Here is a 56149-nt window from a genome sequence, read left to right on the forward strand (position 1 = left end):
GAGGCGCTGCCGCAGCACATGGCCACCCACGGCGTGCAACTGACCGGGTCCACGGGGACAACGCGGCTTGTGCTGCACAAGGATGTCACGGACGAGGGACTGCAGGAAGCGATCACCGGGTTCCGCAGCTTTTTCGGGGGTTAGGGGCGCGAACCTTACCCAAGAGTTAAAGCGCCCGCACAAACCTTAACGCCGAACATTCGTTAACGGAGTGTGACTGGCGTTGGGCCAAGCAAAACACGCAGTTTCAGAGCTAAAATGTGCAGTTTGTGCAAAACCCACGGTTTGCGGTCTGTCTTGGCCGGGTCAAAACACGCAGTTTCTCCCCGAAACTATGCAGTTTGCAAAAGTTAAGCCACCGCACGGCGCCTTAACACATCACAGCGCCTTCCGAGCCCGCAGCGCCGCCGTGATCGTCCCGTCATCCAGATAATCCAGCTCACCGCCAATCGGCACCCCTTGGGCAAGCGAGGTCAGTTTGACCTGTCCCTCAAGCTGATCCGCGATGTAATGCGCCGTGGTTTGTCCGTCGATTGTGGCATTCAGGGCCAGGATCACCTCGCTGATATTCTCGGTCTGCACCCGATCAATCAGGCGCGGAATCCGCAGCTCCTCCGGCCCAATCGCGTCCAGCGCCGACAGTGTCCCACCCAGCACATGATAGCGCCCCTTGAACACGCTCGCGCGTTCCATCGCCCAAAGGTCGGCCACATCCTCAACCACGCAAAGCTCTGAATTCCCACGCTTTTCCGAGGTGCAGATGTCGCAAATGTCGCTGGTGCCCACATTTCCGCAATTCAGGCATTCCCGCGCCGTCACGGCCACAGTCTGCATCAGATCGGCCAGCGGTGTTAGCAGCAGCGCGCGCTTGCGGATCAGGTGCAGCACAGCCCGCCGGGCCGAGCGTGGTCCAAGCCCCGGCAGCTTCGCCATCATCTCGATCAGGTTGTCTATGTCGCGCGTGCTGCTCATCGCACTGATCCTATTGCGCTTTTTGCAGAACAAAAAGGGTCTGTTTCAGTTCACTACTTCTCAACCCGGCGCCAGTACGCTGCGGTCAATTCGCAATGAGGTTCAGGTGGTCAATGCGCGTCGGAAAGAAATTTATATATTTGTTTTTGCTGTCTTTTCTGGTCCCTGCATGGGCGCATGCCTGCGCATATCCCACCAGCTTGCGCACGGTGAATACCACGCTGATGACCATCCTGAACGCAGGCGGCGATGTCTCTGTCCACCACCGCAATGCGCTCCGCCGCAGCCTGAACCGGATAGACACATCCGCCTTTCTCAACACACTGGAACAGGATCTTCCGCGCCGCGACCGGCGCGCAGCCAGTGCTGTTTTGACAAAGGCCCAGGCGCTGGCAAGCGGTCGTGGCCTGCGGGTGGAAGAGGGGATGCGAGACCAAGTAATCCACCTGGCCGGTGCGGCGGACAAGGCATGTTCGGGTGCCGAAAATGCAGCGACATCGGGCGAAGCTGCCAGTGGTGCAGAACAGGGCATCGCGCGAAACACGGGGCAGGGTGGGCGACCGCTGACGTTTCGCGAAGGTGTGGTCAGGCTCAGCCTGACTTTCACCATCTATTTGATTTTCCTGGCTTTCCTTCTGGGTGTGCGCCGTCAACTCAAGGAGCGTGCAGCCCGTAACCAGCCTAAGGAAGATGACCAACCGATCCGAAACATGGACCAGTCCGCGACCTGAAACCGTTCAGAAGGGCAGCTTCATCCCCGGCGGCAGGCCCAACCCTTCGGTCAGCTTGCCCATCTCTTCCTGTGCACGTTCCTGTGCCTTGGCCTGCGCGTCCTTGATCGCAGCCAGGATCAGGTCCTCGACCACTTCCTTGTCATCGCCGTTGAAAATCGACGGATCGATGTCGAGCGCGGTCAGCTCCCCCTTGGCGGTGGCCGTTGCCTTGACCAGCCCCGCGCCGCTTTCGCCGGTAACGGTGATGGTGTGCAGCTCGTCCTGCATCTCCGCCATCTTGGTCTGCATTTCCTGGGCTTTTTTCATCATCCCGGCCATGTCGCCGAGCCCGCCAAGTCCCTTGAGCATCTAACTCTCCGATCCATCTGTGCCGCCTGTGCGCGGCTTGGTGTACAAAACAATCCCGACACATATCGCAGCGACGGCCACGATGAACAAGGTGGGCGGGCCAATGCAGCCTTCGACCATCGCTTGCGGGCGCACGCCAGTGGGGTCAGCCATGGTGACTACGGTGATGAACACCGTCCACAGGATCACAGCGGCAAGCCCGATCCACTGATGGCGAAACCTCAGCGCAATCAAGGAGATAAGCAGGAGCGCGATGCCTGCGGGCGAGAGAAACAGGCTGACGGCTTCACCCACCATTCCAACCGCTTGACCATCCCAACCCGGCCGCGCCTTGTCACAAACCTCGGCCCAGGTGGCGGTCGGAAACAGCGCCAGCAAAAGAGACGTCGCGATCTGTTGCAGCCGGATCATGCCATGCCGTCCGGTAACCGTGCGACGATCTTCAACTCGACGCAAACCCCGTCGATTGCAAACCCCGCCACCTCAATCGCCGTCCAGGCAGGATAGGGGTCTTGCACGTAATCTGCCCGAACCGCCTTGAACGCCTCAAGGTGATCCCGCAGGCCAACATGAAAGCTCGTCATATCAACGACATCGCCCCATCCAAGGCCACCTGCAGCCAGAACTTCCGTCACCGTGTCAAAGGCCACGCGCATCTGCGCCACCGGATTGGCAGACGGCGGGCCGTCCACAGGGCAGCCGTTGAAGCCCGTCAGAAACACGTGATCGCCCGAGACAAGCGCGGGGGACATGCGCCAGTCGCGCACGAGGTCCTGCATGCCCTCCGGCACAATGGCGCGCGGATCAGTCTTCTTCAAAGGGGTCCCACTCGTCATCCACTTCAGGGAGCGCTTCGATATGCGCTTCCTGCGCGATCTCTTCGGGCGTACGGATCGCGGTGATCTTGGCCTTCGGGAATTGCGCCATCACGGCTTGCACCAATGGATGCGCTTCGGCCTTTTCCTTCAGTTCCAGATCGGCCGCATCGCGCACTTCCGCGATGGTTTTGGCTCCACCCTCGCTAACCACCGACACGCCCCAGCGACTGCCGGTCCATGCTTGCAAACGTGCGCCCAGACGCTGGGCGAGGTCACGGGGTGCCGCATCCGTCGGCTCGAACTCGATCCGGCCAGGCTGGTAGGCGGCAAGGCGCAGGGTTGTCTCAACCTCGACCAACAGCTTCACGTCGCGGTTCGAGCGGATCAGTTCGATCACGTGGTCAAAGGTCGGGTAACGGGCGAGGGCGATCTCTGGGTCATGCGCCAGCGCCGTGGTTTGGCCCGCCGCATTCGGGTTCGACACCATGCGCGCCTGTGCCTGATGCACGGCCTGCGCGCCTGTGCTGCCGCCGCCGGGTGCAGAGGGTGCAGAGGCAGGTGCCGCAGGAGGAGGCGTCGCGTTTTGCAGTTTCTTTACAAGGTCTTCGGGGCTGGGCAGGTCGGCCACATGCGTCAACCGGATCACTGTCATTTCGGCAGCCATCATGGCGTTCGGCGCACCCGCAACCTCGTCCAGCGCCTTGAGCAGCATCTGCCACAGCCGGGTCAGCACCCGCATCGGCAACGTCTCTGCCATCTGCAGACCCCGGCTACGCTCGTCGGGCGAGATGGTGGGATCATCGGCGGCTTCGGGCGTGATCTTGACCACGGATGTCCAGTGCGTGATCTCGGCCAGATCGCGCAGCACGGCCATCGGGTCCGCACCGTCGGCGTACTGGGCGCCAAGCTCGGTCAGCGCACCGGCGGCATCGCCTTTCAGGATCATATCGAACAGGTCGAGCACGCGGCCACGGTCCGCCAGACCCAGCATCGCACGCACCTGATCCGCGGTGGTCTCTCCGGCGCCGTGGGAAATCGCCTGATCCAGCAAGGATGTTGCATCACGGGCGGACCCTTCGGCCGCGCGGGTGATCAGTGCCAGCGCGTCATCTGCAATCTCGGCCCCTTCGGCGGTGGCAATCTTGCGCAGCAGAGCAATCATCACCTCAGGCTCGATCCGGCGCAAATCGAAGCGTTGGCAACGGGACAGAACCGTTACCGGCACCTTGCGGATCTCGGTCGTGGCGAAGATGAATTTGACGTGGGCCGGCGGCTCTTCCAGTGTCTTGAGCAGCGCGTTGAACGCGCTGTTCGACAGCATGTGCACTTCGTCGATGATGTAGATCTTGTAACGGGCCGAGGCGGCGCGATAATGCACGCTGTCGATGATCTCGCGGATGTCATTGACCGAGGTGTTCGAGGCGGCGTCCATCTCCAGCACATCGACATGCCGCCCTTCCATGATGGCCCGGCAATGCTCGCACACGCCGCAGGGTTCTGTCGTCGGGCCACCGTTCCCGTCCGGCCCGATACAGTTCATCCCCTTGGCGATAATGCGCGCCGTGGTCGTCTTGCCCGTGCCGCGAATACCCGTCATCACAAAGGCTTGCGCGATCCGATCCGCTTCGAAGGCGTTCTTGAGCGTGCGCACCATGGCGTCCTGGCCGACAAGATCGGCAAAGGTTTCGGGCCGGTATTTGCGGGCCAATACCTGATAGTTCTGGGTCTCGTCTGACATGGGCCTCGGCTGGATTCGGAGTGACTTGGCGACACTACGGGGCAGGGCGCGCGGCGTCCACCGCTGCCTTTACAAGCGGTCCGTCATCTGTCGGATCACGTCCGAATTCCGTCGCGCGCGGGCGAGGATCCAGCCCCCCTGTATCAGCATGAACAGGTGTTCGGATTTCGCCTGCGCATCCTCTGCCGACAGCCCAAGCCGCGCGGCATGATCGTGCACTTCGGCGATCCATCCTTCGTAGATGTGGTTGGCGTGGGCGCGGAAATCCTCGTTGTCCGGCCCTTCGAACAGGGTGGCGGCGATGGGGCACGTGTCCCAGCCTGTGATGTCAAAGAGTTTGGCAAGCTTGTAGCAGAGCGTTGTGGCGCCGTCCTTGAATGTGCCAGCCCCGTCGAAGCTGGTCGCGATCAGGCGCAGCATCTCGTCCGAAGCCCATGTGGCCGCCGCCATGGCCAGATCCGATTTCCCGTTGGGAAAGTGATGGTAAAGCGACCCCTTGGGGGCCTTTGCCTCGGCCAGAAGGTCGGCCAAGCCCACACCATGATAGCCCCGCGTTCGGAACAATGTGGCGGCAGACAGGATCAGTCGGTCTTTGGTGGGCAGGGCGCGTTCGGTCATTCTTTGACCTTGACAGGAATAGACCGATTGGTCCAGCGTGCGGATTAGACCAAATGGTCTAGTGGTGATGGAGGATGTTCGGATGTTTGATGCAAGCCCGGTGCAACGCAGCGTGACGGAACGCTCGCTCGCCTTCAAAACCGAGGATGGCGCAGAGTTGGTGGGGCGTCTCTACCGCCCCGCGCAGCGTCCATTTGCTGCCGTCGTGCTGAACAGCGCGACGGGCGTGCCGCAGACGTTCTACACCCACTTTGCCCGCTGGATGGCTGCCGAGCGGGGCATGGCCGTTTTGACCTATGACTATCGCGGCATGGGCCGGTCAACGGCGGGTCCGCTGCGCAAGGTGCGGGCCGACATGAGTGATTGGGGCATCCGGGATCAGGTGGCGGCGCGGCGGGCGATCCGGCGGGAAATACAGGGGACGCCGCTGTGGATTGTCGGCCATTCGCTTGGGGCGATGCTGTTGCCCAACCAACCTGAGCTTGATGGTGTGGTGCGTGTTATCGGGGTGTCATCCGGCATTGTGCATCACCACGATCATCCTTGGCCCTACCGTGCGGTTGCTTTGAATTTCTGGTTCACGCTGGGGCCGCTTGCGACGTTGGTGTGTGGCTATCTGCCGGGCAAGGCGCTGCGGATGGGAGAAGACCTGCCCGCCGATGTGTTCTGGCAATGGCGTAAGTGGTGTACCTCCCGGACATTCTATGACGCCGACCTCGGCCCGCGTTTGCCTGCGCCTGACTGGAACAGCGACGCCACAGTGCGGCTTCACGCCTTTACCGATGATGAATTGATCCCGCCCGCGCAAACGGCACGATTGGCGCGGGTGTATGGGGTGGAGCCTGTAGTGATTGATCCAAAGGCCTACGGTCTGGGCAAGATTGGGCACGTCGGCGCGTTTTCACGGCGTAACAGGGCGTTGTGGCCGGTGTTGTTGGAAGGGTGACGCTTACCCGCTCGCGCATCTTTGATGCGCTGCCGGGTCCCGCCAAAACTGTGTTTTGGCTCGAGGTGAGAGATTGACAACGACCCAAGCGGGGCTCGTTACGGCTGCTTCCTTCCGGACCTGACCGGGTTGGCGAGGCGCCTGCCCGCGCCAACCTCTCGACATTCGATATAAATAGCCCGGCCCACGGGTGCAAGAGGGGCAGCGCTACACGGTTACCTCGACCTGCAGGAAGCCATTGCGGTCCAGTCCCAGCACGTTCGGCGCGAATGAAGCGATGTCTGCCAGATGGTCCTCGGCTGCGGGTGCGGTGTGGATGACCCGCCGCGTCTCGCTTTTGCTCGAGAAGCGCCAGCATGGGGCATTGCTGTGCGTCGGCGATGTTTCATTTGATGTGATTGTCGTCCGCAGAGCCTGCCGCAACTCGACATCGGTTCGAACGGTGCGGGTGTGGGGGCCGATGCCAGGAAAGTTGCCGCCCCCTGCGCCCCGGTAACTGGTCATGGCAAGGACAAACCGCTCACGTGGATCGACATCCCGGCCTTGGTGCGACAGGCGGCGGACACGGGTGCTGTCGCGATGCACGCGGTGTCCGTTGACGTCGAATGCGGGCGGCGCGAACGGGTCGACCTCGGCTTCGAGCCCATAGATCATGTCGAAGTTGAACGCCGGCGCGTCCGGGTTCGTCAAGGCCATGTCGTCGGCGTCACCTTCTGCAAAATACACAAGGCTACGGTCGATCCAGTCCCAGATCTCCGCCCCCGTCAGGACAGCCGCCCAAACCGTGTTTGGGTAGGGGCACAGCATGGCGACGTGTCTTTCGCGGAAGGGACCGGGTTCGATGTTCACAAAATTGCTCGGCCCCGCACGTCCGCCGAGTGCAGCAGGCGCGACACTGGCCAGAAGAGGCAGCCCGGCCAGATCGGTACCCGCAACCGTTTCCTCTATGGTGGTCGACAAAGCGCGCGCGACCACCTTTTCAGCGCCGGACGGATTCAGCATGGAAAACCAGCTGTGCACGTGCTCTGACGTGTGGCCAATCGGTGTATCAAGACGCGCTTCGGTGGCAGCAAGATAGGGCTGTGTGATCTGCGTCACGATTGCATCGGCGGCTGTGTCCGCGTTGATCTCGCGACGGCGCACGTGATGCGAGGCGACGCGCCACACGCCATCATGCACAAGCCCAAGATCGATCACGCCAAGTTCAGCCGCCGCATATGCGGGCATGACGGCAGGCACACCACTTAGTGTTCCCGCGTCTGTGTCCGCCGTGGCAAAGCCTGCGTGATCGGGGCCAGGAAAGCGCAGATGCGTATGGCCAAGGATCATGGCGTCCACGCCGGAGATGTCCGACGCGATGGCGGCGGCAAAATTCTCGCCCGTTGCATCTATGCCGTCCGTCAACCCGCTGTGGCACAGGACGATCACCACATCTGCGCCTGCGTCCCTTAGTTCTTGTACCGCAAGGCGCGCCGCCTGAACGCCGCCTTCGAACCTTACAGCCCCGTCGAGACAGCGCCGGTTCCACACCCCTGTCTGAGGCGGCAGTACGGAGGTGACACCGATCCGCAGCATCCTGACCTGCCCATCGGAACAGGTCAGTTCTCGCTCCAAGATCGTATAAGCCGTCATGCAGGTCGCTGCAGCCGAGGACGCATTCGCGCACAGTACCGGGCAATTCACCTGCGCCATCACCGCATCCATAAACGGCAGGCCAAAGTCAAAATCGTGGTTCCCAAGACCTACGGCATCATAGTTGAGTGCATTGAGCACCGCTGGCCAAGGGTGCGTGTCAACGTGTTCGACACAGACATCACCCATCGGTGTGCCCTGCAAGGCATCTCCATTGTCCAGCAACAGCCAGCCGCTTGCCGCGTTTTCTTTTTCTTCGCGTATAACAGTGGCCAGGCGGTCCATCCCCTTGTCGTCCACCGGTGCGCCGCGCAACGCATCCCACCCCGTCAGGTGCATGTGAACATCAGATGTGGCTGCAATACGCAGCTGGGCACTGGGAACCGTCATGCGCCTATTGCATCTTAAGGTTGCGTTAAAGGCAAGAAAAAATATCTATGCGGGAAATCATGCGCAGCGACCATACGCCCACCCATTGCGTCACTGCCCGCCGCGTGCCAAGCACGGCGCTACAAAAACGATCAAAGGGGCGGGTATGAAACACGCGGAAACGGTGACTTTCGGGGGATCAGGTCTCGACCGGGCTGCCGAGTTGCGTGGCAATGCGGACGCCATTGCGTGTGCAAAGGCTGACCCGTCTGCCCGTGCCATTCTGATGTGGCGCGGCAAGCCATTGATCCACCGCACCCGGCCTGCCGCCTTGATGCGATTGCCCATGGATCACCCGGCCTGCGCGGAGGCCAATCAGGGAACAGCGATCTTTCTTGGTCGCGAAGACGGCGCGCCGCGCTTTGCGCTGGATCTGTCCGCGTGGGAGCCTGAGGATCTGGATCCATCCGTGCTGGGCGGCTTTCTCGATCCAACAGAACAGCGACATCCCGCCTGTGCCGAGGATGAGGTTTTTGCCGAATTGCGCCGGGTCATGACCTGGCTGTCGCCGCGAGACGCCGAACTGGCCGCTACGGCCCGAGCCGTGTTCAGTTGGCATGATACGCACGGGTTCTGCGCGAAATGCGCTGCGGCATCCGACATGACGCAGGCTGGCTGGCAGCGGACATGCCCGACCTGTGGCGCACATCATTTCCCGCGCACGGACCCAGTGGTGATCATGTTGATCACGCATGGCAATTCGGTACTGATGGGCCGCTCGCCCGGGTGGCCCGAGGGCATGTATTCCCTGCTCGCCGGATTTGTCGAGCCGGGCGAAACTCTTGAGGCCGCGGTGCGCCGCGAGGTGTTTGAGGAAGCGGGCGTCAGGGTGGGCGCGGTCGAGTATCTGTCGAGCCAGCCGTGGCCATTTCCCGCCTCGCTCATGTTCGGGTGTCGCGGCACGGCTGTGACGGCGGACATCACGATTGATCCCAACGAGATCGAAGATGCCATGTGGGTCACGCGCGAAGACATGCTCGCGGTTTTTGCGGGTGAGCACGATACCATCCTGCCCGCCCGCAAAGGCGCAATTGCGCATTTTTTGCTACAGAACTGGCTTGCGGACACCCTTGATTGAGGGAACACTGCACTCAAATCGCACCATAGCAGGCATCAGGCATGAAATTCTCGGCCCGGGAAGACGTGGCAGCACCGATTGAAGCCGTGTTCGAAGCGCTCAATGATTTCGAAAGCTTCGAACGGCAGGCCATGCGGCGCGGAGCGCAGGTTCGGCGGATTGATCCCCTGACGCAGCCGGGCGTCGGGATGCAGTGGGAGGTGTCCTTTCGCATGCGTGGCAGGATGCGGGAACTGGACCTGAAAATGGCGCGATATGACGCGCCGAATGAAATGGTTTTTGATGTGACGTCTGCCGGTGTGACGGGCTCGTTCTCGATCGAGCTGATGGCGTTGTCGCGCAACCGCACGCGCATGGCGCTGGCCCTTGAGTTGACGCCGTTGACCCTGTCGGCACGCCTGTTCGTGCAATCGCTGAAGCTGGCCAAAACCTCTTTGAACAAACGGTTCAAGCTGCGGGTGGCTGATTACGCAAAAGGCTTGGAAGACCGGCTGCAACGCAGCGCTTGACCGGTCAGTCCCGGCCTGGCGCGGCCGGATAGACACCCAGAATGTCGAGCCGGTTGGTGAAATAGTCCAGCTCGTCCAACGCGCGGGCCAAACCGGGATCATCGGGGTGTCCTTCGACATCTGCGTAAAACTGCGTGGCGGTGAACGCGCCGCCGACCATGTAGCTTTCCAGCTTGGTCATGTTCACCCCGTTTGTGGCAAAGCCACCCATCGCCTTGTACAGCGCGGCGGGAATGTTGCGGACTTCGAAGACGAAGGTGGTGATCATCGTGTCGCCCCGGCGCGTCAGATCCTTTTCCGGGGCCATAAGCAGGAAGCGGGTGGTGTTGTGCCCCTGATCCTCGATGTCATTGGCAAGCACGTTCAGACCGTAGATGTCCGCCGCCACGGATGAGGCGAGCGCACCCACGCCCTGCTCTTTGGCTTGGGCGATCGCCGCTGCGGCACCAGCGCTGTCCGGTGCGGTCTCGGCTTTGATCTGGTGTGTGTCCAGGTAGGATCGCGCCTGCGGGATCAGCACCGGGTGTGCGCGCACCAGCGAAATATCCTCAAGCGTCTGACCCGGCATCGCCATCAGCGCGATGCGCACCCGGACAAAGGCTTCGTCGACAATGTGCAGACCACTTTGCGGCAGCAGTCGGTGAATATCCGCCACACGGCCATAGGTGGTGTTTTCGACCGGCAGCATTGCCATGTCAGCCGCGCCGTCGCGCACGGCCGCTATGACATCTTCGAAAGCGTGGCAGGGCACCGGTGTGGCGTCGGGTCTGGCTTTCAAAACGGCCTCGTGACCGTAGGCGCCCAAATCTCCCTGGAACGCAATTCGTGTCGACATCGTTGGTCCTTTGCTGCCGGGCCACTACCTTGAACCCGGCAGGGCGATTGGTCGCGGTTTCTATACCTTGCCAGTGCCAAGGGGAAGCCGTAGGTACCCGCCGGAACACACACAAAGCCACGGAATCGGAAGCGAAATGTTCGACACCATGACCTTTACCAAGATTGCAGCCAGCCTGTGTGGCGCGCTGCTGGTGCTTTTGCTGGGCAAGTGGGCCGCTGATGCGCTGTACAACGTGGATGGTCACGGCGAGCAGGCCTATGTCATCGACACCGGCGCTGATGACTCCGCGGAAGAGGTGGTTGAGGTCGCATTTGCCGACGTGTTCGCCGCCGCAGACGCGGGCGCAGGCCAGCGCATCTTCCGCCAGTGCAGCGCCTGTCACAAGCTCGAAGACGGCGAAAATGCCGTTGGTCCGCACCTGTACGGGGTTGTTGGTCGCGAGGTTGGCTCGACTGGCTATGGCTCTTACTCTGGCGCGCTGAACGAGGTGGCTGACGTCTGGTCGCCTGAGAACCTGAACGCTTTCCTCGAAAACCCACGCGGTTGGGCGCCTGGTACATCCATGGGCTACAACGGCCTGCGCGACATCGAGGATCGGGCCAACTTGATCGCCTATCTCGCCAGCATCGGCAGCTGATTGTTGCCCAAAATCTGAGTTCCAAAGGCCGCGTGTATCGTTCACGCGGCTTTTTTGTGTCGATTGTTACAATTCCTCACATGCCAGGCATCACGATCACGTATTCTCAAGTTGCATATTGGCGTGGCGGGCATTTAGCTTACTTCCCATAACAAGACGGCCCTGAATGCCACCCGTACGGAGGATACACATGCGACAGACCCTCAAGCGACCCACCGCGCAGGCTCGGGTAAAAGCGGCGCGAAACAAACACATGTTGTGGGGCGGACTTGGGGTCCTCGGTTTGTTGACCACTTTGGCGGCGTCGGGGATGGCGCGCGCCGCTGATCATGAAAACATCATCTCGTCACACGGGTACAATTTCTACGGTGAGCTGACCTACCCAGCCGACTACCCGCACTTCGACTATGTGAACCCGGACGCACCTCAGGGCGGAGAAATTTCAATCGCTGCCGTCGGTACATTCGACTCCATGAACCCGTATGCGCGCCAAGGCCGGGCGCATGCTTTCTCAGTTTTCATGTACGAAAGCCTTCTCGGGGACGCACCTGCGGGCGGGGCTGCGCCTGCTGATACCTATGGGGAATACTACTGCCTGCTTTGCGAACGGCTGGAATACCCCGAAGACCGAAGTTGGGTTGTGTTCTACATGCGTCCAGAAGCGCGGTTTTCCGACGGCACGCCTGTCACGGCGCATGACATTGCCTTCAGCCACAACCTTTTGCTGGATCAGGGGCTGAAGTCCTATGCCGACGCTGTGCGCAAGCTCATCCCGAAGGTCGAAGTGTTGGATGATCATACCATCAAGTTCTACTTTGCAGACGGCGTTTCACGGCGGTCCCTGATCGAACAGGTGGGCGGTGTGCCTGCTTGGTCCAAGAAGTGGTACGAGGAAACTGGCGCAAAGCTGAACGAAAGCCGCTTGGACATCTCGCCCGGATCTGGTGCCTACATGGTCGAAAACGTGGATATTTCACGCCGCATCGTGTTGAAGCGGAATCCTGACTATTGGGGTAATGATCTGCCGTTCAACGTCGGGCGGTTCAACTTCGACCGCCTGCGGCTCGAGATTTTTGGCGACAGCGCTGCCGCGTTCGAGGCGTTCAAGGCGGGCGAATATACATTCCGGCTGGAAGGGGACAGCCGCAAATGGGCCACCCAATACAACTTCCCTAAAGTGCAGTCTGGCGCGGTCGTTCAAGAAGAACTTCGCAATGGCGCACCGCCTGCCGCGACTGGCATCGTCTTCAACCTTGGGTCCGAGGTCTTGCAGGACCGGCGCGTTCGCGAGGCCGTGGCGCTTGGCTATAATTTCGAGTGGACAAACGAGAGCCTGCAAAACGGTCTTTTTGATCAGCGCGCATCGTTTAGCCAGGACACCCCGGTCATGGCCAAAGGCGCACCCGAAGGCGTGGAGCTGGAGCTGCTGCAATCGCTGGGTGATCTCGTACCCGAAGAGATGCTGACAGAGCCAGCGCGCGTTCCGCACACCTCGAATGAAGAGACTTTGCGGGACCGCCGCAACCTTCGCAAAGCGATGAGCTTGCTGGATGAGGCTGGCTGGGAAGTCGGTGACGATGGCCTGCGCCGGAACGCCGACGGTGACGTTCTGAAGTTGAACTATCTCTTCAACAGCGCGTCGTCGCCAACCCTCACCGGGGTCATGGAGAACTTCGTCGCAAATGTGTCGAGCATGGGCATCGACATCACGTTTGAGCGGGTGGACCCATCGCAATACACCGCGCGAGAGCGCGACCGGGACTACGACCTGCTCTACGATCAATATCCGGCGTTTATTGGTACAGGCACAGGCCTCAGCCAACGTTTTGGGTCCGAGGATGCAGCCTTTTCCCTGTTCAACCCCGCCGGGATCGCGAGCCCATTGGTTGATGCGTTGATCAACGTGTCCCTCGACGCACAAACAGTGGAAGAGGAGGAAGCCGCGATGCGGGCGCTTGACCGCGCGCTGCGGCACGAGTTCATCATGATCCCGATGGGCTATGCGCCAAACCACTGGGTCGCGTATTATGACATGTACGAATACCCGGATGTGATACCGCCCTACAATCTGGGCTACCTCGACTTCTGGTGGATGAACGAGGAAAAAGCTGCCGAACTCCGGGCCTCTGGCGCGCTGAGGTAAGGCGATGGCCCCCTATATCCTGCGCAGGCTGCTTTTGGTCATTCCGACCTTGCTGGGCATCCTGCTGGTCAACTTCACCCTGACGCAATTCGTGCCGGGCGGTCCCGTCGAACAGGCCATCGCCCGTGCGCAGGGCGGCGGCGACGTCTTTGGCGGGTTTGCCGGGGGCAACAATGATGCAGGGGCTGACGAACTGAACACAGGGTCGGACAGCACCTATGTGGGTGCGCGAGGTCTGCCACCTGAATTCATCGCCGAGCTGGAGCGCGAATTCGGCTTCGACAAACCGCCGGTGCAACGCTTTTTCAACATGGTCTGGAACTATGCGCGCTTCGATTTCGGTGAAAGCTACTTCCGATCTATAAGCGTGGTCGACCTGATCATCGAAAAGCTACCCGTCTCCATCAGCCTTGGGCTTTGGTCCACACTTATCGCGTATCTCGTGTCGATCCCCTTGGGCATTCGCAAGGCCGTCAAGGACGGAACACCATTTGATACTTGGACCTCCGGCCTCATCATCGCGGGCTATGCGATCCCCGGCTTTCTCTTCGCGATCCTGCTGCTCGTGCTCTTTGCCGGGGGCAGCTACTTCCAGATCTTCCCGCTGCGCGGCCTGACGTCGGACAACTGGGACGATCTGACCACAATCGGCAAGGTGCTGGATTATTTCTGGCACATCACGCTGCCTGTCCTTGCCGGGACCATCGGTGCCTTTGCAACGCTGACACTTCTGACCAAAAACAGCTTTCTGGATGAGATCAAGAAGCTGTACGTCATGACCGCCCGCGCCAAGGGGCTGTCTGAACGCAGCGTGCTTTATGGCCACGTCTTCCGGAACGCCATGCTGATCGTGATCGCAGGCTTTCCGGCCGTGTTCATCGGCGTCTTCTTCGGCGGGTCGCTGATCATCGAAACCATCTTTTCGCTCGATGGTCTGGGACGTCTCGGGTTCGAGGCTGCGGTGGCGCGTGACTACCCGATCGTCTTTGGCACCCTCTACATCTTCGGCTTGATCGGCCTCTTGGTCGGTATCCTGTCGGACTTGATGTATGTGCTGGTTGACCCCCGCATCGACTTTGAGCGGAGGGAAGGCTGATGGCATTGCAAGAGCCGATCACCGAGCCGCCGGTAAAGCCAGACCCAATCCCGGCGGCCGTTCCCGCCCCGCGGCGCGGGTTCTTTTCGCTATCTCCGCTGAACCAGCGCCGCTGGCGGAACTTCAAGAAAAACCGCCGCGCTTACTGGTCGCTGTGGGTTTTTTCGATCCTTTTCGGCCTGTCGTTGATGGCGGAGCTGATCGCTTACGACAAGCCAATCCTTGTGCGCTATCAGGGTGAATTCTACACACCGATCTGGAATTTTTACCCGGAAACCGCCTTTGGCGGCGACTTCAGAACCGAAGCCAGCTACCGTGACCCGGAGGTCGAATGCCTGATCGTGTCCGGCGGGTTGGAGGCGTGTTTCGATGATCCCGAAGGTGTGATTGAAGACGCACAGGACGGAGAGGTCGATGGCGAGGCGATCACCAAGGGTTGGACCATCTGGCCGCTGATCCCGTACAGCTACGACACCGCAGTGGACCGCCCCGGCGCAGCGCCCCTGCCGCCTAATGGTGAGAACCTGCTCGGAACGGACGGCACCAAGCGCGACGTGATGGCCCGTGTGATCCACGGGTTCCGCCTGTCGGTACTGTTTACGCTCATCGTCACGGGCGCATCTGCCATCGTCGGCATCATCGCAGGCGCAGTGCAGGGCTATTTCGGTGGGCGCACCGACCTGATCTTCCAACGGATTATCGAGATCTGGTCATCGACCCCCAGCCTCTACGTCATCATCATCATGTTTGCGATCCTCGGGCGAAGTTTCTGGCTTCTGGTCTTCCTCTTGATCCTTTTCGGCTGGACCGGCCTTGTCGGTGTTGTCCGGGCCGAATTCCTGCGGGCCCGGAACCTCGAATACGTGCGCGCGGCCCGTGCGCTCGGAGTCGGCAACCTCACCATCATGTTCAGGCACATGCTGCCCAACGCGATGGTCGCGACGCTGACGATGCTGCCCTTCATCATCACTGGCACCATCTCGTCCCTTGCGGTCCTCGACTTCCTCGGCTTTGGCCTGCCGTCCTCCGCCCCTAGCTTGGGCGAGTTGACGCTGCAGGCCAAACAGAACCTGCAGGCCCCCTGGCTTGCCTTCACCGCCTTTACCGTGTTCGCCGTAATGCTCAGCCTACTGATCTTCATCTTTGAAGGCATCCGCGACGCGTTCGACCCACGAAAGACCTTCACCTGATGGCACTTCTGCAAGTGAAAGACCTGCATGTCGGTTTCCGGCAGGACGGGCAGTTGACCGAAGCGGTCAAGGGCGTTTCGTTTCACGTAGACCGGGGTGAGACTGTTGCTCTGGTGGGTGAAAGCGGCTCCGGCAAATCCGTATCGGCGTTGTCCACCGTTTCATTGCTTGGCGACAGCGCCGAGGTGTCGGGGTCCGTCACGTATGATGGGCAGGAGATGATCAACGCGGATGAACGGCTGTTGCGTAAGGTGCGTGGCAACGACATCTCGTTCATCTTTCAAGAGCCGATGACGTCGCTCAACCCGCTTCACACCATAGCCAAGCAATTGGGCGAAAGCCTCGCGCTGCACCAGGGCATCGCCGGGGAGTCAGCGAAGGTGCGCATCCTTGAGTTGCTGGACAAGGTGGGGATCCGCGATGCTGAAACCCGCTTGAACGCTTATCCGCATGAGCTGTCCGGCGGCCAGCGCCAGCGCGTGATGATCGCCATGGCGCTTGCAAACAAGCCCGATGTCCTGATCGCGGACGAACCCACCACGGCGCTAGACGTGACGATCCAGGCGCAAATCCTCGAACTGCTGGCTGAATTGAAGCAATCCGAGCGTATGGGCCTGCTGTTCATCACCCATGACCTCGGCGTCGTGCGCCGCATTGCCGACCGCGTCTGCGTCATGCAGAACGGTGAGATCGTGGAAACCGGCCCCACCAAAGACATCTTCGACAACCCGCAGCACCCCTACACTCAGAAGCTGCTGAGCGCCGAGCCCAAGGGACAGCCCGCACCCGTCCCGCAGGATGCCGAACTGGTGGCCGAGACCGAACACCTCAAGGTCTGGTTCCCGATCACCGCGGGCCTGCTGCGCCGTACAATCGGTCACGTCAAGGCGGTCAACGATGCAACGATCAAGGTGCGCGCGGGCGAAACCGTGGGGATCGTGGGCGAAAGCGGCTCGGGGAAGACGACGCTTGCATTGGCCATCATGCGGCTAATCTCGTCCGAGGGGCGGATTGTCTATATGGGCCAGGACATCCGGGCCTGGTCCGTGCGCGAGTTGCGGCGGCTGCGCAAGGACATGCAGATCGTATTCCAGGACCCGTTCGGATCGCTGTCCCCCCGCATGACCGCCATGCAGATCATTGCCGAAGGGCTTGGCGTGCATGGCATCAGCGATGGCCGCCAGCCGCGCGAGGTTGTGGCCGAAGTGATGGCCGAAGTCGGCCTCGACCCGATGACGATGGACCGCTACCCGCACGAGTTCTCGGGCGGCCAGCGTCAGCGCATCGCGATTGCGCGCGCCATGGTGCTGCGGCCCAAACTCGTCGTGCTGGACGAACCGACCTCGGCCCTCGACATGACGGTGCAGGTGCAGATTGTGGAGCTGTTGCGCGGGCTACAGCAGAAATATGGGCTCGCTTTTCTGTTCATCTCGCATGACCTCAAGGTCGTGCGCGCCATGAGCCATAAGGTCTTGGTGATGAAGCAGGGGGATGTGGTCGAGCAGGGCGATGCGGACGATCTGTTCGAACGGCCCCAGACAGACTATACGCGCCTTCTTTTGCAAGCGGCGCATTGACGACGGGCGACGTGCGTTGACCCTATGGGCCAACGACACCCCGCCCGCCATCCCTTCAGGTCAGCGCCAGACCGATGACCATGGCAGCAAGCGCGATCACGTGGATCATCGTCATTGCCATGTCATTCCAACGCAGACCGACGATCAGCCAGCCGAGCATCCCGACCAAAAACAGGTACATGTTCAACGGTGCGAGGCCAAAGGCCGTGGCCGCGTAGCCAAAGACCTGAATGATCGATGCGCTCCACTTGATCGTGTTGGTGTCGGTGGAGCGGCGGACAATCGCGTTCATAACCGCTCCAGATCGATGCATTTCGTCCGCTTGCCGTGCCACCAGCGGCGGCGGGGCAGGGCGACGCGGACACAAGGCCGCTGGCGGGTCGCTGTCATGAAAGTTTGAGCATAAATTCCGAGCATGTGACACCTCTTGGGGAGAGAAGGGATATGTCTATATGTTAGGGATAGATGCCCTTGATGCGACTCAATTGAAATTCTGATGTGTAAGCTGAAGTGACATATGGACTGGCGTGACCTTCCTCCTTTGGCCGCGCTTCGCGCCTTTGCCGCATTCGTGGACACAGGCAGCGTCGTGGCAGCCGGTCAGGCGCTGTCTGTCAGCCATGCTGCGGTCAGCCAACAGCTGCGCGCGCTTGAGGCGCATCTGGGTGTGAGCCTGTTTGACCGGTCTGGCCGCGCCATGAAGCTGACGGATGACGGTGAAATCCTTGCGCAAGGTTGTGCTGACGGTTTCGCAAGCATCGGCCGTGCCGTGGCGCTTGTTACGGGTGCTGAGGCTGCACGCCCCTTGCACATCTCGCCCACGCCCAGCTTTGCCGCCGCCTGGCTGATGCCGCGCCTGTCCGAGTTCCGGACCAAACACCCCGAGATCAATCTGGTGCTGAACCCGACATCTGACATCGTGAAGCTGACACCCGGCGGTGTTGACCTGTCGATCCGCTACGGCGTCGGCGGGTGGGACGGTCTCGACAGTGAATTGCTTGTTCCGACCTCCATGGTCGTGGTTGCGGCTCCGCATCTTGTGGCCGGGCATGATGTGTCGGATCCCGCCAGCTTAAGTGCCTTGCCATGGTTGGAAGAGGTCGGGACTACCGAAAGCTCACGTTGGCTGACGCAGAGGGGCGCGGCAAACATGCCCCGCGGGTCAGTGACGCAAGTGCCGGGCAACCTTATGCTGGATGGCGCGCGAGACGGGCAGGGGGTGGCGGTGACCGTGCGCAATTTCGTAAACGCTGACATTGCGGCGGGGCGGCTGGTCGTTCTGCACGAGGACAAGATGGAAGGTGCGGGCTATCACCTTGTCACGCGGCCAGGCGTTCAACGCCCAGCACTGCGCGACTTCATCCGCTGGGTTAGAAAGGCTGCGCGCGCATGACCCTGTTCTTCGGTCTGCTTGCTCTCATCGGCGCGGCGTTTCTGTGGCGCGCATGGCGCAAACAGCAATGGCAACAAGAGGTGCTGGCCTCGCGCCTGACAGATGCCGAATGGGACATCATGCTGCGTGAGGTGCCACTGATCCGCAAACTGCCCACCCACCTAAAGGCGCCGTTCGAAGGCAAGGTGGCGCTGTTTCTAAACCAGGTGGACCTTGTGGGCTGCAATGGGCTTGAGGTGAGTGATGAAATGGCGATGAGCATCGCGGGGCAGGCCGCCTTGCTCGTGGTGGGCACGGATGCATGGTACAAGCATCTGACGACAGTCCTGATCTACCCCGGCGCGTTCAAATCCAAGCAGACGCGGCAGGATGGCTACGTCGTGACCGAAGAAGAGATCGTGCGCCTCGGCGAAAGCTGGTCACGCGGGCCCGTGGTTCTGTCTTGGCGCGACGTGCGACAGGGTGGGTTGAATGATGTGGATGGGTTGAACGTGGTTCTGCACGAATTTGCCCACCAACTTGATGACCTGTCAGGCCAGACCGACGGCGCGCCGCCCATGGCACCGGGGCAAAGCTTTGCGGCCTGGTCCGAGGTCATTGTCGAAGCCTATGACCGCCACGTTGCCAATGTGGATGCAGGCCGCCGCACGGTCATCGATCCCTACGGTGCAACGAACCACGAAGAGTTCTTTGCCGTTGTGGTCGAGCTGTTCTTTGAACGCCCCCGCGCGCTGAAAGGGACGGAGCCCGAGGTCTACGACCAGCTTGCAACTCTGCTGAATGTCGATCCGGTTAACTGGTCCTAGGACTGCGGCCCAACCATGAAGCAGGTCACGTTGCGCGATTGAAGGCGACGACAGGCGAGGTCCGCGCCATCGCGGGTCATGCCCATGAAGTTGGCGTCAAACCCTGTCGGGCGGCGCACCACCTTGCGCAAGGATCCGTCCAGCGACGACATCTCGGCCAAAGCTGTCTGCAACAACACTTTTTCTGCGTGGTAGCGGCTGGGGTAGCGCCCGACATTCACACCCCAATGGCGCCCGCCGGAGGTCGAAACTCGGGTCACCACCTCGGGTTCCTGAACCAGTGCAACCTGCGTCGGACGTGCCTCCGGTCGGATGGTCGGGGCGACAGCGGCTGATGCTACGGTGGCTGCGACCGCTGTGGCGGTGTCGTTCGTCTGCGCCGCGACAAGGGCGCTCTGAATGTCGTCTGCCAACACTGAAGAGGCCGCGGGTGCCTCAGCCACCAGCACGGGCGCTTCCGTGCCCGGGCGCATCTTGGGACGATAGCTGGTCTTCACCGCGCCGCTCAGACGAATGATCTTGCCTGCGCCTTGGGGTGCGTCCTGATTGCCTGCAACAATGACCGAATCGTCACCCGGCACGTAGCTGGGCTTGGTCGGCTTGCGCACCGGCGCGCGGCTGGGGGCACGGCGGAAGCCAAGGTCCAGCAGCTCCGCCACCTTGGCGTTGCGCGAGGCTGTGGACTTTCCGCCAAAAACGGTGGCGATGATGCGTTCGTCTCCCCGCTGTGCGGAGGATACGAGGTTGAAACCTGCCGCCCGGGTGTACCCGGTCTTGATCCCGTCCGCGCCTTTATAGGCGGCCAACAAGCGCCGGTTCGTATTGCGCACGTCGGCGATGCCCGCATGGGTCGTGATACGGGAAAACAGGTTGTAGTATTGCGGGTAGTCATAAAACAGATGCCGACCCAGAATCGTCATGTCGCGCGCCGTGGACAGGTGCCCGCTTTCGGTCAGGCCATGCGCGTTTTTGAAGGTCGTGCGGGTCATGCCCAGTGACTTGGCCGTTCGGTTCATCCGGCGGGCAAAGGCAGCCTCGGATCCCGAAATCCCCTCGGCAATGGCCGTGGCGGCATCATTGGCGGACTTCACCGCGGACGCGCGTACAAGATAGCGCAGCTTGATGCTCGACCCGGCTTTCAGGCCCAGCTTCGATGGAACTTCCGCTGCGGCTTTCCGCGACACCTTGATCTTGGTGTCCATCGTGATCTCACCACGCTCAACCGCCTGGAACACCACGTAAAGGGTCATCATCTTGGTCAGCGATGCTGGGTGCAGCCGCGTATCCGCGTTGCGCGAGTGCAGCACCTCGCCCGTCCGGGCATCCATGACCATGGCAGCATAAGGGGCCGCGCGCACAGACGCGGGCACGATGACCACCATCCACAAAAGTGCAAATAGAATGAGCCCTAGCCGGGCCGGCTGTGTGCGCCGAACCTTCACGGTAAACCTGCCTATGTCTGCCTCTGGTCGCCAATTATTTGGCTGACCTTATTTGTAATTATTTGAAACCTAGCACAGGTCGCGTGCGCGATAAAGTGTTGATGTCCCACACGTTTCCGTTTTTCCGCCGATGCAAAACCCAACATGTTGGGTATGCGGCAGCGCATGGCCCCAATAGGGCGATTGTGGCAAGAATGTGGCGGTGGTTACTGCGTGGTGCGCAGAAAGTCGGATAAAGCACCAAGATCAGGTAGCGCTGCATAGCGCGGATGGGCTTCCGGCGCTTCGGCTGCCTCTAAATCCCAGGCCAGATCATGGGGCACAAACACCCCAAACCCGCCCGCGTCGATCATCGGGCGGACATCGGATTTCATGGAATTGCCGATCATCATGCCCCGGTTGGCCCCACCATGAGCGGCAAAAATCCGGGCATAGACCGAAGGCGTCTTGTCGGACACGATCTCCACCCCGTCAAAGAGGTCGCCCAGACCCGATTGCGCCAGTTTCCGCTCCTGATCTAGCAGATCGCCCTTGGTGATCAGCAGCACCGGCCCATGCTCCTTCGCCACGGTCACCGCGTCCTTTGCATGGGGCAGCAGGTCAATGGGGTGGGCCAGCATCTCTTGTCCCGCAGCAATAAGATCGCTGATCACCGCACCGGGCACCTGGTTCTCGGTCACCTCCAGCGCTGTCTCGATCATAGACAGAACGAACCCTTTGACGCCAAAGCCATAATGCCCGATGTTGCGCCGCTCTGCGGCCAGCAACTGCGCGTCCAGATCGGGCGCGTCCACATGAGGTGCCAGCAGCTCCGCAAACCGCTCCTGCGTCAGCTTGAACACCCGCTCATTGTGCCAAAGCGTGTCGTCGGCATCAAAGCCAATACAGCCCGGTTCAAACCCCATTCCGTTCACCACGTCGCGACAATCCCGCACCGCCCTCTTTCCTAAATACGTGGTGGCGTTATATAGGGTGATCCAAGTTCACCAAAAGATTCCCGGCTCCAAGAGGACGCGCATGCTGCAAGACATGCACATTTTGGCTCAGAAATCCGCAGGTCCCGCGGACGATGATGGCGATACAGCCGTCGTCACCGACGTCAAACCCAAGACCAAGCGCCCGCCGCTCTACAAGGTGCTGCTTCTGAACGACGACTACACGCCGATGGAATTCGTCGTGCATGTGCTGGAACGCTTCTTCGGCCTCAGCCACGCTCAGGCGTTCGAGATTATGCTGACGGTCCACAAAAAGGGCCTCGCCGTCGTGGGTGTCTTCAGCCACGAGATTGCGGAAACCAAGGTCGCTCAGGTCATGGACTTCGCCCGCCGCCACCAGCACCCGCTGCAATGCACCATGGAAAAAGAGGAATAGGCCGCCTACGTGTTAGGTGATCGCCTGCCCTTGGCGCTCGATGCGATGGACGCATGGGGCGACGGCCCCGTTGCCGTGCTGCACCCGCCCGAGGACGCGGACCTGTCGGCCCTGCCCAAAGAGAACGTGCATATCGTGTCGCCTCTGGTCACGGTCTGCCAGCGTTTCGAACAGATGGGCTACACCGTCTCCCCCGAACTGCCCAAGGACACCCGCTTTGCGGCCAGCATCGCTTGCCTGACCCGCGCCCGGGCCGAAGCGCAGGCGCTTGTCGCTGCCGCCGCAGCACAGACCGAAGGCCCGGTGATCGTTGACGGGCAAAAGACCGACGGCGCCGATTCCATGCTCAAGGCCCTGCGTCAACGCGCCGACGTCAGCGCGCCGATCTCCAAGGCACATGGCAAGATCTATTGGTTCGCTGGTGGCACCGACGTCACCGACTGGGCGCGCGGCCCTGAACTGCACCCCGGCGGTTTCTGGACTGCGCCCGGCGTTTTCTCTGCCGATGGCGTCGATCCTGCCTCCGCCCTTCTGGTCGAAGCACTGCCGGAAACCATGGTCGGAACCGTTGCCGATCTGGGTGCGGGCTGGGGATACCTCTCCGCCCATCTCCTGACCCGCGACGTCCAGACCGTGCATCTGGTCGAAGCCCACGACATGGCGCTGCAATGCGCCCGCCACAACGTCACCGACGACCGGGCGCAGTTCCACTGGGCCGACGCCACGACATGGACCCCGCCCGAAAAGGTGGATGCCGTCGTCATGAACCCACCCTTCCACAAAACTCGCAGCGCCGATCCCTCCATCGGGCGCGCCTTCATCACCAACGCTGCGCGCATCCTGCGCCCCCACGGTGCGCTTTGGATGGTCGCCAACCGGCACCTGCCGTACGAGGATACCCTGGCGTCCAACTTCGCCAAAGTGGTTGAACTGGACGGCGATGCGCGGTTCAAACTGGTGCGGGCCGAACGGCCCAGGCAGAGAAAAAGGTAGCCCATGTCCTTTTCCATCAACGGCAAGACGGCCATTGTAACGGGCGCGGCCAATGGCATTGGCCTGTCAATCGCACGGCATTTTGCGGACCGGGGCGCCAACGTGATGTGCGCCGACATGGATGAAAAGCGGCTGCACGCCGAGCTCGGCGACGTCGCGGAAGAGGGGAACATCCGCTACTTCGCGGGCGACCTGCGCCAGCGTCTGACCATCGCCAACCTCGTCTCGGCCACCATCGACGCCTTTGATCAGGTCGACATCCTCGTCAACGCCTCGCGCCAAGTGATGCCGACCGACGCGCTGGACCCCGAGGATACCTCGGTCGAAACCTTGCTGGAACAGAACCTGATGACCGCCCTGCGCCTCACGCAGCAGGTCGCGCGCCGTATGATCAAACAGGCCAAGGACGACACGGAAGCGGCCTGCGTCGGTTCCATCATCAACCTCAGCTCCATCGCCGCGCATCAGACCCGGCCGGAGCTTCTAGGGTATTCTATCGCATCCGCAGGGCTGGAGCAGATGACACGCTCCATGGCGCTCGCGCTGGCGCCACAGCGCATCCGCGTCAATGCTGTCGCTTTCGGGTCTGTCATGTCGGCCTCGCTCAAATCCGCCATCGGTGAAAACCCCGAATGGCGGGAGGAAATCGAAACACGCACGCCCCTGCACCGCATCGCCAGCCCGACCGAGATGGTGGACGCCGTGCAATTCCTTGCCTCCGACGGCTCCGGCTTTGTTACCGGCGACGTGATGACCGTGGACGGCGGGCGCAGCCTGCTCGATCCGGTCGAGGCCCCGGCGCACTGACGTTTTGCGCTTTGCTCCCGCGCCTCGGGTGCGCTAAAAAACTGTCAACCAAACAGGACAGTGCGCAATGACCGAACATTTCGACACCCAGAAAACCCGCGCCGCTGCGTGGTTCCGCCAATTGCGCGACGACATCGTCGCAGCGTTCGAAGGCTTGGAAGACAGCCATGCGGAGGGCCCGATGTCCGATGGCACCCCCGGGCGGTTCGAAGTGACGGAAACCAAGCGTACGTCGGACGATGGCTCGGACGCTGGTGGCGGGCTGATGAGCGTTATGCGCAGCGGACGTGTCTTTGAAAAGGTGGGTGTGAACGTCTCCACCGTCTACGGCACGTTGGGCGAACGCGCGCAGATGGCCATGGCCGCGCGCAAGGGCATCCCAGGGATGAAGGATGATCCGCGCTTCTGGGCGTCCGGTATCTCATTGGTCGCCCACATGCAGAACCCGCATTGCCCGGCGGTCCACATGAACACCCGCATGTTCTGGACCCCTCACGCCTGGTGGTTCGGCGGCGGCTCCGACCTGAACCCCTGTCTGGAGTATGACGAAGACACCACCCATTTCCACGCCCAGCAAAAGGCGCATCTCGACCCGCATGGTGAGGCGCATTACCCGCGGTTCAAGGAATGGGCGGACGAATACTTCTACATCCCCCACCGCCACCGCGCCCGCGGCGTCGGCGGCATCTTTATGGACGATCACAACACCGGCGATTGGGAGGCGGACTTTGCGCTGACGCAAGACATAGGCCGCGCTTTCCTGCCCGCATTCACGCCGCTTGTCGAAAAGCGCCGGGTGCAGGATTGGGGCGAGGCTGACAAGGACGCGCAACTTGTGCATCGTGGGCTCTATGCCGAGTACAATCTTGTGTACGACCGTGGCACAAAGTTCGGGCTTGAGACGGGGCATGACGCCAATGCTGTATTGATGTCGCTGCCGCCACTGGCGAAGTGGGTGTGATCTATCCCCGCGGGGGCAGCCTCAACACGCTGATTTTTCAAGTAAGTTTTTTCGTTCGGCGCGCGACTCTGTTTGCGCGTTGCGCAAAGGCGCCCGCCCGCCGACCCGTCAGGTCGTAAAACTGTCAAGGATCGCGCGTGTGTCCAGCCCAGAGGCGCTGCCAGCGATCTGGCCGCTTGGCTGGTGCAAACGAGTGCCCACGAACCCCTCCGACACCGCTGCGGGTGCGGTACGGATCAACACAGATCCCGCCAGCAGCAGCGCCGTACGTTCGGCATAGGCGCGCGCCTCCGCCTCTGGCGCCAGTGTCGGCCACCGCGCGCGATGCGCTTCCAGCGCTTGATCGTATCGCGAATCGCTCCCGCGCGCAGCGTCAAGATCGACATCAAGTGCCGCACCCGCTTCGGGTTCCCGTGCCAGTGTGCGCAGGATGTCGAGGCAGATGACATTGCCCGATCCCTCCCAGATCGAATTGAGCGGCGCCTCGCGGTAGTACATGGGCATAGGCGTATCCTCGACATAGCCCATCCCGCCAAATGCCTCCATCGCCTCGAGCGTGACGCGTGGGCAGAGCTTGTTGTTCAAGAATTTCGCCAGCGCGACGCCGATCCGCGCAAAGGAGCGCGCGCCGGGGTCGTCAAAGGCTGCGGCGACGTGCAGGCCCAGCCGCGCCGCTGCCTGCCAGTCGATGATCAGATCGGCCAGCACTGAGCGCATCAAGGGCTGGTCGATCAACGATTTCTGGAACACCCGCCGATGCTGCACCCAGTGCATGGCATGGTTCAACGCTCCCCGCATCAAACCGGCTGGGGCCACCGCCGTGTCAAGACGGGTGTGATGCACCATCTCGATAATCGTCTGCACGCCGCGCCCCTCGTCACCCAGCTGATAGGCCAGCGCATCGTGATACTCAATCTCGGCCGAGGCATTGGCATTGTTGCCCAACTTGTCCTTCAACCGCATCAGGTGAATCGCGTTGCGCTCCCCATCCAGCCAACGGGGCATAAGGAAACAGGTCAGACCAAGATCGGTTTGTGCAAGGGTCAGAAAGCCATCCGACATCGGAGCAGAACAAAACCATTTATGGCCCGTCAGGCGCCAGTGATCCCCTTCGCGCACAGCGCGCGTCGTGTTCGCGCGCACATCCGAGCCACCTTGCTTCTCTGTCATCGCCATGCCCAGTGTGGCAGAATATTTTTGATGGATCGGCAGGATCCTGTGGTCATAGCTGCGGGCGGTCAGCTTCGGCACCCAAGTCTCAGCCAGCCCCGCGTCAACCTGCAGCGCAGGCACGGCAGCGTAGGTCATGGTCAGAGGACAACAGTGCCCTGGCTCAACCTGGCTCGCCATATACACCATAGCCGCGTGTTCTACATGGCTGCCCCCATCCCATGCTGTCGCGGCATAGCCCGCCTCTTGGCTCAGCGTCATCATGTCGTGATAGGCGGGGTGAAAGACGACCTCGTCCAACCGCCGCCCACCTTCGTCGAACAGCTTCGGTTCTGGTGCATGCTGGTTCGCGGCACGGCCCTTTGCGCGCGTCTCGGCCAAGCCAAGCGCTGCGCCATAACCGGCCAACAGGTCCGGCGCGGTTTCCGTCAGAACAGGGTCAGTGCGATAGAGGTTTACGTCCCCTAGGGACGCGGGCTGGTTCTCAACCTCGTGCGTGGTCAGCTGATGGCGCGGTCTGGGCATGGTGGGAAGGTGGGCTCCCGCACCCCGGTCCGTCAAGGGCACGGCAGCCAGTTGCAGCGCGCCTGTCCATGCTTCCCTGTTTCAAAAAAATCCTCCCCGAAGGGTCGGGTGGCCACCGGTGCCGGCCATTGGGGGCTCTGCCCCCGGTGCTACGCACCTCCCCCGGAGTTTATCTGGCAAAGTGAAAGAGGATCAGTGCCAGTCAAAGAACCCCTTGCCCGCTGTCTTCAAGAGCTCCTGCGCCAGATCCGTGCCCATGGCGGCGCCGTCTGACACCGGGCCTTGGCGCGTGCCGCTGCGCGCGTCCGAGCCATCGGGGCGGAGCACTTCTCCCATCAGCGTCAGCGTGTCGTCTTCGATGGTGGCAAGCCCGGCGATGGGCGTTTCGCAAGAACCGTCGAGCGTGAACAGGAATTGCCGTTCAGTCATCACGCGCTGCCCCGTAGGTGTGTCGTGAATGGAGGCCAGCAATTCAGCCGTATTGGTATCGTTGCTGCGCCGTTCGATGCCAATGGCCCCTTGGGCGATGGCGGGCAGCATGTCCGTGGGTTCAATCGGGGTGGCAGGGACGTCCGACATATCCAGCCGGTTCAGGCCTGCATGGGCAAGGAAGGTGCAGTCGGCGACCCCGTCAGCCAGCTTCTGCAGCCGGGTCTGCACGTTGCCGCGGAATTCCACCACGTTCAGATCCGGGCGCTTGACCAGAAGCTGTGCGCGGCGGCGCAGGGACGAGGTGCCAACCGTCGCGCCTTTGGGCAGATCTGCGATGCTGGTCAGGCTGTGCGATATGAAGGCGTCGCGCACATCCTCGCGCGGCAGAAAGGTGTCGAGGACCAAGCCGTCGGGCTGTACTGTCGGCATGTCCTTGGTCGAGTGCACCGCGATGTCGATCTTGCCTGCCAGCAGGTCTTCCTCGATCTCGCGGGTGAAGAGGCCCTTGTTCCCGATCTCTTTCAGTGGGCGGTCCGCGTCGATCATGGACCGGTTGTCGCCGGTGACCTTGATCACCACGATCTCGAACGACTCTTCGGGCAGATCAAAGGCGGTGCCTAGGCGCTGGCGCGTCTCATAGGCTTGGGCAAGGGCGAGGGGGGAGCCGCGGGTTCCGATCTTGAGCGGAGCGGCGGGAGAGGGTAGGCGCACAGTCATGGCTTTATCTTTTAGGTGTGTCAACTTATGTTGACAACTGGAAACGATCAGACAGGGGCATGTGTGATGAAAGACGGCGGCACCGGCAAGACGATTTTGCGGGCTTTGGCGGGTGAGGTGTTGCCGACGCCGCCCATCTGGATGATGCGGCAGGCGGGGCGATATCTGCCTGAGTACCGCGCAACACGGGCCGAGGCCGGGGACTTTCTGTCGCTGTGCTATAACCCCGAGCTGGCGGCTGAGGTCACGTTGCAGCCCATTCGGCGCTACGGGTTTGATGCGGCGATCCTGTTTGCCGACATCCTGCTGGTGCCGCAGGCGCTTGGGGCTGATCTGTGGTTTGTCACGGGTGAAGGCCCGCGCCTGTCGACCATCACCGACCAGGCGGGTGTCGATGCGCTGAAGCCCGTGGATGACATTCACGAGACGCTGAACCCGATCTACGAAACGGTCCGTATCCTGCGGCGCGAGTTGCCGGAAGAGACCACGCTGATTGGCTTTGCCGGGGCGCCTTGGACGGTGGCAACCTATATGATTGCGGGTCGCGGCACACCGGATCAGGGCCCGGCTCATGCGCTGCGCGAGGGCAATCCGGCGGCCTTTGATGCACTGATGGCGCGGATCACGGCGGCCACGATTGAGTATTTGGCCGCGCAGATCGACGCTGGGGCGGAGGTCGTGAAGATCTTTGACAGCTGGGCTGGGTCGCTGAAAGGAGAGGCGTTCCAGAAGTATGCTGTCGCCCCCTGTGCCGAGATTACGGCAGCCCTGAAGGCGCGGTATCCGCATATTCCGGTCATTGGATTCCCGCGTGAGGCCGGGGATGGATACATCGGGTTCCACGCTGCCACCGGGGTAGATTGCGTCGCGCTCGACAATTCCGTTTCGCCGGATTGGGCGGCGGCCCACGTGCAGGTCGATGGATGCGTTCAGGGCAACCTCGCCTCGTCCCATATGGTGACGGGTGGACAGGCTTTGGTGGAGGAGACGCAGGCCATCGTGCGGGCGTTTTCCAAGGGGCCGCATATCTTCAACCTGGGCCACGGGATCACGCCCGATGCGGACCCGGAGAACGTGGCGCTGATGATCGAGACGGTGCGGGCGACAAAGTCCTGATTTCTGGCTTGACGATTCTGAGGCGCTGGCATAGGTCACGCCTCCATGGCGCGGTAGCTCAGCTGGTTAGAGCGCTCGACTCATAATCGAGAGGTCGGGAGTTCAAGTCTCCCCCACGCCACCATTTATTTCCATTTTGCTGCGCAAAAAATTCGATCCGGGGGATCGAATTTCGGAAATGAATGCCCCGAGCCACCGCGAGGGGCTTGGCATCACATCCATATTAGGCGTCCCAGCGTGGGACGCACGCGCTACAACGTGAATTCAATGCCTTACAGGGGCGGATTCATGGGTTGTTAGGATTTAGACGCCTCTTTCTGGAGGTCTTTTAGCACCTCAACCGCACGCTCCGCGTCTGCTTCGCCGACAAAGATGTGGTCGTGATGATAGGCGGCGACGACGTTGCAGCTGATGCCAGCGCCCGCCAGAGCGGTGGAGACGGCTGCGGTCAGGCCGATGCCTTCGAGGTCTGAGAAGACCTCGAGCGTGATGAGCGACATGACGACGGAAACGTCTTGATCCGCGGCCTGCGCCACATCGTAAGGCAGGATCATTGTGATCCCTTCGGCTTCGCGGATCAGGGCGAAGGCCTCGGCCAGCCCGACAGGCTCGGCCATTGTGCAGAAAACCCAGCGGCCCGGTTGCAGGGCTGGGGTCATGCCGGAGATCATGGCTTGGGTGTCTGTGACGGGCATGGGACCTTAGGGGTAGCGGATGTCGAAGGCCGCGCGGATCGCGGTGTCGGTGGCGTAATCAATATAGGTTGGGTGATGGGTGGCAAGGATCGTGTCCACCTTTCGCGCTGCACGGTCCCATGCGGTGAGCGCGCCGCTGTCTTCCCATGTTTTGGGCGTCTCGCGGTCCGCCAGCAACGGATAGACATAGTCGCGCTCCATGGCCGCGATTGTGGCGGGGCCGCCGAGGAAATGGCCATCGCCCAGAACCGCCGCATGGATGCCTGGAAGGTCCAGCGTGTCATCGGACACCTCGACCCCGCGCAGGATGCGGTAGGTGGCGGCGTGCATCTCGTCATCCAGCACGAAGGCTTCGAAACTGGCGCCGAGCAAGGCCGCTGTCATGCCGGAGCTTTCGTAGATCAGGTTGCCGCCTGCGAGTGCGGCGGCGAGTGAGGTCAGCCCCTTTTCCACGCCATATTGCGCGTCCAAAGCCTTGGCGTCGGTCATGGAGGCGGCGACGCCAGAGACTAGGCCCATATGGTTGATGATCTGGGCAGAGGCGGCGTTCATCACCGCGATCTCTCCACCCCCGCCAGCGAATGCGCCGGTGCGCAGGTCGATGACCAGCGGCCAGTTTGAGAACACCATGGGGTGGCCGGGCTTGATGGCGTGCACCATCACGAGGCTGGCCAGTGTTTCGGCCAGCGACTGGGCGAGGAACCCCGCGAGCGTTGCGGGGGCGGTGGCCCCGGCCTGGGCGGCGGTGATGCAGGACAGGGGTATGTTGTGGTCGATGCAGGCATAGACCGTTTCGACCGCATCCGCGCCAAACCGCATGGGCGAGATGACGGGGCTGATATGCGCCTTTACGAACGGGCGTTTGGCGAACGCCCCGTCGCCCCCGGCCACCATGTCGAACATGTGGACGATGGGGGCGACGTGCTCGGCCAGTGTAAAGGCCGTGGCGACGGGTTTGGTCGTATTGCGCAGAAGCGCGTAGGCGGTGTTGATGTCGAACAGCCATTCATCGGGCATGTCGCCCGCGATGCAGCAGCGGGTGAACCAGCTGACGTTGGTGAGCGTGTCTTGCAGCCGGGTGAAGTCGTGCAGGTCTTGCAGGGTCGAGGGGCGGTAGAGCCGGGTGTGCCGGTCGAGCGTCTGGACCGCTGCGCCGCCGGTGCCGAAGTGGACGGCTTTGCCGCCGACCTCGATCGTGCGTGCGGGGTCGCGGCCGTGGAGAGGGAAGGTTTTGGGGGTCTTTTCAATCGCCTCTTCCACCAGTGTGGCGGGGATCGAGACGCGGCCGTTTGGGAGGGTTTGGGCGCCTGCCGCTTCGAGTGTTGTGCGCAGGCGGTCGGGGACTTCGCCCATGCCGAGGTCGGCCAGAAGGGACAGGGCGGCGGTGTAGATGTGCTGGATGTCAGCGTCCGACAGCGGGCGGTATTGGCCGCCTGTTTGACCCGGTGGTGCGGGGTTCAGAGGGGGCCCAGCGGCGCGGGCTTTTTTGCGGGCGCTGCGCCCTTTTCGCATGGGTTTCGGGTCGGACATGGGACCAGAGTTGGCAGGTTATGGGCGCGTGCAAGCGTGGTGCTGTGAGTTCAGCGACAGCAAATGCATATTTTCAGAACAATGAAGACAGGGCCGTGTGATTGACCGGCGGGCCGCGCCCTTCATTGTTCCGGCACATCTGTAAAATCCGGAGTGCCGCCATGAAGACCCAGACCCGTTGTGTTGTGATCGGTGGAGGCATAGCGGGCTGTTCGACCCTGTATCACCTGACCCAGGAAGGTTGGACCGACGTGGTGCTGGTCGAGCGTGATGAGTTGACCAGCGGCACGACCTGGCATTCGGCGGCGCAGGTGACGAATTTCGGTATGAACCAGACGATGGTTGGGCTGAAGACGCATTCGATCAACCTGTATCAGGAGTTGGCTGAGGATCCGGAGTATCCGATCAACTATCACCATGCCGATGGGGGCATTCGGCTGGCCAATACGCAGGCGCAGATGGATGGCTATCGCCATTTTGCGTCGATGGCGCGGGGCATGGATGTGCATTTCGAGGTGATTGATGCCGCCGAATGCGCGCGCCGCCATCCGCTGATTTCGACGGACAATCTGGTCGGTGGGCTGTGGGATCCGCTGGATGGCGATATTGATCCGGCGCAGCTGTGTCAGGCGCTGGCCCGGCGGGCGCGCAAGGCGGGGGCGGAGGTGTATCGCCATACGCCTGTGACGGGGCTGACGCAGCACAAGGATGACAGTTGGACGGTGCACACGACCAAGGGCGATATTGATTGCGAGGTGGTTGTGAACGCCTGTGGCTACCGCGTGAATGAGGTGGGCGCGATGATGGGGGTGCATCATCCGGTCGCCTCCATGGAGCACCAGTATTTTCTGACCGAGGAGATCCCGGCCATTCGCGATGCGGGTCATCGGATGCCGCTGCTGCGCTGTCCGATCAGTGATTATTACTGTCGGCAGGAGAAGAACGGCTTGCTGCTGGGGTTCTACGAGCAGGACTGCAAGACGTGGGGGATGGACGGGATTTCGCCGGATTTTTCCAATGATTTGTGCCCGGATGATCTGGACCGGGTGACGGATGTTCTGGAGGGTGCCTTTGCCCGGATGCCTGCGTTGATGGAGGCCGGGGTGCATACGGTGGTGAACGGGCCGATCACCTATACGATTGATGGCGCGCCCCTGGTTGGGCCCATTCCCGGCAAGCGGAATGCGTTTTGTATCATAGGCTTGCGGGCTGGTTTGGGCGAGGGCGGCGGTCATGGCTGGCTGCTGGCGCAGCAGATTGTCTATGGGGAGGCGTGTTACGACACCTGGGTGTTGGACCCGCGTCGGTTCACCGGGCATGGCAATGTGGAGCTGACGGCGCTGAAAGCCATCGAGGATTATCAGAACGAGTTTCGGTTTCATTTCCCGAACGAGCATCGCCCGGCGGGGCGGCCGATCAAGACGACCCCTTTGACCCCCGTGCTGGCGGCCGAGGGGGCGGAGTTTACTGTGGTGAACGGGTGGGAGCGGGCGGAGTTTTTCAAGCCCGCGCCGGGGTTTGCAGTGACGCATGGGTTTGGGTTTGATGAAGCCTTTGACGTGGTGGCCGGGGAGGTGAAGGCGGTGCAGGCCGGGGTGGGTCTGGCTGAGGTCAATGGTTTTAATCGCATCGAGATTGCGGGGCCGGATGCGCATCGGTTTTTGGATCATGTGATCTGTGGCCGGGTGCGGCGGGCAGAGGGGAAGGGGGGGCTGGGGTATCTCTTGAATCACCATGGGTGTGTGAAGGCGGAGGCGACGGTTGCGAACCTGCCGGGTGGGCAGGTTTGGTATGGGTCTGCGGCGGCGTCCGAGTGGCACGACATGGATTGGCTGCGCGCCAATGCGGACGGGTTTGATGTGTTGTTTCAGTCGCTTACGAATGACTGGACCATCCTTGTGCTGGCGGGGCCGAAGGCGCGGGATGTGTTGTCAGCTGTGTCGCGGGGCGATTGGTCGGCAGAGGCATTTCCGTGGTTGTCGGTGCGTCGGGCGTTTGTTGGGGTGGCCCCGGCGGTTGTGATGTCGGTGAGTTTTTCGGGGGAGCTCGCCTATGAGATCCATGTGCCGAACAACCAGCTCTATGGCGCTTATCTGGCGCTACGGGTGGCTGGGGAGGCGCGTGGGTTGCGGTTGTTTGGGGCGCGGGCCGTGGAGTCGATGCGGATGGAGAAGGGGTTTCTGCATTGGAAAGCCGATCTGATCACCGAGTTTGACCCTTTTGAGACGGGGCTGGAGCGGTTTGTGCGGATGGACAAGGACTTCGTCGGCAAGGTGGCGCTTGAGGAACGGCAGGCAAAGGGGCCGTTGCGGCGGTTGGTGAGTATGCGGTTGGACAGCACCACGTCGCCCGCGCATCCCGGCGCTTCGGTCATGCGGGACGGGCAGGTCGTTGGCACTGTGACGTCGGGCGACTGGGGGCACCGGGTTGGGATGAACCTGGCCTATGCCTTTGTCGATCCGGTCCTTGCCGCGCAAGGCACTGAAATTGAAGTGGATATGCTGGGTGAGATGATCCCGGCGCGGGTGATTGCGCCGTCGCCCTATGATCCTGACATGACCCTGCCGCGCGGCTGAACCGGGGCATGACAAAGCGGAGATATAGTTACAAAGGCGGGTGACAGACATAGTTGCGTTGCATAACAATTTCCCCGGAAGGCGAGTCAGGTCGTGGATGCCTGGCCGAAAAAGGGAGGAAATTCATGTCACTCACACGCAAATCATTCCTGAATATGGTGGGCGCAGCGGCGTTGGCCATTGGGTCGGGGACGGCCGCATTCGCGCAAGAGGTCACGCTGAACCTGCACCAGTTCCTGCCCGCGCAAGCCAATGTGCCCAAGCTGGTGCTGGATGTCTGGGCCGACAATGTCGAGGAAGCGAGCGGCGGGCGGATCAAGGTGGACCGTTTTCCGTCGATGCAGCTTGGGGGTCGTCCGCCGGAGCTGATTGATCAGGCCGTGGATGGCGTGGCCGATGTCGTCTGGACCGTGGTGGGCTACACGCCGGGCCGCTTCCCTCGGACCGAGGTGTTTGAACTGCCGTTCATGATGACAGACGCGCGTGCGATGTCGTCGGCCTATTGGCAAATGTTTGAAAAACATATGAAAGATACTGAGTTCAAGGATGTGCATATCCTGGGCACATGGGTGCACGGGCCGGGCATGATCCATGTAAACAAAGAGGTGAAGACCCCTGCGGACATGGCGGGTCTGAAGATCCGGGGCGGGTCGCGCACCGTGAACAACCTGCTGGAAAAGATGGGCTCGACCCCCGTGGGCATGCCTGTGCCTGCGGTGCCTGAGGGGCTGAGCAAGGGGGTGATCGACGGCACCACGATCCCCTGGGAAGTGACGGCGGCGCTGAAGATCCCGGAATTGGTTGGCAACCACACTGAGTTTGAGGGCAATGCGCTGTATACCCTGACCTTTGTGCTGGCGATGAACAAGGATCGGTACGAGAGCCTGCCTGATGACCTCAAACAGGTGATCGATGACAATTCAGGGCTGGAATTCAGCATCTTTGCCGGGGGCACGCAGGCCGATTCCGATGGGCCCGCGCGCGCGGCGGCGGTCGACAATGGCAACAGCATCGTCACCGTGTCGGGCGATGATCTCGCTGCCTGGCAGGAAGCGGCGCAGCCCATCTATGACGAGTGGGTCGCCGACATGGAAAGCAAGGGCATCGACGGTCAGGCGCTGATCGACGAGGCGCGCGCGCTGATGGATGCCTACGAAGGCTGAACCGTTTACGTGAATGAAAGTCGGGCCGTGGCAGGAATGCTGCGGCCCGATTTTTCCAATGAAAAGAGGCAGGTATGTTTAGGCTCGTGAAATGGCTGTCACGGTTTTCGGCCGTGGTCGGGGGCATCGTTCTGGTGGTGCTGATCCTGTTGACCACCGCGTCGATTGTCGGACGCGAGCTGTCGAAACTGGGTCACGCGCTGGGCGAGAGTTGGTTCGGGCAGATGCTGCTGGCGAGTGGTGTGGACGAGATCAAGGGCACCTATGAGCTGACCGAAGCCGGTGTCGCCTTTGCCATTTTCGCCTTTTTTCCGGTGTGCCAGTTCTATGGTCAGCACGCGACGGTGGATGTGTTTACCTCGTCCCTGCCGCGCCGCCCTCTGGGCTGGTTACGCGCGTTCTGGGAGGTCGTGTTGGCCGCTGTCATCGTGTTTATCGGCCTGCGTTTGTACGAAGGCATGCTGCGCTATCTGGGCAATGGCGAGACGACGCTGTTCCTGCAATTCCCGGTCTGGTGGGCCTATGCAGCGAGCGTTGGGGCGGCGGCGATTGCCGGGCTGACGGCGGTCTATTGCGCCTGGGTGCGGGTGGTTGAGGCGGCCACCGGGCGCCAAATCTTACCAACGGGTTAACGGGCGATGGATTGGATTCGCGATATTGTCCAGTTTGTGGGCCTTAGCCGGTTGGAACTGGGGTTCTGGTCGTTTCCCATTCTGCTCGGCCTGATTTTTTTACGTGCGCCCATCGGGCTGGCCATGTTCCTGATGGGGCTGCTGGGCTGGATCTTTGCCATGAATGGCAATGCCACGCCGATCCTCGCCAAGCTGAAGTCCGAGACCTACACCACATTCTCTAACTACTCGTTAACCATCATCCCGATGTTCTTGCTGATGGGGCAATTTGCGACCCTGTCGGGCATGTCCACGTCGCTGTTCAAGGCGGCGGAGAGCTTTCTGGGCCACCGGAAGGGCGGGGTGGCGATGGCGTCTGTGGGCGCTTGCGCGGGCTTTGGCGCGATCTGCGGATCGTCACTGGCGACGGCGGCCACGATGGGCCGTGTGGCCCTGCCGGAGCTGAAAAGATATGGATATTCAGGGGGTTTTTCGACCGCGACCCTGGCTGCAGGTGGGACGCTGGGCATCCTGATCCCGCCGTCGGTGATCCTTGTGATCTATGCGATCATCACGGAGCAGAACATTGCCAAGCTGTTTCTGGCGGCCTTTGTCCCCGGCATTCTGGCGGCGATGGGTTATGTGCTGACCATCTCGATCTACGTGCGGCTGTTTCCCGGAAGCGCAGGCACGCGCGAGGCTGTTCCGTGGCCGGAGCGCTGGAAAGCGCTGGGCGAGACGTGGCCGGTGCTGGCGATTTTTGCGCTGGTGGTGGGCGGTATCTATGCCGGGTGGTTCACGCCGACCGAGGGCGCCGCCGTCGGTGCGGCGGGCACGGGGCTGGTGGCGTGGCTGGGCGGCAATCTGAGCTGGCGTGTGCTGGGCGAGGCGCTGATCGGGACGGGCAAGACGACCGCCATGATCTTTTTCATCGTGTTCGGTGCAGCGCAGTATAACGGGTTTCTGGCTCTGTCGGGTGCGCCGCAGTGGCTGGCGGATTTCGTTCTGTCCCAAGGGTTTACCCCCATTCTGGTGCTGAGCGTGATCCTGCTGTTCTACCTGGTCTTTGGCTGCGTGATGGACAGCCTGTCGATGATCCTGCTGACGGTGCCGATCTTTTTCCCGGTGATCTCGGGCCTCGATTTCGGGATGTCGCCCGAGCATGTGGCGATCTGGTTTGGCATTCTGGTGCTGATCGTCGTGGAGGTGGGGCTGATCACGCCGCCTGTGGGGATGAACTTGTTTATTATCAACGCGATGGACCGGGAGACGCGGATCACAGAGACCTACAAGGCGGTGCTGTTCTTTGTCGGGTCGGACATTTTCCGGGTGATTCTGCTGGTGGCATTCCCGGCGATCACGCTGTTTTTGATCCCCTGATGCGCAACGTTCGGTGGGGGTGATGTACGGTTTGGGCCGGTGCGCGCGTTAACACCATGAAAACAAGGGCGATGGGGGTGTCACCCCGCGTACACTCCCTGTGCACCCCCTGTACACCGGTTTGGTCGGTTTTGGCGGACGGGGCGGGGTTAATGAGGCGTGCGGTGCGTTAACCTTAATCGTGGGTTAATTCGCTGAGCTGGGATTTGCGTGTGCATTAAAATGCCATCTCGCGGGTCGCGGCTTGGTGCGTGGCGGCGGGCGGGCGCACTATACCGCAGCGACCTTGAGTCTTTGGGAGGGGGCACATGGCAAACGCGGCATCCTATTTTGTGGACCGACATGTGGCCGAAGGGCGGGGTGGTAAGGTGGCCTTTCGCGAGGTTGGCACGGGGCGCAGCCTGACATATGGCGCGCTGGCCGAGGCGTCGGGGCGGGCGGCTGCTGCGTTTTTGGCGGTGGATGTGCGGCCGGAGGAGCGGGTTGCGATGCTGGTGCTGGACCAGATCGAGTTTCCGGTGCTGTTCTGGGGTGCGTTGAAGGCCGGGGTGATCCCGGTGCCGCTGAACACGCTGCTGGCGACGCCCATTTACGATGCGATTTTGCGGGACAGTCGGGCGTCGATGCTGATCGTGTCGGAGCCTTTGTGGGACGTGGTGGCGCCTGTGTTGGAGGGCAATCCGCATCTGCGGCGGGTCGTCGTGATTGGCGCGGCGCGGGATGGCGCGGAGACTTATGATGATTTCATGGCTGGTGGACGCGCGCCGGTGCAGCCGTTTGACGCCAGGGATGATGAGACGGCGTTCTGGCTCTACTCCTCGGGCTCGACCGGGCAGCCGAAGGGGGTGCATCACGTTCATTCGGCTTTGAGGGCGACGGCGGACACTTATGGCGCGCAGGTGTTGCAGGTGCGCGAGGATGATGTGGTGTTCTCGGCTGCAAAGTTCTTTTTTGCCTATGGGCTGGGCAACGCGATGACCTTTCCGATGTCCGTGGGCGCGACTGTGGTGATCTTTGGCGGGCGGCCGACGCCGGAGGCCATGGTGCAGGTGATTGCGGACGAGCAGCCCACCGTCTTCTGCGGGGTGCCGACGCTTTATGCCGCGATGGTGGCGCATATGGAGGCGAACGGTGCGCCGGATGCGCCTTTGCGGACCTGCATCTCGGCGGGCGAGGCGTTGCCGGAGGATGTGGGGCTGCGTTGGGAGGCGCTGACAGGCGTGCCGATCTTGGATGGGGTCGGGTCGACCGAGATGCTGCATATCTTTCTGTCGAATGCGCCGGGGGATGTTGTTTACGGCACGTCGGGCGTTCCGGTGCCGGGATATGAGGTGCGGCTTGTCGATGAAGCCGGGGCTGAGGTTGGTACGGGTGAGGTCGGTGAGTTGTTGGTCAATGGGGCGTCGGCTGCGGGCGGATATTGGAACCGGCGGGACAAGACGCGGGATACGTTCGAGGGTGTTTGGACGCGCACGGGCGACAAGTATGAGCGGCGTGAGGACGGGCGGTACGTCTACTGCGGGCGGACGGATGACATGTTCAAGGTGTCGGGGATCTGGGTCAGCCCGTTTGAGGTGGAGCAGGCGATCACCTCTCATGTCTCGGTGTTGGAATGTGCTGTGGTGGCCGCGAAGGATGCGGATGGGTTGGAGAAGCCCAAGGCTTTTGTCGTGCCGCATGGGGAGCGGCCCGAGGGCCTCGAAGAGCTGCTGAAGGATCATGTGAAGGAGCGTGTGGGCAAGTGGAAGTATCCGCGCTGGGTCGAGTGCGTGGAGAGCCTGCCCAAGACCGCGACGGGCAAGATCCAGCGCTTCAAGCTGCGGGAGGACGTTTGATGGAGTGGGGCACGGGCACAGTTTCGGTTGCGGGGCATGACTTGGACTATGCGTGCTGGGGTCCTGCGCCGAGGGACGCACCGACTTTGGTGATGCTGCATGAAGGGTTGGGATCGGTCGGGTTGTGGCGCGACTGGCCTGCGGTGTTGACGGAAGCCACGGGCATGGGCGTGCTGGCCTATTCGCGTGCCGGCTATGGCCGGTCGTCGTCCGTGTCGTTGCCGCGTCCGCTTGAGTACATGACATGGGAAGCGGAGGATGTGGTTGGACCGCTGCTGGACGCATTGCAGGTTCAGTCGGCAGTTCTGCTGGGCCATTCGGATGGGGCGACCATTGCCGCCATCTATGCCGGGTCCGTATCTGACATGCGTGTGCGGGGGGTGGTCCTGATCGCGCCGCATTTCTTTGCTGAGGCTGAGGGGCTGGAGGCCATTCGGGCGGCGAAGACCATGTATGAGGATGGGGATTTGCGGGAGCGGCTGGCGCGGCATCACGATCACCCGGATGTGGCGTTCTATGGCTGGCATGATGTCTGGACCGATCCGCGTTTTGCCGAATGGAACGTGGCCGATGCGATTGATCACTGGCGCATTCCGGCGATGGTCGTGCAGGGGCGCGAGGATGCGTATGGCACGTTGGCGCAGGTTCGGGAGGTGCAGGACCGTGCCTATTCCCCGGTCGAGGCGTTGATTGTGGACGGTGCCGGACATGCGCCGCATGAGGATGCGCCCGAGGTGGTGACGCCCGCTGTGGCGGCGTTCTGCGCGACGTTGATGGCGTTGGAGGATGCGCCCTCGGAGGCGCAATAAAGTGCATTAAATCGCGGTATACGGCGGCATATTGTGCATTTCAGGGCCTGAGTGGTGTAGCATAGTGCCACTTCTGACGTTTGAAGGCCTGTTTGATTCATGACCCAGATCATTGATTTCCGGACTGATCCCAGCCGCTACAAGCATTGGCGGGTGGAGTATGACGGCCCGGTTGCGACGCTGTGGATGGACGTGGACGAGGATGGCGGTCTGTTTGACGGCTATCAGTTGAAGCTGAATTCCTATGATCTTGGCGTCGATATTGAGCTGAATGACGTGGTCCAGCGGATGCGGTTTGAGCATCCGGAGGTGAAGGTGGTCGTCATGCGCTCGGCCAAGGATCGGGTGTTTTGCGCGGGTGCCAATATTCGGATGCTTGGGGGCGCTGCGCACGCGCACAAGGTCAATTTCTGCAAGTTCACGAATGAGACCCGCAATGCCTATGAGGCGGCGGAGGCCGAGAGCGGGCAAAAATACGTGGCGGCGGTGCAGGGGGCTTGTGCCGGGGGCGGGTATGAGCTGGCGCTGGCGTGCAATCATATCATGCTGACGGATGACTCGACCTCGTCTGTGGCGTTGCCCGAGGTGCCCTTGCTGGCTGTGCTGCCGGGGACCGGGGGGCTGACCCGCGTGACCGACAAGCGGATGGTGCGGCGGGACCGGGCGGATGTGTTTTGCTCGACCGAAGAGGGCGTGAAGGGTAAGCGCGCGGTGCAGTGGAAGCTGGTGGATGAGGCTGTGCCGAATGCGCGGTTTGATGACGTCGTGGCAGAGCGGGCGGCGGAGTTTGCTGCCGCTTCGGCCAAGGAGGATGTGGCGCAGGGGATTGCGCTGGGGCCGATTGAGCGGACGGTGTCTGGTAATGGGTCAGTGAGTTATCGGCTTGTCGAGGTGACCGTGGACGGGACCGCGCGGCGGGCGGAGATTTTGATCAAAGGGCCGGAGGGCGATGCGCCTGCTGACGTGGCGGCGTTGGTGGCAGAGGGCGATCAGTCCTACATTCTGCGGCTGGCGCGGGAGTTGGAAGATGCGGTTTTGCATCTGCGCCTTAATGAGATGGAAGCCGGGCTGTGGGTGATCCGGAGCCAGGGCGATCCACAGGCCGTGTTGGCGCATGAAGCGCTGATCTTGGACAACCCGGATCATTGGCTGTGCAATGAGATCCGGCACTACTGGAAGCGGGTGTTGAAGCGGGTGGATGTGACCTCGCGCTCGCTGGCGGCGCTGGTCGAGCATGGGAGTTGCTTTGCGGGCGTGTTGGCGGAGCTGCTGTGGGCGGTGGACCGGTCCTACATGATGGAGGACGAGTTCGAGGGGGACAATCGGCCCCTTGCCACTATCACCTTGAGTGGGGGGAATTTTGGGGCCTACCCGATGGGGAATGATCTGACGCGGTTGGAGACCCGGTTTTATGGCTCGGATGATGCCGAGGGGCTGCTCGACCATATCGGTGAGGCGTTGGAGGCTGAGGAGGCGGATGACGCTGGGTTGGTGACTGAAATCCTCGATGACATCGATTGGGAGGATGAGATCCGGATTTTCCTGGAGGAGCGGGCCAGCTTCTCGCCCGATGCGATGACGGGGATGGAGGCGAACCTGCGCTTTGCGGGGCCGGAGACGATGGAGACGCGGATCTTTGGCCGTCTCACCGCCTGGCAGAACTGGATTTTCAACCGGCCCAATGCGGTTGGGGAGGATGGCGCGTTGCAGCGGTATGGGACCGGTGTGCGCGGGGATTTCAACATGGAGCGGGTGTGACCCGGTTTGAGATGGAGCCGTTTTCCGACACGGAAAACGGACCGGAATTTTTGTAAAATTCCGGCGACAGGAGGAGATGAAGACATGACTGTGATGAACGTCAGCTATGACACCCAAATCCCCAACAATGTGGGGCTGAGCCAGGACCGCAAGGTGCTGAAAGCGCTGGAGAAATGGCATCCCGGCTACATCAACTGGTGGAACGATCTGATCCCGCAGAACTTTCAGGAATCGATGGTCTATCTACGCACGGCTGTGAGCGTGGACCCCAAGGGGTGGGCCAAGTTCGACTATGTGAAGATGCCGGAATATCGGTGGGGGGTGCTGCTGGCCCCTGCGGTGGAGGACCGGCGCATTCCAATGGGTGAGCATTATGGTGAACCTGCGTGGCAGGAGGTGCCGGGTGAGTATCGCAACATGCTCAAGCGGTTGATTGTTATTCAAGGCGATACGGAGCCGGGGTCGGTGGAGCAGCAGCGGTTCCTGGGGCTGACGGCACCGTCGCTTTACGACATGCGGAACCTGTTTCAGGTGAATGTCGAGGAGGGGCGGCATCTGTGGGCGATGGTGTATTTGCTGCAGAAATATTTTGGGAAGGATGGGCGCGAGGAAGCGGATGATATGCTTGTCCGGTCCTCGGGCAACGAGGATGCGCCACGGATGTTGGGGGCGTTTAACGAGGAAACGCCGGATTGGTTGTCGTTCTTTATGTTCACCTATTTTACGGACCGGGACGGGAAGATGCAGTTGGAGAGCTTGGCGCAGTCTGGCTTTGACCCGCTGTCGCGGACCTGCCGGTTTATGCTGACCGAGGAAGCGCATCATATGTTTGTGGGCGAGACGGGGGTGACGCGGACCATTCAGGCGACCTTGGCCGCGATGCAGGAGAACGGGATTGATGATCCCTACGACATCGACAAGATCCGGGACCTGGGTGTCATTGACCTGCCGACGATCCAGAAGAAGTTGAACCTGCACTATACGCTCAGCCTTGATCTGTTTGGGCAGGAAGTGTCGACCAACGCCGCCAATGCCTTCAACGCAGGTATCAAGGGGCGGTATATGGAGCAGCGGATTGATGACGATCACAAGCTGACGAATGACACCTATGCCGTGGCGAGCATCGTGGATGGCAAGATCGTGACGCAGGATGTGCCTGCGCTGACGGCCATCAACATGCGCCTGCGGGATGATTACATTCGTGACGCGAGCGGTGGCTTGCGCCGTTGGAACAAGCAGATTTCGCGGACGGGTATTCAGTTTGAGCTGAAGCTGCCGCATGAGGGCTTCCATCGGAAGATCGGGGTGTTCGCGAACCAGCCGATCACGCCGGAGGGTGAGTTCATCAATTCCGCCGATTGGGAGGCGCGTCAGCACGAATGGTTGCCCACGAAGGAAGATGGTGCTTTTATTCAGTCATTGATGAAGCCGTGCTATGAGCCCGGCAAATACGCCAGTTGGATCGCCCCGCCCAAGGTGGGGATCGACAACAAGCCAGGTGACTTCGAATACGTAAAACTTCACATGGCGTGAGGATGAACGCGATGCAGGTTCAAAGGACTGTTGTTGAAACACCCCCGCCCCAGCGTGCCTTTTGCGCGCTGGAGTGCAAGGGCTGCACAGGCATGTGCTTTGCGCTTTACATGATGCTCACCCGCGAAGAGCAGGACGCCATGTCAGAGCGGTACATGTCCGGCAACAGTGCTGAAACCTGTCATTGAAAACGGGTCACTGACGGAAGGGTACATCAATGAAAGTGGGTATTTATTACGGCTCGGAGACGGGCAATTCCGAAATGCTGTGCGAAGACATCGAGGCGGAGCTGGGCGACGGGTTCGACTGCGATATTCAGAGCCTTGCCGACGTGGACCCGGCGGCGATGGAGAAAGACGCCTTCTACATCATCGTGACGTCGACTTATGGGAATGGCGATCTGCCCTCGACCGCGCTGCCATTTGAGGAGGCGCTGGTGGAGGGCAAGCCGGATTTGAACGGCATTCGCTTTGCGATCTTTGGGTTGGGCGACATGGTCTTTGCCGAGACCTTTGCACACGGCTCCATGAAGCTCGCCGAGATGATGAAGGCCCAAGGGGCCACGCAGGTGGGCGAGCGTGGTATTCACGATGCGTCGGGCTTTGACATGCCCGAGGATATTGCACTGCCTTGGGTCAAGGGCATCATGGGTTTGATGAACGCGGATGAGGCTGCCTGAGCGACCCGTTTCTCCACGCCTTGCCTATATCGCGTCTGCGCTGCTGGCGCTGTAGGGCGTGCCAAGTCCTGCATATTCACGCCACGTGATCCGTTGATCTGACGCGCTTGCGCCCTACACCTTTTTGTTACGAACAGAATTAGTGCGCATGACATCACCAAAACCCATACCTGATGGCGCAATCCCGATGATTGCACGCCTTGCCACCCGCGTCCGTGCGGCGCGTGACGCGCTGGGTCTGCCCCGGCGCGCATTGTCCGAACGCTCGGGCGTTTCGCCGCGCTACCTAGCCCAGCTTGAGGCGGGGGAGGGCAATATCTCGGTCATCCTGTTGGAGCGTGTTGCGACGGCGCTGAACCTGAAGATCGAGGACCTGCTGTCAGAGACCCCGCCGATGCGCGGCGATGTGGCCCGTGTGGCGCGATTGTATCAAGCGGCCCCGGCGCAGGTGCAGGGGCGTGTGCGCGCGCTGCTTGCGCCGCAGAACCCGCTGGCGTTGCGGGCACAGCGGATTTGTCTGGTGGGTCTGCGGGGCGCGGGCAAGTCCACGCTTGGCCGGATGGCCGCGGACAAGCTGAAGGTTCCCTTTGTCGAGTTGAAGGACGAGATTGAGGCCGAGGCGGGAATGCCGCTGTCGGAGGTCATGGCGCTTTATGGTCAGGACGGTTACCGCGCGCTTGAGGCGGAAGCGGTGGCGCGTGTTGTGGCCCGACATGACAAGCTGATCCTTGCCGTGGCCGGTGGGATTGTCGGCGATGACGATGCCTATGACATGGTGTTGGAGCGGTTTCACACAATCTGGGTTCGCACCAGCCCCGGCGAACATATGGCGCGGGTCCGGGCGCAGGGCGATCTGCGCCCGATGGAGGGCAATCCGGCGGCCATGGATCAGCTCAAGGCGCTGTTGAGGCATCGGACGCCCGCTTACGAGCGCGCCATGGCGCAGGTCGATACCACGGCGAAGCCTGTGTCGACGTCACTGAACGAGGTGCTGGCGATTATTGCCAAGCATCGGTTTCTTGAGGGTCTTGGCCCGTGAGCGGGGTTGTCACCCCGTTGCAAGACAGGTTCTGGCGCGCGTGTGAGGCGCTGCTTTACCGCCACACGACCCCTTGGGATTTGGACGAGGCGCTGGTCGCGTGGGGCTACGGCCTTGGCCCGTGCGAGGTGCAGGACCTTGTTGGCTTGGACAAGGTGCTGGCGGCGCGGCAGGGTGCTGACGTCACCCCCGTTTTGCCGCGGATGGTGGCGGAGGGCCGGTTGGGCAAACGCTTTGGCTGGGGGTTTTATCGCTATCCCGGTGGGGGCGGTGCCGTCATTGATCCGCTGATCGAGGACCTGATCTGTGAAGAGGCATGGTTTGCGAAGGTTGAGCGTGTCGAATTGACGGGGGCCGATATCGTGGCCCGTTTGCATGCCGATATTGGACCGCTGTTGCGTGCTGATCTGGATGCGGCGGTGACGCAGTTGCATTTCCCTGCGGATCGGCTGGCCACGATCTGAGCCGTCGGGCGGGCGCTGTTTGGCTGCGCCAAAGACGCCCCGCCCACCGTCCCGTTGATGTCAGTTGGCTGGACACGCTGTCCGTTTTGCGGAGCGTCCATGAAAAAGGGCCGCGCGATGGCGGCCCTTTCTGTTCGTTTCCGATCAGGTGATCAGGTCCAGGCGACCTGGGCCGGGCGGAATTCGTAGGTGATGTGGTGTTCGCCACCCACCAGACCTTCCTTGGTGTGGTTGGTCAGCGACCGCCAGTAGGGCTGGATTGTGACGCCTGCGTCCTGGATCATCTTCTGGCCGATGGCCATCAGCTTGCGGCGTTCTTCCACGTCTGCTGTCGCCAGCGCTTTCTTGAGGTTCTCGTCGAACTCGGGGCTGGACCAGCCGAACTCGTTCCACGCCTCGCCCGAGCGGTAGGCGAGCGCCCAGATCTGGACGCCGAGCGGGCGGTGGTTCCAGTTGGTGGAGCTGAACGGGTATTTCGCCCAGTCGTTCCAGAAGGTCGAGCCGGGCAGGACCGTCCGCTTGACGGGGATGCCCGCGTCACGCAGCTGGGCTGCGACCGCGTCGGTGGTGTCCTTGCGGTAGCCATCGTCGATCGAGATCAGCTCGTGCTCGAAGTCGCCCATGCCTGCTTCGTCCATCAGGGCCTTGGCGCCTGCGGGGTCGTGTGGCAGGGCGGGCAGTTCGGCGTATTCCGGGTGGAACGGGGCGACGTGGTGGTTTTCGGCCACTTCGCCGCGCCCACCGATGCCCAGTTCGAGCAGGATGTTGTTGTCGACCGCCATCGAGATCGCGCGGCGTACACGCTCGTCTTCGTAGGGGCGTTTGCCGTCAACTTCGGCCAGCTGGTTGGGCCGGATGACGATGGTGGCGGCGGTCACGATGTCGTTCTGCACCATGCCGTCGATGGAGGCGATGAGATCCACGAAGTCGCCGTCGACCGAGTAGTTCATGTCGACTTCATCCGCTTCCGATGCGGCCATCCATGCCGCCGGGTCGGTGCCGTAGTCGATATATTCGATGCGGTCCATGTAGGGGCCGCCCGCGACTTCCGTGCCCCACCACGTGTGATCGGCATTCTTGACCAGCACGCCCTTCACGCCCACTTCGAGCGATTCCGGCAGGTAGGGGCCGGTGCCGATGGGGTTGCTGAGCGCTGTGTCCGCTGTGTAGCTGCTGTGCACGATGGCGGCCGGGTAGTCCGCCATGCCTGCGATCAGCGAGATGTCGGAGGCGGGCAGGTTCAGTTTGATCGTATGGCTGTCCACCACTTCGATCGCGCCCTCGATGGCCTGATTGGTGTCCGGGTCGATCAGCGTGTTGAAACGACCGGCCATCGAGTTGCCTTCGAGGTCCTTTTCACACCAGCCTGCGATGTTGCGGGCCACGTCCTCGGCAGTGAAGTCGTCGCCGTTGTTCCACTTCACGCCCTTGCGGACGTTGAGGGTGTAGACGGTGGCGTCGTCGTTGATTTCCCAACTTTCCAGCAGCGAGGGCTGGAAGGTGCCGTCGTTTTCATAGGTGACGAGGTATTCCAGCCAGCCGCGCGAGAAGTTGGCGATTTGTGACCAGTCATATGTGCGGGGGTCCTTGAGTGCGCGGACCTCGGTTTGGTAGCGGAGCGTGCCGCCGTCCTTGTGGCCTGCGGCCTTGGCGGCGGGGGCGCTGAGGCCCAGCATGCCGTAGGCGACTGCGGCTGTGGCGCCGAAGCTGCTGGCTGTCGCCAGAAACTCGCGGCGGTTGATCGGATCGTCGCCGACCTTGGCCGCCGAGGCCACGATGGCCTGTGGCAGCGGCTTGCCGGTGCGGGTTGTGAATGTCATGTTCTTCCTCTCTGTTGGCGTCGCAAACATGTGTTTGCGCCCTCATGGGTCAGGGTGAGTGCCCGACCTTTTCGGTGTTGCAGTTGACCTGCGTTTTTTGTCGCCATCCCGTGGCGGGAGACGCCCGGAGTTCAAACGATCAGGCGCATGGCGTCAACCCCGTGGCCCGGAGTTGCAGGATAATGAATACTAGACCGATCCCCTGATTTTTTGCGGGTTTGCGCCATTAGGAGGTTTAGATACGCCCTATGGCGCGCTGCTCAGCTCTTCTGATGCGGACCGCATGGGTGCGCGCCCGGCGACGAAATCTGCCGTGTGCGTGACATCACAGACCAGAAGCTGGGACAGGTCGGCGCAATCTACCGTGATGGTCGGAGCACCCAGAGCCTTTGCCGCGTCGGTGGTGATGCTGGGCAGCCAATCGCCCAATGGCGGGTCGAGATGCGCGGTGACGCAGGCCAGCGCAAGGGCTGCGCGGGGATCATGTGCGCCCAAAGGGCAGAACCCATCGGCCACATTGTCGGACCCGACCACGACAGGCACGCCTGCCGCTCGTAACTCATGCAGCCGGGTGATCCCGCGCCGGTCCGGTGTGCCATCGGTGCGCCCCTGCAGATACAGGTTTGTCACCGGCAACGTGCAGACCGTGATCCCGGCCTTTGCCAGCTTGTCCGCGATGCGGGCCACGTCACTGGGGCCGCGGTCCATCAGGCTGACGCAGTGCCCGCACAGGATCGGGCGGTCAAAGCCCGTCTCAAGCGCAATGTCTGCAATCATCTCAAGCCCATTGAGATCACCGAGCCCTTCGTCCACGTGAAAATCCAACATCAGGCCATGCGCCATGGCGGTCGCAAAGATCGCGCGGAGCCCCGCCTGCGTTCGCGGGTCGTCGTAGAGAAACGCGCCCGCAACGCCGTCGGTCAGGCGCAGGACGTTGCCGACGGTCTGGGCAAACTCGGGGTAGCTCCACATCTCGATCCCGGTCAGGGCGGCGAGTTGCAGGTTCGGGTGATCCTCTGCCAGTTCCACCAGCACGGACCACGCGAGCGGCGGAGCCGGTTCGTTGCCCCAGTCCACGTGGCTGCGGATCAGCCCGCATCCGTTGTCCTGCGCCTCGGTCAGCCCCTTGGTGGCGCGGTGGCGCAGGTCGTCTTCGTCCCAGTGAATCTTGTCTTCGTGCTGGCGCGCGATGGCGTGATGCAGGTCGCCGCCCACCTGGCCCAGCCGGTTGATCGTGTGGCATTTGTCGAGGTGGCAATGCGGTTCGACCAGCCGGGGCAGCACCATGCGTTCGGGCGCGCCCGTAGGCGGCGCAAGGCCGGACAATTTGCCATTGTTGATCACGGGCGCGCCGTGCAGGCAGTCCCCACGAGTGACGCCGCCAAATGCTGTCGGGTCCGAGATCAGCGAGAGTGGGACGAGGATGGTCACGCGCGGTGTCCGGGGATCGGGCCGCTTTGGCCAGAGGGTCGTGCGTGGTGCCCTGTGCGCAGGCAGATGAGCCGCATGTCCGTCAGTCTCTCCCATTCTGGAAGTGGATGTCAGCGGCCCTTGAGAAGAATTTCGTGCCAGCGTTGTGAAAGCAGGGTTTCAAATTTCACCGACGCACGCAAGAGTGGTGGTCATGAAAGCCCTTGCTCCGCCGACCATCGCCCCGCCCTTTGCCCGCTATTCCCATGGAGTCGAGGTGCCCGCCGGGTGGCGTATGGTTCGGACGTCGGGCCAATTGGGGCTGGCGGGGGATGGCACTGTCCCTGCGGAGACACGGGCACAGGCGGACATTTGTTTCGCCAACATCGCTGCCATTCTGGCCGAGGCGGGGATGGGCGCGCAGGATGTGTGCCATGTCAGCGCCTATGTGACCGACCGCAGCCATATGGCCGGATATATGGAGGCGCGGGATGCGTTTCTGGCCGGGCGCGAGGTGTTGCCCAGCTCGACGCTGATGATTGTGTCGGGCTTTACCCGTCCGGAGTTTACGGTCGAGGTTGAGGTGTGGGCCGCTGCCCCCTAGTCGTGGTCGCGGCGGAGCAGTTTCCAGAGTGTCCAGCCGAAAGTGCCGCCGAAGAAAATGGCGGCGAGGCCAATGGCTTCCCATCCGGCCGGTCCCTGCGGCATGCCACGGAAGATCAGAGCGCCGGTCAGCATGGCGAGCCCAGCGACTGAGAACCAGAAGCGGAACATCAGGTCGCTCCGGGTGGGCCCGAATTTGTTGGGCGTTTGTTTGTTGGACATGTTGGTGCGCCTTGTGCCTGTTGGACTGGGGCTCTGCCCCAGACCCCGGGATTTTTTGAAACAGGGAAGACGTTAGCGTTTGTACGGGTTTTTCAAGGCGGGGCGTATGGTTCCGGCGCAGGTGCCAAATCCAATGCGGTAGCCTTCGCCCTGTGCGTGGCCTGCAAGCGTGACCGCGTCACCGTCTTCGAGGAAGGTGCGTGTTTGGCCTGTGTCGAGTGTGATGGGTTCCTTGCCGCCCCAGCTGAGTTCCAGGAGGCTGCCGCGTTCGGGTTTGGTCGGTCCGGAGATGGTGCCGGAGCCCAGAAGATCGCCGACGTTCATGGGGCAGCCCGAGGTGCTGTGATGCGCCAGTTGCTGGGCGGCGGAGTAGTACATCTCGCGGTAGTTGGTGCGGGTGATTGTGGTGGCGTGCTTGCTTTCCGGTGCGAGGCTGGCTGTCAGGTCGATGTCGTAGAGCATCGGGCCGGTGTCCTTGAGGTGGTCGAGCAGTTCCACCTCGCGTTTTGGCGTGGGGACGCGGAAGGGCTCAAGTGCGGCCTTGGTCACGATCCACGGGCTGATCGAGGTGGCGGTGGCCTTGGCCTGGAACGGGCCGAGTGGTTGATATTCCCAGGCCTGGATGTCGCGCGCGGACCAGTCGTTCAGAAGGACGTAGCCGAAGATGGCGGCTTCTGCCTGATCTACCGTCAGGGGGCCGTCTGACGCCATGCCGACGATGGCGCCCATCTCAAGCTCCATGTCGAAGCGGCGGGAGGGCAAGAAGGCGGGTGTGTCGTGATCGGGCGATTTGAGTTGGCCCCATGGGCGGCGGATGTCGGTGCCGGAGACCACGACGGACGATGCGCGGCCGTTGTAGCCGATGGGCATGTGCAACCAGTTGGGCGGCAGCGCGTTTTCGGGGCCGCGGAACATGGTGCCGACATTGGTGGCGTGGTGGCGGCCTGCGTAGAAGTCGGTGAATTCGGAGACGACGAAGGGCATGTGCAGTGTGGCGTCGGCGAGGGGGACGAGCAGCGGTTCGAGCAGCGCCTGATCTTTGGAACCTTTCGCCAGCAGGGCCGTCAGGCGATTGCGCAGGGCGGTCCAGACGGCGGGGCCTTGCTCCATCAGGTCGTTCCAGAAGGGCAGCTCGAAAAGTGGTTCATCGGTCAGATCGATGATGCCCTGCGCTTCGGCGGTGGTGACGTCGAGGATCATGTTGCCGATGGCGACGCCGCAGCGCGAACCGAGCGTGTCGGTGGAAAACACGCCGTAGGGCAGGTTGTTGAGGGGGAAGTCGGTGTCGGGGCTGTTGGCGCTGTCGAGCCAGGAGGGCGTAAGGGGCATTTGGTCTTTCTTCGGGCTTCAGTACCACCCATTGCCGTGGGTTGGCGGGTCTTCTCCGGGCTGTATCTTGCGGTTGTCCGCGGGATGGTTGCGCCGCTGTCGGATGATGGCTGGCAGTTGCCAGACTGTGAATGCACTCAGGGCAATTAACAGCCAGCCGGCCCATGAAATGGAGGAGATGAACTCCGTCACGTCTTGTCCGTGCGGTGCCATTGCCCACGTTCTGCCCCGCGCAGGTCGTGACCCGGCCCCTTGCCATAGCGGTCGGGGCGATTGTTCACGAATTTCTGCCACCAGACCCAGAGGATGAAACCCAGCGCGAAGACGATGATCGCGCCCATGAGATATCCAAGATAAACCATCATTTCTTGCCCGGGCTCCCGTCGAATTTCTTTTCGATGTCTGTCCAGCAGTCGATGTAATCGTCCTGCAGCGGCGCTTCCTTCGCCGCGAATTGCGTCAGGTGCTGCGGGAAACGGGTTTCGAACATGAACGACATGGTGTTGTCGAGCTTCTGTGGGTGCAGGTCTGCGTTCGAGGCCCCTTCGAACGCGGTTTTGTCCGGCCCGTGCGGCAGCATCATGTTGTGCAGGCTCATCCCGCCCGGCACGAAGCCTTTGGGCTTCGCGTCGTATTGGCCGTAAATATTGCCCATCAGTTCTGACATGATGTTCTTGTGATACCATGGCGGGCGGAACGTGTCTTCGGCCACCATCCAGCGTTCGCGGAACAGGACAAAGTCGATATTGGCCACGCCCGGCTGGCCCGAGGGGGCTGTGAGCACTGTAAATATGGACGGATCGGGGTGGTCAAAGAGGATCGCACCCACCGGGCAATAGGTTTTCAGGTCGTATTTCAGCGGCGCGTAGTTGCCGTGCCAGGCGACCACATCCAGCGGAGAATGGCCGATTTGCGTCTCGTGGAACTGGCCGCACCACTTGATCGTCAGGGTTGAGGTCACCTCGCGATCCTCGAAGACGGCGACGGGCGCCTTGAAGTCACGCGGATTCGCCATGCAGTTGGCGCCGATGGGGCCGCGCCCGGGCAGTTCGAACTTGGCCCCGTAGTTTTCGCAGACAAAGCCGCGGCATGGGCCGTCGAGCACCTCGACGCGGTAGACGAGGCCGCGGGGGAGGATCGCGATCTCTTGCGGCTCCACGTCGATGATGCCGAGTTCGGTGCAGAAGCGCAGCCGTCCCTCTTGTGGGACCACCAGCATTTCGCTGTCGGCGGAGTAGAAATAGGCGTCCTGCATGGAGGCGGTGACAAGGTAGATGTGGCTGGCCATGCCGACCTGGGTGTTCACGTCCCCGGCAGTGGTCATGGTGCGCATGCCGGTGAGCCACGTCAGGTCCTGATCGGTGTGGGGCACCGGATCCCAACGGTATTGGCCGAGGCTGGTGACATCCTGAGGGATGTGTGGGGCAGAGTGCCAGTAGGGCAGGTCGATGCGCGCGTACCGCCCCGAGTGTTTCACTGACGGCCGTATGCGGTAGCACCATGTCCGTTCGGGCCGTACATCGGTGAAGGCGGTGCCGCTGAGTTGTTCGCCATAAAGGCCATAATTGCATTTCTGCGGTGAGTTCATGCCTTCGGGCAGGGCGCCCGGCAGTGCCTCTGTCTCAAAATCGTTGCCGAAGCCGGGCATGTACCCTTCGGTGATGCCTGCGCCGGATGGTGCCTGGATCATGGAGTGTGGAGCGGATTGGCGGTTCATGGACACCTCCCTTGCGGAATTGGTCTCAGATGTAATAGTTGTGTTTGTAACTAACAAGCGGGCGGCCATGGTCAAGACCGATGATTTCGATGTGCGGCAGTTCCTGCCCTACCTGTTGAACCAGGCGGCAGAAGCGTCGAGCCTCGAGTTTCAGAAGGTCTATAAGGACAAGTACGGGATGCTGCGCAACGAATGGCGCGTGCTGTTTCATCTTGGGATCTACGGGCAGATGACGGCAAGCGACATTGGTGCGCGAGCGCAGATGCACAAGACCAAGATCAGCCGCGCTGTGCAGCGGTTGGCGGAACGGCGCTACCTGATACGGACGCGGGCCGAGGTTGATCGACGGGTCGAGTACCTGACGCTGACCTCTGCCGGTCAGCGGGTGTATCAGGACCTCAAGGCGACGGCTGCGGAGTACGATGCGGCGCTGATTGAAGGGATGTCCGTGCAAGAGGCGGCGATGCTGCGCGCCTTGTTGGAGCGGCTTGCGCTGCGGAAGTAAGCTGTTGCCAAACCGTACGGGTCAGAAGTCGACCTCGACCCCCGGCAGGTTCAGCGCTTTAATCAGATCACGCAGTTCCTGTCGGGCCGCCACGTTCGAGATATTGAGTTGCTTGACCCCGATGTCCTTGAGGTCGAGCAGGGTCAGGCCGCGCGGGAAGAGCTCGCGAAAGATCACACGTTCCGAAAAGCCGGGGGCAATGCGGAAGCCGATGCGTTTGGCGAGCATTTTGATCGCGCGCTCCATCTTTTCCTTGTTGACCATGCGTTGCGCGCCCATGCGGTTGCGCAGCACGATCCAGTCGATGGGTTTGAGGCCCGCTTGCGCCCTGAGTTGCCGCGCGTTCCAGACCATTTCGGAATAGACCGAGGGCCCCAGGATTTTATCGCCAGAGGAGTCGATCCGGGCCAGAAGGTCAAAGTCGACAAAGCTGTCATTGAGTGGCGTGATCAGCGTGTCGGCCAGCGAGTGGGCGACCTGGCTGAGACGGGTGTGCGAGCCGGGGCAGTCGATCAGGATAAAGTCGTTGTCCGGCTCCAGCGTTGCGACGGCGGCGGACAGCCGGTGGTCATAGATGTTTTCGCCCGGCTTGAGGTCATCGGCGTCAATCTCGGGCAGGTCGTGCACGTCGGGTGACGGTAGGTCGATTTCAGCGGAGGCGAGGAATGACGCCCGGTTTTCCACGTACCGCCCAAACGTACGCTGTCGCAGGTCCAGATCCAGCGCGCTGACCTTCTTTCCGGCCCGCGCAAGAGCCGTTGCCACGTGCATCGATACGGTCGATTTGCCGGCGCCGCCCTTTTCGTTGCCGACCACGATGATATGCGCCATGACTGCCCCCTAACCGCACATCCGCTTTGCGAATTTTGCGCCACTATATGTAGTGTTTCACCCCTTTGAAAGCGGGCGTTGCAACTTTCCTGCGGCGACGTGGCGCGGATGTCGCGTTGCCTTTCTGTTAGCGCTATCATAAAGGGTGATCAAACGCGGGCGTCCTGCACGCCTATATGTCTATGAAACGAAGTGAGGAACGAGGAGAGCGATATGCCCTTGCACCCGACTTTGCAGCGCGTGACCGAGCGCGTGATTGAACGCAGCGCACCGACACGGCGGCGTTATCTGGACCGGATGGCGGCTGCCAAATCCCAAGGGCCTGCGCGTGCGCACCTGTCGTGTAGTGGGCAGGCCCATGCTTTTGCCGCCGCCGGTCCTGACCAGTCGCGACTGGCCGAGGCGAGCGTCGGCAACCTTGGCATTGTGACTGCCTATAATGACATGCTGTCGGCGCATCAGCCGTTCGAGACTTACCCGACGCTCATTCGGGATGCGATACGTGCGTCGGGCGGTACGGCACAGGTTGCCGGGGGTGTGCCCGCGATGTGCGACGGCGTCACGCAGGGCGAGGCGGGCATGGAGTTGAGCCTGTTTTCCCGTGATGTGATTGCACTGGCGACGGGGGTCGCGCTGTCGCACAACGTCTTTGACGCCGCTGTGTTTTTGGGTGTCTGCGACAAGATTGTGCCGGGACTGATCATCGCAGCGCAGTCTTTTGGGCATATGCCTGCCGTGTTCTTGCCTGCCGGTCCAATGACCAGCGGTCTGTCGAACGACGAAAAGGCCAAGGTGCGCCAGAGGTTCGCGGCCGGAGAGGCGACGCGGGAGGAACTGCTTGCCTCGGAAATGGCGGCCTATCACGGCCCCGGTACGTGCACCTTCTATGGCACCGCCAACACCAACCAAATGTTGATGGAGTTCATGGGGCTGCACCTTCCCGGCTCATCCTTTGTGAATCCGAACACGCCCTTACGTGACGCGCTGACGGTCGAGGGGGCCAAGCGGGCCCTGTCCTTGTCGGCGCTGGGCAACAACTACACGCCGGTGTGCAACATCCTTGATGAAAAGGCGTTTGTGAACGGGATAGTCGGGCTAAACGCGACGGGTGGGTCCACCAACCTCCTGATCCACCTGATCGCCATGGCGCGCGCGGGCGGCATCGTGCTGGATTGGGAGGATTTCTGTGATCTGTCCGAAGTCACGCCGCTGATCGCGCGGGTCTATCCCAACGGTCTGGCCGACGTGAACCACTTCCATGCGGCGGGTGGACTTGGGTTCATGATCGGAGAGTTGTTGAAAGCAGGTCTGTTGCACGACGACACGCAGACGGTCGCCGGTGAGGGGCTGGAGAACTACACGCACGAGCCCAAGCTGATCGACGGCGAACTGACCTGGCAGCCCGGCGCAGGTAGGAGCCTGAACGATAAAATCGTGCGGCCTGCGGCAGATCCGTTTCAAGAGACGGGCGGGCTGAGCCGGTTGGTGGGCAATCTTGGTACGGGCGTGATGAAAGTGTCTGCCGTGGCGCCGGAACATCGCGTGGTCGAAGCGCCAGCCCGGGTGTTCCACGATCAGGATCAGGTCAAGGCGGCGTTCAAGGCGGGGGAGTTCAACGAGGGCGATTTTGTCATCGTCGTGCGCTTCCAAGGGCCCAAGGCCAACGGTATGCCGGAACTGCACAGCCTGACCCCGATCCTTGGCATCATGCAGGGGCGCGGGCAGAAGGTGGCGCTGGTCACCGATGGGCGCATGTCGGGTGCATCGGGCAAGGTGCCGTCGGCCATCCATGTCTGCCCTGAGGCGCTCGATGGTGGTGTGATCGCGCAAGTGCAGGATGGCGACGTGATCCGCGTCGATGCGGTGTCGGGCGAGCTTAAGGTGCTGACCGACGGGGTGCTTGACCGCCCGCACGCGACCGCCGATCTTTCGCACAACCAATGGGGTGTGGGGCGCGACATGTTCCACGCCTTCCGCAATACTGTTGGGTCCGCCAATACCGGCGCGACTGTTTTTGGAGACTTTTGAAGAATGCTGACCGCCAAAGCCGCTGCCGTGCGCGCCCGTGAAATCTGTGAATTGGCGCCGATTGTGCCTGTGCTGGTGGTGGACGATGTGGCCCATGCTGCGCCATTGGCCGAGGCGTTGGTTGCTGGCGGTTTGCCCGCATTGGAGGTGACCTTGCGCACGGACGCCGCGCTGGACGTCATCGCGGCGATGTCCAAGGTTGAGGGCGGTGTCGTTGGCGCTGGCACGTTGGTGACGCCGGACGATGTGAAGGCCGCGAAAGAGGCTGGCGCGCAGTTCGGTGTGTCGCCCGGCGCGACCGAAGCATTGATTGCGGCCTGCGAGGCCGAGGAACTGCCGCTGTTGCCCGGCGCTGCTACGGCGTCCGAGGCGATGAGCCTGTATGAGCGCGGCTACGATATGCTCAAGTTTTTCCCGGCCGAAGCCTCGGGTGGCGCGCCTGCGCTCAAAGCCATTGGCGCGCCTCTGCCTCAGATTTCGTTCTGCCCGACCGGTGGGGTCAGCATGGCCAATGCGGAAAGCTACCTCAGCTTGCCGAACGTCGTGTGCGCCGGAGGGTCTTGGGTGGCCCCGAAG

At 61.8% G+C, this 56149-nt stretch carries 55 protein-coding genes, 1 tRNA gene and 1 other RNA gene (2 of these 57 running past the window's edge); 34 read left to right on the plus strand and 23 right to left on the minus strand.

The window, feature by feature from the left end; translation table 11 throughout:
* Positions 1-144, plus strand: partial view of a low-specificity L-threonine aldolase gene (gene ltaE / locus RA29_RS00890; protein WP_082029389.1) — the 3' portion only. The gene continues 900 nt to the left of window position 1, outside the view; only the last 144 of its 1044 coding nucleotides appear in the window; its start codon lies off the left edge, out of view; it ends in the stop codon at positions 142-144.
* A gap of 234 nt (positions 145-378) precedes the next feature.
* On the opposite strand, the gene recR is transcribed toward ltaE, so the two are convergent.
* Complete coding sequence (recR, locus tag RA29_RS00895) at positions 379-972, minus strand: recombination mediator RecR (protein WP_039682016.1); 594 nt, start codon at positions 970-972, stop codon at positions 379-381.
* A gap of 209 nt (positions 973-1181) precedes the next feature.
* Here recR and RA29_RS00900 point away from each other — a divergent pair, with 209 nt between their 5' ends.
* A complete protein-coding gene (locus RA29_RS00900; RefSeq protein WP_193743432.1) occupies positions 1182-1703 on the plus strand; it encodes a hypothetical protein in 522 nt (173 codons plus the stop codon).
* A 6-nt stretch (positions 1704-1709) separates the two neighbouring features.
* On the opposite strand, the gene RA29_RS00905 is transcribed toward RA29_RS00900, so the two are convergent.
* The 5 genes from RA29_RS00905 to RA29_RS00925 all read right to left on the minus strand — a co-directional run bounded on the left by RA29_RS00905 (position 1710) and on the right by RA29_RS00925 (position 5228).
* Entirely contained in the window at positions 1710-2054 is a 345-nt protein-coding gene (locus RA29_RS00905) for a YbaB/EbfC family nucleoid-associated protein (protein ID WP_039682021.1), read from the minus strand.
* Positions 2055-2465, minus strand: a complete 411-nt coding sequence (locus tag RA29_RS00910; RefSeq protein ID WP_039682023.1) for a hypothetical protein — start codon at positions 2463-2465, stop codon at positions 2055-2057.
* Positions 2462-2872, minus strand: coding sequence for a RidA family protein (locus tag RA29_RS00915; RefSeq protein WP_241462524.1), 411 nt, complete (start codon positions 2870-2872; stop codon positions 2462-2464). Before RA29_RS00915 ends, RA29_RS00910 begins: the two co-directional genes overlap by 4 nt.
* Positions 2859-4610, minus strand: coding sequence for a DNA polymerase III subunit gamma/tau (locus tag RA29_RS00920; protein ID WP_039682025.1), 1752 nt, complete (start codon positions 4608-4610; stop codon positions 2859-2861). The genes RA29_RS00915 and RA29_RS00920 overlap by 14 nt, the downstream gene beginning before the upstream one ends.
* A gap of 69 nt (positions 4611-4679) precedes the next feature.
* Positions 4680-5228: a TetR/AcrR family transcriptional regulator gene (locus tag RA29_RS00925; protein ID WP_039682027.1), complete on the minus strand. Its 549-nt coding sequence runs from the start codon at positions 5226-5228 to the stop codon at positions 4680-4682.
* An 82-nt stretch (positions 5229-5310) separates the two neighbouring features.
* Here RA29_RS00925 and RA29_RS00930 point away from each other — a divergent pair, with 82 nt between their 5' ends.
* Positions 5311-6174, plus strand: coding sequence for an alpha/beta fold hydrolase (locus RA29_RS00930; protein WP_039682362.1), 864 nt, complete (start codon positions 5311-5313; stop codon positions 6172-6174).
* A 63-nt stretch (positions 6175-6237) separates the two neighbouring features.
* Here RA29_RS00930 and ffs read toward each other — a convergent pair.
* Together ffs and RA29_RS00935 are read right to left on the minus strand one after the other, a co-directional pair.
* Positions 6238-6335: signal recognition particle sRNA small type (gene ffs / locus RA29_RS22235), an RNA gene on the minus strand.
* Positions 6336-6381: 46 nt separating this feature from the next.
* On the minus strand, positions 6382-8196 hold the full coding sequence (locus RA29_RS00935; protein ID WP_082029390.1) for a 5'-nucleotidase C-terminal domain-containing protein: 1815 nt from the start codon (positions 8194-8196) through the stop codon (positions 6382-6384).
* Between the two features lie 145 nt (positions 8197-8341).
* Between RA29_RS00935 and nudC the strand changes: the two genes are divergently transcribed.
* The gene (gene nudC / locus RA29_RS00940) at positions 8342-9313 is read left to right on the plus strand and encodes an NAD(+) diphosphatase (protein ID WP_039682031.1); all 972 of its coding nucleotides are present in this window, start codon (positions 8342-8344) and stop codon (positions 9311-9313) included.
* 41 nt (positions 9314-9354) lie between these two features.
* Positions 9355-9822: an SRPBCC family protein gene (locus RA29_RS00945; RefSeq protein ID WP_039682032.1), complete on the plus strand. Its 468-nt coding sequence runs from the start codon at positions 9355-9357 to the stop codon at positions 9820-9822.
* Between the two features lie 4 nt (positions 9823-9826).
* Here RA29_RS00945 and RA29_RS00950 read toward each other — a convergent pair whose 3' ends face one another.
* Positions 9827-10657: a prephenate dehydratase gene (locus RA29_RS00950; RefSeq protein ID WP_039682034.1), complete on the minus strand. Its 831-nt coding sequence runs from the start codon at positions 10655-10657 to the stop codon at positions 9827-9829.
* 136 nt (positions 10658-10793) lie between these two features.
* On the opposite strand from RA29_RS00950, the gene RA29_RS00955 reads away from it, so the two are divergent.
* From RA29_RS00955 to RA29_RS00975, 5 genes are all read left to right on the plus strand, one after another.
* A complete protein-coding gene (locus RA29_RS00955; RefSeq protein WP_039682037.1) occupies positions 10794-11297 on the plus strand; it encodes a c-type cytochrome in 504 nt (167 codons plus the stop codon).
* 190 nt (positions 11298-11487) lie between these two features.
* Positions 11488-13440, plus strand: coding sequence for an extracellular solute-binding protein (locus RA29_RS00960; protein WP_039682038.1), 1953 nt, complete (start codon positions 11488-11490; stop codon positions 13438-13440).
* A gap of 4 nt (positions 13441-13444) precedes the next feature.
* Complete coding sequence (locus RA29_RS00965; RefSeq protein ID WP_039682039.1) at positions 13445-14536, plus strand: microcin C ABC transporter permease YejB; 1092 nt, start codon at positions 13445-13447, stop codon at positions 14534-14536.
* Positions 14536-15726, plus strand: a complete 1191-nt coding sequence (locus RA29_RS00970) for an ABC transporter permease (protein WP_082029391.1) — start codon at positions 14536-14538, stop codon at positions 15724-15726. The genes RA29_RS00965 and RA29_RS00970 overlap by 1 nt, the downstream gene beginning before the upstream one ends.
* Positions 15726-17303 (plus strand): ABC transporter ATP-binding protein, encoded by a 1578-nt coding sequence (locus RA29_RS00975; protein WP_039682041.1) that lies wholly within the window; start codon positions 15726-15728, stop codon positions 17301-17303. The genes RA29_RS00970 and RA29_RS00975 overlap by 1 nt, the downstream gene beginning before the upstream one ends.
* A 55-nt stretch (positions 17304-17358) precedes the next feature.
* Here the strand turns inward: RA29_RS00975 and RA29_RS00980 are convergent, their stop codons facing one another.
* Positions 17359-17595 (minus strand): DUF6552 family protein, encoded by a 237-nt coding sequence (locus RA29_RS00980; protein WP_052249394.1) that lies wholly within the window; start codon positions 17593-17595, stop codon positions 17359-17361.
* A gap of 225 nt (positions 17596-17820) precedes the next feature.
* Here RA29_RS00980 and RA29_RS00985 point away from each other — a divergent pair, with 225 nt between their 5' ends.
* Together RA29_RS00985 and RA29_RS00990 are read left to right on the plus strand one after the other, a co-directional pair.
* Positions 17821-18696, plus strand: a complete 876-nt coding sequence (locus RA29_RS00985) for a LysR family transcriptional regulator (RefSeq protein ID WP_039682043.1) — start codon at positions 17821-17823, stop codon at positions 18694-18696.
* Positions 18693-19502: a M90 family metallopeptidase gene (locus tag RA29_RS00990; RefSeq protein ID WP_039682045.1), complete on the plus strand. Its 810-nt coding sequence runs from the start codon at positions 18693-18695 to the stop codon at positions 19500-19502. The genes RA29_RS00985 and RA29_RS00990 overlap by 4 nt, the downstream gene beginning before the upstream one ends.
* Here RA29_RS00990 and RA29_RS00995 read toward each other — a convergent pair.
* Together RA29_RS00995 and RA29_RS01000 are read right to left on the minus strand one after the other, a co-directional pair.
* Positions 19499-20944 (minus strand): D-alanyl-D-alanine carboxypeptidase family protein, encoded by a 1446-nt coding sequence (locus RA29_RS00995; protein WP_039682047.1) that lies wholly within the window; start codon positions 20942-20944, stop codon positions 19499-19501. The two genes, RA29_RS00990 and RA29_RS00995, sit on opposite strands and share 4 nt — an antisense overlap.
* A 206-nt stretch (positions 20945-21150) precedes the next feature.
* Complete coding sequence (locus RA29_RS01000; RefSeq protein ID WP_039682049.1) at positions 21151-21849, minus strand: HAD family hydrolase; 699 nt, start codon at positions 21847-21849, stop codon at positions 21151-21153.
* 112 nt (positions 21850-21961) lie between these two features.
* On the opposite strand from RA29_RS01000, the gene clpS reads away from it, so the two are divergent.
* The 4 genes from clpS to hemF all read left to right on the plus strand — a co-directional run bounded on the left by clpS (position 21962) and on the right by hemF (position 25076).
* Positions 21962-22315, plus strand: coding sequence for an ATP-dependent Clp protease adapter ClpS (gene clpS, locus RA29_RS01005; RefSeq protein ID WP_039682050.1), 354 nt, complete (start codon positions 21962-21964; stop codon positions 22313-22315).
* Positions 22316-22324: 9 nt separating this feature from the next.
* Complete coding sequence (locus tag RA29_RS01010; protein ID WP_039682052.1) at positions 22325-23308, plus strand: methyltransferase; 984 nt, start codon at positions 22325-22327, stop codon at positions 23306-23308.
* 3 nt (positions 23309-23311) lie between these two features.
* Complete coding sequence (locus RA29_RS01015) at positions 23312-24115, plus strand: SDR family oxidoreductase (protein ID WP_039682054.1); 804 nt, start codon at positions 23312-23314, stop codon at positions 24113-24115.
* 67 nt (positions 24116-24182) lie between these two features.
* On the plus strand, positions 24183-25076 hold the full coding sequence (hemF, locus tag RA29_RS01020) for an oxygen-dependent coproporphyrinogen oxidase (protein ID WP_039682056.1): 894 nt from the start codon (positions 24183-24185) through the stop codon (positions 25074-25076).
* A gap of 108 nt (positions 25077-25184) precedes the next feature.
* Here hemF and RA29_RS01025 read toward each other — a convergent pair whose 3' ends face one another.
* Positions 25185-26771 carry an acyl-CoA dehydrogenase family protein gene (locus RA29_RS01025; protein WP_039682058.1) on the minus strand — a complete coding sequence of 529 codons (1587 nt, stop codon included), beginning with the start codon at positions 26769-26771 and terminating at the stop codon, positions 25185-25187.
* Between the two features lie 192 nt (positions 26772-26963).
* Positions 26964-27920: a hydroxymethylbilane synthase gene (hemC, locus tag RA29_RS01030; protein WP_039682060.1), complete on the minus strand. Its 957-nt coding sequence runs from the start codon at positions 27918-27920 to the stop codon at positions 26964-26966.
* Positions 27921-27986: 66 nt separating this feature from the next.
* Between hemC and hemE the strand changes: the two genes are divergently transcribed.
* Positions 27987-29036: a uroporphyrinogen decarboxylase gene (gene hemE / locus RA29_RS01035; RefSeq protein ID WP_039682062.1), complete on the plus strand. Its 1050-nt coding sequence runs from the start codon at positions 27987-27989 to the stop codon at positions 29034-29036.
* 47 nt (positions 29037-29083) lie between these two features.
* Positions 29084-29160, plus strand: a tRNA-Met gene (locus RA29_RS01040).
* 172 nt (positions 29161-29332) lie between these two features.
* On the opposite strand, the gene RA29_RS01045 is transcribed toward RA29_RS01040, so the two are convergent.
* Together RA29_RS01045 and RA29_RS01050 are read right to left on the minus strand one after the other, a co-directional pair.
* Positions 29333-29731 carry an ACT domain-containing protein gene (locus tag RA29_RS01045; RefSeq protein WP_039682064.1) on the minus strand — a complete coding sequence of 133 codons (399 nt, stop codon included), beginning with the start codon at positions 29729-29731 and terminating at the stop codon, positions 29333-29335.
* Positions 29732-29737: 6 nt separating this feature from the next.
* Positions 29738-31261: a trimethylamine methyltransferase family protein gene (locus RA29_RS01050; protein WP_039682066.1), complete on the minus strand. Its 1524-nt coding sequence runs from the start codon at positions 31259-31261 to the stop codon at positions 29738-29740.
* 161 nt (positions 31262-31422) lie between these two features.
* Between RA29_RS01050 and RA29_RS01055 the strand changes: the two genes are divergently transcribed.
* The 12 genes from RA29_RS01055 to RA29_RS01110 all read left to right on the plus strand — a co-directional run bounded on the left by RA29_RS01055 (position 31423) and on the right by RA29_RS01110 (position 45108).
* On the plus strand, positions 31423-33837 hold the full coding sequence (locus RA29_RS01055; RefSeq protein WP_039682068.1) for an FAD-dependent oxidoreductase: 2415 nt from the start codon (positions 31423-31425) through the stop codon (positions 33835-33837).
* Between the two features lie 125 nt (positions 33838-33962).
* A complete protein-coding gene (locus tag RA29_RS01060; RefSeq protein WP_052249396.1) occupies positions 33963-35000 on the plus strand; it encodes a TRAP transporter substrate-binding protein in 1038 nt (345 codons plus the stop codon).
* A 74-nt stretch (positions 35001-35074) separates the two neighbouring features.
* Positions 35075-35632, plus strand: a complete 558-nt coding sequence (locus tag RA29_RS01065; protein ID WP_039682073.1) for a TRAP transporter small permease — start codon at positions 35075-35077, stop codon at positions 35630-35632.
* A 6-nt stretch (positions 35633-35638) separates the two neighbouring features.
* Positions 35639-36991, plus strand: coding sequence for a TRAP transporter large permease (locus RA29_RS01070; protein ID WP_052249397.1), 1353 nt, complete (start codon positions 35639-35641; stop codon positions 36989-36991).
* A 308-nt stretch (positions 36992-37299) separates the two neighbouring features.
* The gene (locus RA29_RS01075; protein ID WP_039682075.1) at positions 37300-38826 is read left to right on the plus strand and encodes a benzoate-CoA ligase family protein; all 1527 of its coding nucleotides are present in this window, start codon (positions 37300-37302) and stop codon (positions 38824-38826) included.
* Positions 38826-39635 carry an alpha/beta hydrolase gene (locus RA29_RS01080; protein WP_039682077.1) on the plus strand — a complete coding sequence of 270 codons (810 nt, stop codon included), beginning with the start codon at positions 38826-38828 and terminating at the stop codon, positions 39633-39635. The genes RA29_RS01075 and RA29_RS01080 overlap by 1 nt, the downstream gene beginning before the upstream one ends.
* Before the next feature lie 99 nt (positions 39636-39734).
* Positions 39735-41393, plus strand: coding sequence for a 2,3-epoxybenzoyl-CoA dihydrolase (gene boxC, locus RA29_RS01085; RefSeq protein WP_039682079.1), 1659 nt, complete (start codon positions 39735-39737; stop codon positions 41391-41393).
* Between the two features lie 84 nt (positions 41394-41477).
* Positions 41478-42926 (plus strand): benzoyl-CoA 2,3-epoxidase subunit BoxB, encoded by a 1449-nt coding sequence (gene boxB, locus RA29_RS01090; RefSeq protein WP_206540129.1) that lies wholly within the window; start codon positions 41478-41480, stop codon positions 42924-42926.
* A gap of 11 nt (positions 42927-42937) precedes the next feature.
* Positions 42938-43114 (plus strand): hypothetical protein, encoded by a 177-nt coding sequence (locus tag RA29_RS23095; protein WP_189799491.1) that lies wholly within the window; start codon positions 42938-42940, stop codon positions 43112-43114.
* 29 nt (positions 43115-43143) lie between these two features.
* Positions 43144-43605 (plus strand): flavodoxin domain-containing protein, encoded by a 462-nt coding sequence (locus RA29_RS01100; RefSeq protein WP_039682083.1) that lies wholly within the window; start codon positions 43144-43146, stop codon positions 43603-43605.
* Between the two features lie 148 nt (positions 43606-43753).
* Complete coding sequence (locus RA29_RS01105; protein WP_039682085.1) at positions 43754-44644, plus strand: helix-turn-helix transcriptional regulator; 891 nt, start codon at positions 43754-43756, stop codon at positions 44642-44644.
* The gene (locus tag RA29_RS01110) at positions 44641-45108 is read left to right on the plus strand and encodes a 3-hydroxyacyl-CoA dehydrogenase family protein (RefSeq protein WP_039682087.1); all 468 of its coding nucleotides are present in this window, start codon (positions 44641-44643) and stop codon (positions 45106-45108) included. The genes RA29_RS01105 and RA29_RS01110 overlap by 4 nt, the downstream gene beginning before the upstream one ends.
* A gap of 152 nt (positions 45109-45260) precedes the next feature.
* On the opposite strand, the gene RA29_RS01115 is transcribed toward RA29_RS01110, so the two are convergent.
* Entirely contained in the window at positions 45261-46928 is a 1668-nt protein-coding gene (locus tag RA29_RS01115; RefSeq protein ID WP_039682089.1) for an ABC transporter substrate-binding protein, read from the minus strand.
* Positions 46929-47174: 246 nt separating this feature from the next.
* Positions 47175-48359, minus strand: a complete 1185-nt coding sequence (locus tag RA29_RS01120) for an amidohydrolase family protein (protein WP_039682091.1) — start codon at positions 48357-48359, stop codon at positions 47175-47177.
* Between the two features lie 193 nt (positions 48360-48552).
* Here RA29_RS01120 and RA29_RS01125 point away from each other — a divergent pair, with 193 nt between their 5' ends.
* Positions 48553-48942 carry a RidA family protein gene (locus tag RA29_RS01125; RefSeq protein WP_039682093.1) on the plus strand — a complete coding sequence of 130 codons (390 nt, stop codon included), beginning with the start codon at positions 48553-48555 and terminating at the stop codon, positions 48940-48942.
* Here RA29_RS01125 and RA29_RS01130 read toward each other — a convergent pair.
* From RA29_RS01130 to hmgA, 4 genes are all read right to left on the minus strand, one after another.
* Entirely contained in the window at positions 48939-49163 is a 225-nt protein-coding gene (locus RA29_RS01130; protein ID WP_039682095.1) for a hypothetical protein, read from the minus strand. The genes RA29_RS01125 and RA29_RS01130 overlap by 4 nt on opposite strands.
* A 72-nt stretch (positions 49164-49235) precedes the next feature.
* Positions 49236-50492: a fumarylacetoacetase gene (gene fahA / locus RA29_RS01135; RefSeq protein ID WP_039682097.1), complete on the minus strand. Its 1257-nt coding sequence runs from the start codon at positions 50490-50492 to the stop codon at positions 49236-49238.
* A 188-nt stretch (positions 50493-50680) separates the two neighbouring features.
* Positions 50681-50857, minus strand: a complete 177-nt coding sequence (locus tag RA29_RS23100; protein ID WP_193743433.1) for a hypothetical protein — start codon at positions 50855-50857, stop codon at positions 50681-50683.
* Positions 50854-52209 carry a homogentisate 1,2-dioxygenase gene (hmgA, locus tag RA29_RS01140; protein ID WP_039682099.1) on the minus strand — a complete coding sequence of 452 codons (1356 nt, stop codon included), beginning with the start codon at positions 52207-52209 and terminating at the stop codon, positions 50854-50856. Before hmgA ends, RA29_RS23100 begins: the two co-directional genes overlap by 4 nt.
* A 67-nt stretch (positions 52210-52276) precedes the next feature.
* Here hmgA and RA29_RS01145 point away from each other — a divergent pair, with 67 nt between their 5' ends.
* Positions 52277-52714, plus strand: a complete 438-nt coding sequence (locus RA29_RS01145; RefSeq protein ID WP_039682101.1) for a MarR family transcriptional regulator — start codon at positions 52277-52279, stop codon at positions 52712-52714.
* A 21-nt stretch (positions 52715-52735) separates the two neighbouring features.
* Here the strand turns inward: RA29_RS01145 and RA29_RS01150 are convergent, their stop codons facing one another.
* Positions 52736-53545, minus strand: coding sequence for a division plane positioning ATPase MipZ (locus RA29_RS01150; RefSeq protein ID WP_039682103.1), 810 nt, complete (start codon positions 53543-53545; stop codon positions 52736-52738).
* Positions 53546-53758: 213 nt separating this feature from the next.
* Between RA29_RS01150 and edd the strand changes: the two genes are divergently transcribed.
* The gene (gene edd / locus RA29_RS01155) at positions 53759-55573 is read left to right on the plus strand and encodes a phosphogluconate dehydratase (protein ID WP_039682105.1); all 1815 of its coding nucleotides are present in this window, start codon (positions 53759-53761) and stop codon (positions 55571-55573) included.
* A 3-nt stretch (positions 55574-55576) separates the two neighbouring features.
* Positions 55577-56149: the 5' portion of a bifunctional 4-hydroxy-2-oxoglutarate aldolase/2-dehydro-3-deoxy-phosphogluconate aldolase gene (gene eda, locus RA29_RS01160; RefSeq protein WP_039682107.1), read on the plus strand. Its footprint extends 72 nt past the window's final position; only the first 573 of its 645 coding nucleotides appear in the window; the start codon lies at positions 55577-55579; its stop codon lies off the right edge, out of view.

Origin of the sequence: Tateyamaria sp. ANG-S1, assembly GCF_000814025.1 — a bacterium.
GTDB lineage: Bacteria > Pseudomonadota > Alphaproteobacteria > Rhodobacterales > Rhodobacteraceae > Tateyamaria.

What these genes read in the sequence shown, in the direction of transcription:
- recR (WP_039682016.1), bottom strand. Translation starts at nt 972, where the DNA reads ATGAGCAGCACGCGCGACATAGACAACCTGATCGAGATGATGGCGAAG.
- RA29_RS01145 (WP_039682101.1), top strand. Translation starts at nt 52,277, where the DNA reads ATGGTCAAGACCGATGATTTCGATGTGCGGCAGTTCCTGCCCTACCTG.
- RA29_RS01075 (WP_039682075.1), top strand. Translation starts at nt 37,300, where the DNA reads ATGGCAAACGCGGCATCCTATTTTGTGGACCGACATGTGGCCGAAGGG.
- RA29_RS00965 (WP_039682039.1), top strand. Translation starts at nt 13,445, where the DNA reads ATGGCCCCCTATATCCTGCGCAGGCTGCTTTTGGTCATTCCGACCTTG.
- RA29_RS00950 (WP_039682034.1), bottom strand. Translation starts at nt 10,657, where the DNA reads ATGTCGACACGAATTGCGTTCCAGGGAGATTTGGGCGCCTACGGTCAC.
- RA29_RS00975 (WP_039682041.1), top strand. Translation starts at nt 15,726, where the DNA reads ATGGCACTTCTGCAAGTGAAAGACCTGCATGTCGGTTTCCGGCAGGAC.
- hemE (WP_039682062.1), top strand. Translation starts at nt 27,987, where the DNA reads ATGAAAGACGGCGGCACCGGCAAGACGATTTTGCGGGCTTTGGCGGGT.
- RA29_RS00955 (WP_039682037.1), top strand. Translation starts at nt 10,794, where the DNA reads ATGTTCGACACCATGACCTTTACCAAGATTGCAGCCAGCCTGTGTGGC.
- RA29_RS01105 (WP_039682085.1), top strand. Translation starts at nt 43,754, where the DNA reads ATGACATCACCAAAACCCATACCTGATGGCGCAATCCCGATGATTGCA.
- boxC (WP_039682079.1), top strand. Translation starts at nt 39,735, where the DNA reads ATGACCCAGATCATTGATTTCCGGACTGATCCCAGCCGCTACAAGCAT.
- RA29_RS01015 (WP_039682054.1), top strand. Translation starts at nt 23,312, where the DNA reads ATGTCCTTTTCCATCAACGGCAAGACGGCCATTGTAACGGGCGCGGCC.
- RA29_RS00980 (WP_052249394.1), bottom strand. Translation starts at nt 17,595, where the DNA reads ATGAACGCGATTGTCCGCCGCTCCACCGACACCAACACGATCAAGTGG.
- RA29_RS01050 (WP_039682066.1), bottom strand. Translation starts at nt 31,261, where the DNA reads ATGTCCGACCCGAAACCCATGCGAAAAGGGCGCAGCGCCCGCAAAAAA.
- clpS (WP_039682050.1), top strand. Translation starts at nt 21,962, where the DNA reads ATGCTGCAAGACATGCACATTTTGGCTCAGAAATCCGCAGGTCCCGCG.
- hemF (WP_039682056.1), top strand. Translation starts at nt 24,183, where the DNA reads ATGACCGAACATTTCGACACCCAGAAAACCCGCGCCGCTGCGTGGTTC.
- RA29_RS01080 (WP_039682077.1), top strand. Translation starts at nt 38,826, where the DNA reads ATGGAGTGGGGCACGGGCACAGTTTCGGTTGCGGGGCATGACTTGGAC.
- RA29_RS01045 (WP_039682064.1), bottom strand. Translation starts at nt 29,731, where the DNA reads ATGCCCGTCACAGACACCCAAGCCATGATCTCCGGCATGACCCCAGCC.
- RA29_RS00960 (WP_039682038.1), top strand. Translation starts at nt 11,488, where the DNA reads ATGCGACAGACCCTCAAGCGACCCACCGCGCAGGCTCGGGTAAAAGCG.
- RA29_RS01000 (WP_039682049.1), bottom strand. Translation starts at nt 21,849, where the DNA reads ATGGGGTTTGAACCGGGCTGTATTGGCTTTGATGCCGACGACACGCTT.
- RA29_RS01130 (WP_039682095.1), bottom strand. Translation starts at nt 49,163, where the DNA reads ATGTCCAACAAACAAACGCCCAACAAATTCGGGCCCACCCGGAGCGAC.
- boxB (WP_206540129.1), top strand. Translation starts at nt 41,478, where the DNA reads ATGACTGTGATGAACGTCAGCTATGACACCCAAATCCCCAACAATGTG.
- RA29_RS00910 (WP_039682023.1), bottom strand. Translation starts at nt 2,465, where the DNA reads ATGATCCGGCTGCAACAGATCGCGACGTCTCTTTTGCTGGCGCTGTTT.
- RA29_RS01100 (WP_039682083.1), top strand. Translation starts at nt 43,144, where the DNA reads ATGAAAGTGGGTATTTATTACGGCTCGGAGACGGGCAATTCCGAAATG.
- RA29_RS00990 (WP_039682045.1), top strand. Translation starts at nt 18,693, where the DNA reads ATGACCCTGTTCTTCGGTCTGCTTGCTCTCATCGGCGCGGCGTTTCTG.
- RA29_RS00945 (WP_039682032.1), top strand. Translation starts at nt 9,355, where the DNA reads ATGAAATTCTCGGCCCGGGAAGACGTGGCAGCACCGATTGAAGCCGTG.
- fahA (WP_039682097.1), bottom strand. Translation starts at nt 50,492, where the DNA reads ATGCCCCTTACGCCCTCCTGGCTCGACAGCGCCAACAGCCCCGACACC.
- RA29_RS01055 (WP_039682068.1), top strand. Translation starts at nt 31,423, where the DNA reads ATGAAGACCCAGACCCGTTGTGTTGTGATCGGTGGAGGCATAGCGGGC.
- hmgA (WP_039682099.1), bottom strand. Translation starts at nt 52,209, where the DNA reads ATGAACCGCCAATCCGCTCCACACTCCATGATCCAGGCACCATCCGGC.
- hemC (WP_039682060.1), bottom strand. Translation starts at nt 27,920, where the DNA reads ATGACTGTGCGCCTACCCTCTCCCGCCGCTCCGCTCAAGATCGGAACC.
- edd (WP_039682105.1), top strand. Translation starts at nt 53,759, where the DNA reads ATGCCCTTGCACCCGACTTTGCAGCGCGTGACCGAGCGCGTGATTGAA.
- RA29_RS01070 (WP_052249397.1), top strand. Translation starts at nt 35,639, where the DNA reads ATGGATTGGATTCGCGATATTGTCCAGTTTGTGGGCCTTAGCCGGTTG.
- RA29_RS01025 (WP_039682058.1), bottom strand. Translation starts at nt 26,771, where the DNA reads ATGCCCAGACCGCGCCATCAGCTGACCACGCACGAGGTTGAGAACCAG.
- RA29_RS01060 (WP_052249396.1), top strand. Translation starts at nt 33,963, where the DNA reads ATGTCACTCACACGCAAATCATTCCTGAATATGGTGGGCGCAGCGGCG.
- RA29_RS01125 (WP_039682093.1), top strand. Translation starts at nt 48,553, where the DNA reads ATGAAAGCCCTTGCTCCGCCGACCATCGCCCCGCCCTTTGCCCGCTAT.
- RA29_RS00905 (WP_039682021.1), bottom strand. Translation starts at nt 2,054, where the DNA reads ATGCTCAAGGGACTTGGCGGGCTCGGCGACATGGCCGGGATGATGAAA.
- RA29_RS00935 (WP_082029390.1), bottom strand. Translation starts at nt 8,196, where the DNA reads ATGACGGTTCCCAGTGCCCAGCTGCGTATTGCAGCCACATCTGATGTT.
- RA29_RS01150 (WP_039682103.1), bottom strand. Translation starts at nt 53,545, where the DNA reads ATGGCGCATATCATCGTGGTCGGCAACGAAAAGGGCGGCGCCGGCAAA.
- RA29_RS00925 (WP_039682027.1), bottom strand. Translation starts at nt 5,228, where the DNA reads ATGACCGAACGCGCCCTGCCCACCAAAGACCGACTGATCCTGTCTGCC.
- RA29_RS00920 (WP_039682025.1), bottom strand. Translation starts at nt 4,610, where the DNA reads ATGTCAGACGAGACCCAGAACTATCAGGTATTGGCCCGCAAATACCGG.
- nudC (WP_039682031.1), top strand. Translation starts at nt 8,342, where the DNA reads ATGAAACACGCGGAAACGGTGACTTTCGGGGGATCAGGTCTCGACCGG.
- RA29_RS23100 (WP_193743433.1), bottom strand. Translation starts at nt 50,857, where the DNA reads ATGATGGTTTATCTTGGATATCTCATGGGCGCGATCATCGTCTTCGCG.
- RA29_RS00985 (WP_039682043.1), top strand. Translation starts at nt 17,821, where the DNA reads ATGGACTGGCGTGACCTTCCTCCTTTGGCCGCGCTTCGCGCCTTTGCC.
- RA29_RS00970 (WP_082029391.1), top strand. Translation starts at nt 14,536, where the DNA reads ATGGCATTGCAAGAGCCGATCACCGAGCCGCCGGTAAAGCCAGACCCA.
- RA29_RS01065 (WP_039682073.1), top strand. Translation starts at nt 35,075, where the DNA reads ATGTTTAGGCTCGTGAAATGGCTGTCACGGTTTTCGGCCGTGGTCGGG.
- RA29_RS23095 (WP_189799491.1), top strand. Translation starts at nt 42,938, where the DNA reads ATGCAGGTTCAAAGGACTGTTGTTGAAACACCCCCGCCCCAGCGTGCC.
- RA29_RS00930 (WP_039682362.1), top strand. Translation starts at nt 5,311, where the DNA reads ATGTTTGATGCAAGCCCGGTGCAACGCAGCGTGACGGAACGCTCGCTC.
- RA29_RS01115 (WP_039682089.1), bottom strand. Translation starts at nt 46,928, where the DNA reads ATGACATTCACAACCCGCACCGGCAAGCCGCTGCCACAGGCCATCGTG.